The sequence below is a fragment of the Bacillus sp. PAMC28571 genome (assembly GCF_014250435.1).
Lineage (GTDB): Bacteria > Bacillota > Bacilli > Bacillales > Bacillaceae > Bacillus > Bacillus safensis.
On the sequence record NZ_CP060191.1, the window covers coordinates 3,161,803 to 3,219,473 of the forward strand.

At 42.8% G+C, this 57,671-nt stretch carries 57 protein-coding genes (2 of these 57 only partly in view); 17 read left to right on the forward strand and 40 right to left on the reverse strand.

Features of this window, described 5'->3' with window-relative positions; all coding sequences use genetic code 11:
* The 3 genes from H7F25_RS16045 to pta form a co-directional block, all read right to left on the reverse strand.
* Positions 1-281, reverse strand: the start of a protein-coding gene (locus tag H7F25_RS16045; protein WP_185853922.1) for an RraA family protein. Its footprint begins 391 nt before the window's first position; only the first 281 of its 672 coding nucleotides appear in the window; it begins with the start codon at positions 279-281; its stop codon lies beyond the left edge, outside the window.
* 153 nt (positions 282-434) lie between these two features.
* Entirely contained in the window at positions 435-1,286 is an 852-nt protein-coding gene (locus tag H7F25_RS16050; protein ID WP_122631617.1) for a MurR/RpiR family transcriptional regulator, read from the reverse strand.
* 131 nt (positions 1,287-1,417) lie between these two features.
* Positions 1,418-2,389, reverse strand: a complete 972-nt coding sequence (gene pta / locus H7F25_RS16055) for a phosphate acetyltransferase (RefSeq protein ID WP_024423792.1) — start codon at positions 2,387-2,389, stop codon at positions 1,418-1,420.
* A gap of 240 nt (positions 2,390-2,629) precedes the next feature.
* On the opposite strand from pta, the gene hemQ reads away from it, so the two are divergent.
* Positions 2,630-3,400, forward strand: coding sequence for a hydrogen peroxide-dependent heme synthase (gene hemQ / locus H7F25_RS16060; RefSeq protein ID WP_024423793.1), 771 nt, complete (start codon positions 2,630-2,632; stop codon positions 3,398-3,400).
* A gap of 67 nt (positions 3,401-3,467) precedes the next feature.
* Positions 3,468-4,628 (forward strand): MFS transporter, encoded by a 1,161-nt coding sequence (locus H7F25_RS16065; protein ID WP_149126170.1) that lies wholly within the window; start codon positions 3,468-3,470, stop codon positions 4,626-4,628.
* A gap of 13 nt (positions 4,629-4,641) precedes the next feature.
* Here the strand turns inward: H7F25_RS16065 and H7F25_RS16070 are convergent, their stop codons facing one another.
* Positions 4,642-5,121, reverse strand: coding sequence for an Lrp/AsnC family transcriptional regulator (locus H7F25_RS16070; protein WP_149126169.1), 480 nt, complete (start codon positions 5,119-5,121; stop codon positions 4,642-4,644).
* 145 nt (positions 5,122-5,266) lie between these two features.
* Here H7F25_RS16070 and H7F25_RS16075 point away from each other — a divergent pair, with 145 nt between their 5' ends.
* The 6 genes from H7F25_RS16075 (at position 5,267) to H7F25_RS16100 (ending at position 11,366) form a co-directional block, all read left to right on the forward strand.
* Positions 5,267-6,499 carry an MFS transporter gene (locus H7F25_RS16075; RefSeq protein WP_149126168.1) on the forward strand — a complete coding sequence of 411 codons (1,233 nt, stop codon included), beginning with the start codon at positions 5,267-5,269 and terminating at the stop codon, positions 6,497-6,499.
* Between the two features lie 149 nt (positions 6,500-6,648).
* Positions 6,649-7,251 carry a type 2 periplasmic-binding domain-containing protein gene (locus H7F25_RS16080; protein ID WP_024423797.1) on the forward strand — a complete coding sequence of 201 codons (603 nt, stop codon included), beginning with the start codon at positions 6,649-6,651 and terminating at the stop codon, positions 7,249-7,251.
* Between the two features lies 1 nt (position 7,252).
* Positions 7,253-7,960 carry a 3-((4R)-4-hydroxycyclohexa-1,5-dien-1-yl)-2-oxopropanoate isomerase gene (locus H7F25_RS16085; protein ID WP_034621858.1) on the forward strand — a complete coding sequence of 236 codons (708 nt, stop codon included), beginning with the start codon at positions 7,253-7,255 and terminating at the stop codon, positions 7,958-7,960.
* Positions 7,957-8,718: a glucose 1-dehydrogenase gene (locus H7F25_RS16090; protein WP_034621859.1), complete on the forward strand. Its 762-nt coding sequence runs from the start codon at positions 7,957-7,959 to the stop codon at positions 8,716-8,718. Before H7F25_RS16085 ends, H7F25_RS16090 begins: the two co-directional genes overlap by 4 nt.
* A 15-nt stretch (positions 8,719-8,733) precedes the next feature.
* Positions 8,734-10,155: an alanine--anticapsin ligase gene (locus tag H7F25_RS16095; protein ID WP_034621860.1), complete on the forward strand. Its 1,422-nt coding sequence runs from the start codon at positions 8,734-8,736 to the stop codon at positions 10,153-10,155.
* A 17-nt stretch (positions 10,156-10,172) separates the two neighbouring features.
* Complete coding sequence (locus tag H7F25_RS16100) at positions 10,173-11,366, forward strand: pyridoxal phosphate-dependent aminotransferase (protein WP_034621923.1); 1,194 nt, start codon at positions 10,173-10,175, stop codon at positions 11,364-11,366.
* 14 nt (positions 11,367-11,380) lie between these two features.
* On the opposite strand, the gene H7F25_RS16105 is transcribed toward H7F25_RS16100, so the two are convergent.
* From H7F25_RS16105 to H7F25_RS16160, 12 genes are all read right to left on the reverse strand, one after another.
* Positions 11,381-12,172, reverse strand: coding sequence for an SDR family oxidoreductase (locus H7F25_RS16105; RefSeq protein WP_269780168.1), 792 nt, complete (start codon positions 12,170-12,172; stop codon positions 11,381-11,383).
* A 103-nt stretch (positions 12,173-12,275) separates the two neighbouring features.
* Complete coding sequence (locus tag H7F25_RS16110; RefSeq protein ID WP_024423802.1) at positions 12,276-12,731, reverse strand: dTDP-4-dehydrorhamnose 3,5-epimerase family protein; 456 nt, start codon at positions 12,729-12,731, stop codon at positions 12,276-12,278.
* The gene (gene rfbD / locus H7F25_RS16115; protein ID WP_149126167.1) at positions 12,724-13,578 is read right to left on the reverse strand and encodes a dTDP-4-dehydrorhamnose reductase; all 855 of its coding nucleotides are present in this window, start codon (positions 13,576-13,578) and stop codon (positions 12,724-12,726) included. The genes H7F25_RS16110 and rfbD overlap by 8 nt, the downstream gene beginning before the upstream one ends.
* A 3-nt stretch (positions 13,579-13,581) precedes the next feature.
* Positions 13,582-14,547, reverse strand: coding sequence for a dTDP-glucose 4,6-dehydratase (rfbB, locus tag H7F25_RS16120; protein ID WP_024426396.1), 966 nt, complete (start codon positions 14,545-14,547; stop codon positions 13,582-13,584).
* Positions 14,544-15,284 (reverse strand): sugar phosphate nucleotidyltransferase, encoded by a 741-nt coding sequence (locus tag H7F25_RS16125; RefSeq protein ID WP_125585818.1) that lies wholly within the window; start codon positions 15,282-15,284, stop codon positions 14,544-14,546. Before H7F25_RS16125 ends, rfbB begins: the two co-directional genes overlap by 4 nt.
* A gap of 2 nt (positions 15,285-15,286) precedes the next feature.
* Positions 15,287-16,315 (reverse strand): PseG/SpsG family protein, encoded by a 1,029-nt coding sequence (locus H7F25_RS16130; RefSeq protein WP_025093840.1) that lies wholly within the window; start codon positions 16,313-16,315, stop codon positions 15,287-15,289.
* A complete protein-coding gene (locus H7F25_RS16135) occupies positions 16,312-17,052 on the reverse strand; it encodes a cytidylyltransferase domain-containing protein (RefSeq protein ID WP_171464768.1) in 741 nt (246 codons plus the stop codon). The genes H7F25_RS16130 and H7F25_RS16135 overlap by 4 nt, the downstream gene beginning before the upstream one ends.
* Positions 17,042-18,166, reverse strand: a complete 1,125-nt coding sequence (locus tag H7F25_RS16140) for an N-acetylneuraminate synthase family protein (RefSeq protein WP_185853923.1) — start codon at positions 18,164-18,166, stop codon at positions 17,042-17,044. Before H7F25_RS16140 ends, H7F25_RS16135 begins: the two co-directional genes overlap by 11 nt.
* Position 18,167: 1 nt before the next feature.
* Positions 18,168-19,043: a GNAT family N-acetyltransferase gene (locus tag H7F25_RS16145; protein ID WP_025093837.1), complete on the reverse strand. Its 876-nt coding sequence runs from the start codon at positions 19,041-19,043 to the stop codon at positions 18,168-18,170.
* On the reverse strand, positions 19,040-20,218 hold the full coding sequence (locus H7F25_RS16150; protein ID WP_185853924.1) for a DegT/DnrJ/EryC1/StrS family aminotransferase: 1,179 nt from the start codon (positions 20,216-20,218) through the stop codon (positions 19,040-19,042). Before H7F25_RS16150 ends, H7F25_RS16145 begins: the two co-directional genes overlap by 4 nt.
* A 21-nt stretch (positions 20,219-20,239) precedes the next feature.
* Positions 20,240-21,652: a capsular polysaccharide export protein, LipB/KpsS family gene (locus tag H7F25_RS16155; protein ID WP_185853925.1), complete on the reverse strand. Its 1,413-nt coding sequence runs from the start codon at positions 21,650-21,652 to the stop codon at positions 20,240-20,242.
* Positions 21,653-21,658: 6 nt separating this feature from the next.
* Positions 21,659-22,429, reverse strand: a complete 771-nt coding sequence (locus tag H7F25_RS16160) for a glycosyltransferase family 2 protein (protein ID WP_024423812.1) — start codon at positions 22,427-22,429, stop codon at positions 21,659-21,661.
* Between the two features lie 175 nt (positions 22,430-22,604).
* Here H7F25_RS16160 and H7F25_RS16165 point away from each other — a divergent pair, with 175 nt between their 5' ends.
* The 3 genes from H7F25_RS16165 to H7F25_RS16175 all read left to right on the forward strand — a co-directional run bounded on the left by H7F25_RS16165 (position 22,605) and on the right by H7F25_RS16175 (position 24,751).
* Positions 22,605-23,279, forward strand: coding sequence for a YIP1 family protein (locus tag H7F25_RS16165; protein ID WP_024423813.1), 675 nt, complete (start codon positions 22,605-22,607; stop codon positions 23,277-23,279).
* Positions 23,280-23,472: 193 nt separating this feature from the next.
* On the forward strand, positions 23,473-24,003 hold the full coding sequence (gene gerQ, locus H7F25_RS16170; RefSeq protein ID WP_024426405.1) for a spore coat protein GerQ: 531 nt from the start codon (positions 23,473-23,475) through the stop codon (positions 24,001-24,003).
* Between the two features lie 130 nt (positions 24,004-24,133).
* Complete coding sequence (locus tag H7F25_RS16175; RefSeq protein ID WP_024423814.1) at positions 24,134-24,751, forward strand: cupin domain-containing protein; 618 nt, start codon at positions 24,134-24,136, stop codon at positions 24,749-24,751.
* 42 nt (positions 24,752-24,793) lie between these two features.
* Here the strand turns inward: H7F25_RS16175 and H7F25_RS16180 are convergent, their stop codons facing one another.
* From H7F25_RS16180 to H7F25_RS16190, 3 genes are all read right to left on the reverse strand, one after another.
* A complete protein-coding gene (locus H7F25_RS16180; RefSeq protein ID WP_003215282.1) occupies positions 24,794-25,165 on the reverse strand; it encodes a DUF423 domain-containing protein in 372 nt (123 codons plus the stop codon).
* 70 nt (positions 25,166-25,235) lie between these two features.
* On the reverse strand, positions 25,236-26,543 hold the full coding sequence (locus H7F25_RS16185; protein ID WP_185853926.1) for a purine/pyrimidine permease: 1,308 nt from the start codon (positions 26,541-26,543) through the stop codon (positions 25,236-25,238).
* 32 nt (positions 26,544-26,575) lie between these two features.
* Positions 26,576-26,908: a YwdI family protein gene (locus H7F25_RS16190; protein ID WP_024423816.1), complete on the reverse strand. Its 333-nt coding sequence runs from the start codon at positions 26,906-26,908 to the stop codon at positions 26,576-26,578.
* Positions 26,909-27,078: 170 nt separating this feature from the next.
* Between H7F25_RS16190 and H7F25_RS16195 the strand changes: the two genes are divergently transcribed.
* Positions 27,079-28,437 carry an aldehyde dehydrogenase gene (locus H7F25_RS16195; protein WP_149126166.1) on the forward strand — a complete coding sequence of 453 codons (1,359 nt, stop codon included), beginning with the start codon at positions 27,079-27,081 and terminating at the stop codon, positions 28,435-28,437.
* 33 nt (positions 28,438-28,470) lie between these two features.
* On the opposite strand, the gene H7F25_RS16200 is transcribed toward H7F25_RS16195, so the two are convergent.
* Together H7F25_RS16200 and H7F25_RS16205 are read right to left on the reverse strand one after the other, a co-directional pair.
* Positions 28,471-29,151, reverse strand: coding sequence for a uracil-DNA glycosylase (locus H7F25_RS16200; RefSeq protein WP_185853927.1), 681 nt, complete (start codon positions 29,149-29,151; stop codon positions 28,471-28,473).
* Positions 29,148-29,975, reverse strand: a complete 828-nt coding sequence (locus H7F25_RS16205; RefSeq protein ID WP_149126165.1) for a glycosyltransferase family 2 protein — start codon at positions 29,973-29,975, stop codon at positions 29,148-29,150. Before H7F25_RS16205 ends, H7F25_RS16200 begins: the two co-directional genes overlap by 4 nt.
* 128 nt (positions 29,976-30,103) lie before the next feature.
* Here H7F25_RS16205 and H7F25_RS16210 point away from each other — a divergent pair, with 128 nt between their 5' ends.
* Both H7F25_RS16210 and H7F25_RS16215 read left to right on the forward strand, forming a co-directional pair.
* A complete protein-coding gene (locus H7F25_RS16210; protein WP_149126164.1) occupies positions 30,104-30,418 on the forward strand; it encodes a YflT domain-containing protein in 315 nt (104 codons plus the stop codon).
* A gap of 125 nt (positions 30,419-30,543) precedes the next feature.
* Positions 30,544-31,353 carry a bifunctional hydroxymethylpyrimidine kinase/phosphomethylpyrimidine kinase gene (locus H7F25_RS16215; RefSeq protein ID WP_024426411.1) on the forward strand — a complete coding sequence of 270 codons (810 nt, stop codon included), beginning with the start codon at positions 30,544-30,546 and terminating at the stop codon, positions 31,351-31,353.
* A 47-nt stretch (positions 31,354-31,400) separates the two neighbouring features.
* Here H7F25_RS16215 and H7F25_RS16220 read toward each other — a convergent pair whose 3' ends face one another.
* The 8 genes from H7F25_RS16220 to H7F25_RS16255 form a co-directional block, all read right to left on the reverse strand.
* The gene (locus H7F25_RS16220; protein WP_171464773.1) at positions 31,401-32,474 is read right to left on the reverse strand and encodes a chitobiase/beta-hexosaminidase C-terminal domain-containing protein; all 1,074 of its coding nucleotides are present in this window, start codon (positions 32,472-32,474) and stop codon (positions 31,401-31,403) included.
* Positions 32,475-32,630: 156 nt separating this feature from the next.
* Positions 32,631-32,885 (reverse strand): hypothetical protein, encoded by a 255-nt coding sequence (locus H7F25_RS16225; RefSeq protein ID WP_024423823.1) that lies wholly within the window; start codon positions 32,883-32,885, stop codon positions 32,631-32,633.
* Positions 32,886-33,103: 218 nt separating this feature from the next.
* Positions 33,104-34,444: an MFS transporter gene (locus tag H7F25_RS16230; protein WP_149126162.1), complete on the reverse strand. Its 1,341-nt coding sequence runs from the start codon at positions 34,442-34,444 to the stop codon at positions 33,104-33,106.
* Positions 34,445-34,629: 185 nt separating this feature from the next.
* Positions 34,630-35,784 carry an amidohydrolase family protein gene (locus H7F25_RS16235; protein ID WP_185853928.1) on the reverse strand — a complete coding sequence of 385 codons (1,155 nt, stop codon included), beginning with the start codon at positions 35,782-35,784 and terminating at the stop codon, positions 34,630-34,632.
* Between the two features lie 840 nt (positions 35,785-36,624).
* On the reverse strand, positions 36,625-38,082 hold the full coding sequence (locus H7F25_RS16240; protein WP_185853929.1) for a glycoside hydrolase family 32 protein: 1,458 nt from the start codon (positions 38,080-38,082) through the stop codon (positions 36,625-36,627).
* Positions 38,083-38,101: 19 nt separating this feature from the next.
* Positions 38,102-39,490, reverse strand: a complete 1,389-nt coding sequence (locus H7F25_RS16245; protein WP_122631601.1) for a sucrose-specific PTS transporter subunit IIBC — start codon at positions 39,488-39,490, stop codon at positions 38,102-38,104.
* A gap of 256 nt (positions 39,491-39,746) precedes the next feature.
* Positions 39,747-40,580: a PRD domain-containing protein gene (locus H7F25_RS16250; protein ID WP_024423828.1), complete on the reverse strand. Its 834-nt coding sequence runs from the start codon at positions 40,578-40,580 to the stop codon at positions 39,747-39,749.
* Between the two features lie 52 nt (positions 40,581-40,632).
* The gene (locus H7F25_RS16255) at positions 40,633-40,911 is read right to left on the reverse strand and encodes a hypothetical protein (RefSeq protein ID WP_024423829.1); all 279 of its coding nucleotides are present in this window, start codon (positions 40,909-40,911) and stop codon (positions 40,633-40,635) included.
* Positions 40,912-41,411: 500 nt separating this feature from the next.
* Between H7F25_RS16255 and H7F25_RS16260 the strand changes: the two genes are divergently transcribed.
* Positions 41,412-43,838, forward strand: coding sequence for a S8 family peptidase (locus H7F25_RS16260; RefSeq protein WP_185853930.1), 2,427 nt, complete (start codon positions 41,412-41,414; stop codon positions 43,836-43,838).
* A 292-nt stretch (positions 43,839-44,130) separates the two neighbouring features.
* Here H7F25_RS16260 and H7F25_RS16265 read toward each other — a convergent pair whose 3' ends face one another.
* From H7F25_RS16265 to H7F25_RS16275, 3 genes are all read right to left on the reverse strand, one after another.
* The gene (locus tag H7F25_RS16265) at positions 44,131-45,132 is read right to left on the reverse strand and encodes an LLM class flavin-dependent oxidoreductase (RefSeq protein WP_185853931.1); all 1,002 of its coding nucleotides are present in this window, start codon (positions 45,130-45,132) and stop codon (positions 44,131-44,133) included.
* A gap of 56 nt (positions 45,133-45,188) precedes the next feature.
* The gene (nfsA, locus tag H7F25_RS16270; protein WP_039182366.1) at positions 45,189-45,938 is read right to left on the reverse strand and encodes an oxygen-insensitive NADPH nitroreductase; all 750 of its coding nucleotides are present in this window, start codon (positions 45,936-45,938) and stop codon (positions 45,189-45,191) included.
* Positions 45,939-46,048: 110 nt separating this feature from the next.
* Positions 46,049-47,260, reverse strand: a complete 1,212-nt coding sequence (locus H7F25_RS16275) for an FtsW/RodA/SpoVE family cell cycle protein (RefSeq protein WP_044331062.1) — start codon at positions 47,258-47,260, stop codon at positions 46,049-46,051.
* A gap of 477 nt (positions 47,261-47,737) precedes the next feature.
* Here H7F25_RS16275 and H7F25_RS16280 point away from each other — a divergent pair, with 477 nt between their 5' ends.
* Positions 47,738-48,001 carry a spore morphogenesis/germination protein YwcE gene (locus tag H7F25_RS16280; protein WP_008345491.1) on the forward strand — a complete coding sequence of 88 codons (264 nt, stop codon included), beginning with the start codon at positions 47,738-47,740 and terminating at the stop codon, positions 47,999-48,001.
* Between the two features lie 77 nt (positions 48,002-48,078).
* Here H7F25_RS16280 and qoxD read toward each other — a convergent pair whose 3' ends face one another.
* The 8 genes from qoxD to H7F25_RS16320 all read right to left on the reverse strand — a co-directional run bounded on the left by qoxD (position 48,079) and on the right by H7F25_RS16320 (position 57,353).
* Positions 48,079-48,459: a cytochrome aa3 quinol oxidase subunit IV gene (qoxD, locus tag H7F25_RS16285; RefSeq protein WP_012011667.1), complete on the reverse strand. Its 381-nt coding sequence runs from the start codon at positions 48,457-48,459 to the stop codon at positions 48,079-48,081.
* 1 nt (position 48,460) lies between these two features.
* Entirely contained in the window at positions 48,461-49,078 is a 618-nt protein-coding gene (gene qoxC / locus H7F25_RS16290) for a cytochrome aa3 quinol oxidase subunit III (protein WP_024423834.1), read from the reverse strand.
* Positions 49,078-51,036, reverse strand: a complete 1,959-nt coding sequence (qoxB, locus tag H7F25_RS16295) for a cytochrome aa3 quinol oxidase subunit I (protein ID WP_024423835.1) — start codon at positions 51,034-51,036, stop codon at positions 49,078-49,080. The genes qoxC and qoxB overlap by 1 nt, the downstream gene beginning before the upstream one ends.
* 27 nt (positions 51,037-51,063) lie before the next feature.
* Positions 51,064-52,020, reverse strand: coding sequence for a cytochrome aa3 quinol oxidase subunit II (gene qoxA / locus H7F25_RS16300; RefSeq protein ID WP_185854553.1), 957 nt, complete (start codon positions 52,018-52,020; stop codon positions 51,064-51,066).
* A gap of 517 nt (positions 52,021-52,537) precedes the next feature.
* Positions 52,538-53,620: a M24 family metallopeptidase gene (locus tag H7F25_RS16305; protein ID WP_185853932.1), complete on the reverse strand. Its 1,083-nt coding sequence runs from the start codon at positions 53,618-53,620 to the stop codon at positions 52,538-52,540.
* 12 nt (positions 53,621-53,632) lie between these two features.
* Positions 53,633-55,144, reverse strand: coding sequence for a UDP-glucose--hexose-1-phosphate uridylyltransferase (galT, locus tag H7F25_RS16310; protein WP_185853933.1), 1,512 nt, complete (start codon positions 55,142-55,144; stop codon positions 53,633-53,635).
* Positions 55,145-55,179: 35 nt separating this feature from the next.
* Positions 55,180-56,172, reverse strand: a complete 993-nt coding sequence (gene galE / locus H7F25_RS16315) for a UDP-glucose 4-epimerase GalE (RefSeq protein ID WP_151862787.1) — start codon at positions 56,170-56,172, stop codon at positions 55,180-55,182.
* Positions 56,172-57,353 (reverse strand): galactokinase, encoded by a 1,182-nt coding sequence (locus H7F25_RS16320; RefSeq protein WP_370880819.1) that lies wholly within the window; start codon positions 57,351-57,353, stop codon positions 56,172-56,174. The genes galE and H7F25_RS16320 overlap by 1 nt, the downstream gene beginning before the upstream one ends.
* 181 nt (positions 57,354-57,534) lie before the next feature.
* Here H7F25_RS16320 and H7F25_RS16325 point away from each other — a divergent pair, with 181 nt between their 5' ends.
* On the forward strand, positions 57,535-57,671 hold the 5' portion of the coding sequence (locus H7F25_RS16325) for an AraC family transcriptional regulator (protein ID WP_024423841.1). The gene runs 709 nt beyond the window's last position; 137 of the gene's 846 nt are visible here — the first part of the coding sequence; it begins with the start codon at positions 57,535-57,537; its stop codon lies beyond the right edge, outside the window.

Here is a 57,671-nt window from a genome sequence, read left to right on the forward strand (position 1 = left end):
GCCATCAATTCCCCTAAATATGCATGACCCTTATGGTCTTTTCCATCAACAATCAGTACATCTCCTTCTTTCGCAGAGTAGATCGCTTGATGTAGAAATAAATTATCCCCTGGCCGTAAGCTGACGGTAAAAGCTGTACCTACTATATTCATGCCTCTTGCAACTGGTTTGATTTGATGATCCATCGCGCCGGTGCTTCCCATCACATCTGCCAGCAAGGTCGAGCTCAGTTTTTTTGCCCGATCTATTAGATCATTTGACACGAATTGAACAGTACCCATTGTTTCCATCATCCCCTTTGAGTTATATTCATTACATTTAATTTTATATAAAGTAATATATATTACTTTTGTGATAAGATCATACCATCTCATTTTTATTTAGTAAAGCGCTTTCAGAAAATTTTAAAATAAAAAAAATGAGTCACCACACGACTAATGTGTTGTGTGATAACTCATTTTCGTTAACATATGATTGATTTGATCTAAACGAGGTTTTGTCCTTTCAGGGTCATTAATGGCTAAGGCACTTAAAATGTAATCTACGATAAAGATAGCAGATACGACAGAGTTATGAGAGCCCGCACTTGCTGAGGAACATGGTAATACATATTGTGCATACTTGGTTAGTGGAGAGCTGTAGCTGTCTGTAATTAAAAGCACTTCCACCCCATATGACTTCGCTGCCTCCAGCAAATCCTTTATACGCTTTGCATAGCGAGGATAGCTGACCGCTATAATGAAATCATCAGATTGAAAATGAACGAGTTCGTCGACCCAGTCACTTTTGTCTGCATCAATATATTGACAGTTCCCCAACAGCCGATTGATTCCAAATGACAGATACTCTCCAACAGGTCTTCCACTTCGGACACTTGTACACAGAACCTGGCGAGAGCTGGCTATTTTTTCAACAATATGCTGAAAGGTTTCTTCTGTGATATTGTCTAAAGCGTACTGGATATTTTGAAATTGCAGCTCGACATGATTATGCAAAAGCTTACTTTTATTTGAATGCTTGAGGTTCGCTTCAAGTCTCGTTTGAGGGGCAGCTTTATGCTTCATATTTGATTGAAGCTCTTTTTGAAGCTCTGAGAAACCGGAATACCCTACAGCAGCAGAGAATCTCATGATGGTCGCTGTACTCGTCCCTACTTTTGACGCCAATTTATCTACAGTTAAAAACGCAACCTCCATTGGATTTTGCACGATATAATCTGCAATTCTCCTTTGTGCCTCGGTTAATCCTGCGACCTTATGCTGAAGCTTATGTATTAAATCGTCCATTATAGCACCTGCCCATTCTATCGGCTTTATCTACGATCAAAATTTTTTCTTTTCCCCCTATATTGTACACATTTGTCATCAAAAAAACAGCCAGCACGAATCTATCGTACTGGCTGCCTTTGTCGAGATCATTATAGTGCTTGAGCTGCTGTGATAAGCGCAAGGTTGTAAACGTCTTCGGCATTACAGCCTCTTGATAGATCGTTTACTGGCTGGTTTAAACCTTGAAGGATAGGACCTACAGCTTCAAAGTTACCTAAGCGCTGTGCAATTTTGTAGCCAATGTTTCCAGCTTCGAGGCTAGGGAAAACAAATACGCTGGCGTCGCCTTTGATGACGGAATCTGGCGCTTTTTTCGCTGCTACTGAAGGAACGAAAGCTGCATCGAATTGGAATTCTCCATCAAGTACAAGCTCAGGTGCCTTTTCTTTTGCAATGCGAACTGCTTCAGATACTTTTTCTGTTTCGTCTGATTTTGCTGAGCCTTTTGTAGAGAAGCTAAGCATTGCCACACGTGGCTCGATATCAAACATTTTGGCTGTGTTTGCACTTTCAATCGCAATTTCAGCTAGATCTTGGCTGTCTGGTGCAATGTTGATTGCGCAATCAGCAAACACATATTGCTCTTCGCCGCGAGCCATGATGAAGACGCCAGATGTTTTCTTTACGCCTTCTTTTGTTTTAATGATTTGAAGTGCTGGACGCACTGTGTCAGCAGTTGAGTGTGCCGCACCGCTCACAAGTCCGTCTGCAAGACCTTTATACACAAGCATTGTACCGAAGTAGTTTTCATCCAGTAATGCTTTTCTTGCTTGCTCTTCTGTTGCTTTGCCTTTACGTCTTTCAACGAAAGCTTGTACAAGCTCTTCAAAACCTTCATATGTATGGGGATCATACACGTCAACACCATCAAGTGTAAGACCTAATTCTTTTGCTTTAGCTTCAACTTCTTGTTTTTTACCTACCACAATTGGCTGCAATACTTTGCCATCTGCTAGTTTTTGAACGGCTGTTAGAATGCGTTCGTCCATTCCCTCAGGAAAAACGATCTTTACTCCTTTACCTGCAACCTTTTCCTGAACTGTTGAAAAAATATCTGCCACTTCAATACCCTCCTTGATTTTACAAAAAAAGCGTTCTCTTTTAAGCATACTCTTCTTCTACCTAAATTCAAACTACCAACTTATATTATAGCGCTTACAAATTAAATTCTTATTTTTCAAACTAATTTAATCAATTTTGAGAAAAGCTGTTTTCCTCGTTCAAGTTTTGATCACATCTCCATTTGGACAAACTATGTTATAGTTGGAACAGATGGAAAACTGTTAATAGGAGTGAAAGAAATGAGCGAACAACATACAACAAATGAAGCAGCTCAAACACTAGATGGCTGGTATGCGCTGCATGATTTTAGAACAATCGACTGGACAGCTTGGAAGCTGCTGACAAGTGATGAGCGCCAAGCCATCATTCATGAATTCACAGGTCTATTGGAAAAATGGAAAACAGCTGAGCAAGATAAAGCTGGAAGCCAAACAATCTATAGTATTGTCGGCCAAAAAGCAGATATTATGCTCATGATTTTACGTCCGACAATGGAAGAACTAGGTGAAATTGAACTCGAATTCAACAAGACACGACTAGCAGAGTTTACGATTCCAGCTTATTCTTATGTTTCAGTTGTTGAGCTCAGCAACTACTTAGCAGGAGGCGGCGATGGCGGAGATCCTTACGAGAACCCGCATGTACGTGCTCGCTTATATCCAGAGCTTCCTTCTTCTCAATACGTGTGCTTCTATCCAATGGATAAAAGACGTTCTGGCAATGACAACTGGTACATGCTTTCTATGGATGAGCGTAAATCTCTTATGAGAAGCCACGGTTTAATTGGCCGAAGCTATGCTGGAAAAGTAAAACAGATCATTACAGGTTCTGTTGGTTTTGATGATTATGAGTGGGGCGTTACCCTTTTCTCTGATGATGTGCTTCAATTTAAAAAATTGGTTTATGAAATGCGCTTTGATGAAGTCAGTGCACGCTACGGCGAATTTGGTTCCTTCTTTGTTGGAAACCGATTAGCAAACGAGCAGCTGGCGTCTTATTTCCATGTATGATAAAATCTTAAAGCTTCGGATCTCTCCGAAGCTTTTTTATGTATTTGTTTAGAAAGGTGATCACATCATGAAAAACTTCCCCATCGCTATTTTTGCGTTAACGCTCGGTGCGTTTTCGATTGGCATGACTGAATTTGTCATCATGGGACTTTTACCAAATGTCGCGAACGACCTTCATGTATCAATTTCTGCTTCAGGACAGCTGATTACTGGATATGCACTTGGTGTCGCAGTTGGCGGACCTATTTTAACGTTATCGACTGGAAAAATGTCGAGGAAACGTCTCCTCATTCTGTTAATGATTCTTTTCGTTGCGGGAAATGCTGCTGCCGCTGTCTCGACCTCTTATGGTCTATTAATGGCCGCCCGTATTTTAACGTCATTTGCTCATGGAACCTTCTTTGGCGTCGGAGCCATTATGGCTGCACGGCTTGTGCCTAAAGAGAAAAGCGCAAGCGCGATCAGCTTCATGTTTACAGGACTGACAGTTGCCAATGTACTCGGTGTGCCGTTCGGTACCTTTATCGGAAATCAATTCGGCTGGCGTATGTCTTTTCTAGTCATTGCCGTCATTGGGCTCATTTCCTTAATTGGTATCATCAGCTTAGTCCCAAATCAGTCGAAAGAAGAAGTACTCGATATTCGAAATGAAGTATCCGTTTTGAAAAAACCACAAGTACTCGTTTCCTTTGCAATGACCATCTTTGGTTTTGCTGGTGTATTTACAGCCTTTACGTATATCAGCCCAATCTTGCTGCAAGTCACTGGCTTTCAGGAAAATGGGGTGACGCTCATCCTTGTCCTATTTGGACTTGGGGTCACTATCGGAAATTTAGTTGGCGGAAAGCTTGCTGACTGGAGGCTGATGCCAAGTATTATGGTGACACTGATCCTGCTCATTGCTGTCCTGTTATTGTTTACAGTCACTTCCGAATTCAAAGTGCCTGCCGTGCTGACCATTTTTGTTTGGGGAATCATTTCATTTATTCTTGTTCCTACCTTGCAATACCGCACGATGAACATGGCACATGAAGCACCGACACTCGCATCAACGCTCAGCCATTCTGCCTTTAATATTGGGAATGCCGGCGGTGCAGCCCTTGGCGGTCTTGCTATCGAAATCACACATTTACAGCTTGTTCCGTTATTTGCTGCAGCTGTGACATTTATTGGTCTTATCATTACAATTATGAGCTATCAGTCAGATAGACAAACAAAAAGGACCTGAGTCAGGTCCTTTTTTATTTCACCGCGGTCATTTCTGGCTCTTCTATTTGTTTCAAGCGTTCCTGAATTGGATGGGAAAAAGAGTGCTCTGACAAGACAATATGGGAGACGGTTTTTGTAAATCCAGACACTTCTTGAATAAAGGCTTCAATTTCTTCAAGAGAAGAAACTGACAGCTTAATGAAAAAGCAAGACTGCCCTGCCACTCGATAAGCAAAAAAGGCGCGTGGATGCTCATTCATAAAAGTCACAAAACGCTGATACTCTCCATTTAACACCGTAACTTCCAGCAGGCAGTCAATCAGAAGTCCTAATTTTTTATAATTGACCTGAACAGAATACCCTTCGATAATCCCTGCATCCTCTAATTTACGCACTCTTTCTGCTACCGCAGGTGCTGATAAATTCACTCGTTTGGACAATTCCCTCATGGATAAGCGGGCATCTTCTCTCAATTCATTTAAAATATGCACATCTACATCGGTGATTTTCATTCGTACCTCTCCTATCCAAAAATCGTTCCATTTGAAAAGTATTTTATGATAATACTTATGATGCGAAATGTAAAATAAAACTAAATAATGGTAGAATTTATTTTAACGGAATTGAATGAAAAAGCAAGTATGGAGGGATCACTTGATGAAAGAATCTTTAGACAGCCAGGCTTCTAAAACATTTCCCATCACACTTGCCATTGCACTCACACTTGGCGTTTTTGCGGCGGGATCGGAAGAGCTGGTGATTTCACCACTGCTGCCTGATTTATCAAACTCCTTTCAGCACTCTCTTGATATTCTCGCTCTTTCCATCAGCATTTATGGGTTAGCTGTGCTGGTTGGGGCTCCGCTGCTCGTTCCTTTAGGGGACCGGTATTCAAGAGAGCTGTGTTTGATTATTGGGCTGTCTTTCTTTTTGATTGGAACTGTGATGTGTGCTGCTGCCCCAAATTTGGCCGTGTTTTTTGCAGGCCGTGCTATTTCTGGGCTGGCGACTGGTGTATTTGTGCCAACAGCCTATGCTCTCGTGGGCGACCGGGTTCCATATGAATATCGCGGCAAAGTGATGGGACTCATTGTATCGAGCTGGTCTCTTTCTCTTGTTCTTGGTGTGCCCATTGGCGCCTTTATTGGTCAAAGTTTGAACTGGCGCTGGACATTTTGGATTTTCGCCATGATGAGTCTCGTTGTCCTGCTGCTCGTCATTCTTGAATCTCGAAAACAAGACGCAGCAGCTGATCCGAAGGCATCTCAAGCGAGGGAGAAATCAGGCTCTATCTGGGGGGCTTTAAAAATCGACCGAGTCCCTGCCTATTTGACCGTGACATTTTGTAACATGCTTGGATTTTATGGCATGTACTCATTTTTAGGGGCTTACCTGCAAAGTCTGTTTTCCGGGGGTCAATCAACAGCTGGACTTCTGATCATGGCTTATGGCGTTGGCTTTTCCATGAGTATGTTTACCGGGAAATTAGCTGATTGGTTTGGCAAAACACGCTCACTTTTCTTTGTGCTGGGCGGCATTACGCTCGTTCTTGCCTTACTTCCTTATGCACCGTTCTCATGGACATTGCTCATTTTCGCTTTATTTATTTGGGGTGCCATGCAAAGTTTATCCGTCACGCTTTTGAGCACCGTCCTGAGCGACTGCTCTCAAACCCACCGAGGCAAAGTGATGGCTTTTTACAGCCTTGCTTCCAATCTTGCCGTTATGCTTGGGTCCGCTCTGATGGGACCTGTTTATGTCCATTTCGGCTATCATACGGTAGGGCTTGTATGTGCACTCATTACGCTTGTTGGTTTTCTCATCAGCTTCGTCAGCTATAAACGCGAAAAAACTTTACAGCAGAAACATAAAAATACATTTGAAACGTGAGCTCATTTCACTGCACATCTTGATATGTGCAGTTTTTTAGATCAATTTTTAATATCATCATAAAATACATTTTTTATAAATTTTGTTGACAATTGCCAATTTTATTTTTTATAATCTAGTAAAAATTTGAAAAAGATTGGATGGTAAACATGATCTTAAAGAATGATGTTTTTCATTTCAAAGAAGAGCCCATCGTTTCACCTAAGATGTTTACAGTCAATACATTAGGCCCTAAGGGGACAAGCAGTGAATATGCAGCAAAACATTTCATCTCTCATTCCACCACTACACTCGGCACCCATACGAAACTATCCCTTTACGACACATTCGAAACTTGCATTGAACATACTCTCTCTAACGCACTCCAATACACTCTCGTTCCACACGCATACGAAGGAATCAAACACTTCTACATGAGACCTGACCTACAGCTTTTACAAATATTCAGATGTGACACGCCCATGTATGGGTTGGCTGTCAGACCAGATTTCCCCTTTCAAGAACAAATGCTTCACCATTTAAAAATTGTTTCTCATCCTGCACCTGTGAATTTGATTCAATATTTTATTCATCAAAATGCTGAATTTGAGCTTGTCAATTCTACAAGTACAGCCGCACAAAAAGTAAGAGACGGAGAATTTGATTTCGCTTTAACCAATGAGGTGGCAAGAGCTACATACGGGCTCACCTTCATTCGAACATTTAAAAGCATTCCTATGAGCTGGTCTATATTCGGAAAAGGAGAGATGTAACATGACAACTGAACAAAAGGTGCAAGAATTATATTTTCCTCAAACGAAAAAACGAGAATGGGATAATGGTGTCATCCAATATTCTACTGTCAGAGGCGATACGGAAGTGTTAATTTCACACGTCCCTCCTCACACGATCATCGAACCTCATGACCATCCAGAAGCACAAATCGGCATCGTATTAAAAGGCGAGCTTCAAATGACGGTCGGCCAATCGACCCAATTGCTGACCCCATTAGAATCAGCCTATATTGCACCACCATTCGTTCCTCACGGCGCATCGAATCTGACAGATGAAGAAGTGATCGCCATTGATATTAAGAGATTAAAAGATGGCGAAGAATATACGGCTCCTCCTACTTATTTCTTAGACATTTTCAAAACGCGTGATTTACTTCCTGGCATGGAAGTGACTTTTTTTGTAGAGGACTGGATGGAGCTTATGATTGCCAACATTCCGGGAAATGGCGGGGAAATGCCTTTCCATAAGCACCGTAATGAACAAATCGGGATTTGCATTAGCGGTGGGTACGATATGACGATTGAAGGCTTTACAGAAAAGATGGAATTTGGCACGACCTACTTCTGTGATCCAAAAGAAGATCACGGCGCCATTAATCCAAAGCCAGAAGCATCAAAGTCTATTAATCTCTTCTTCCCTCCACGCTATAACCGCTTAAAGCCAAAAGCGTCTAAGGTGAAGAAATGAACATTGCCGGAAAAGTCGTCCTGATTACAGGAGGTGCGTCTGGGATTGGGCTTGCCGCCGTCAAGCTTTTCCTTGAGCACGGAGCAAAAGTAGCAGTGGCTGATATCAATGAAGATAGCGGTAAACAACTCGTTGAATCATTGCCTCATGAACATGCTGCGTTTTTCAAAACAGATATTACGAATGAGTCTGACTGTCAAAAAACCGTTCAATCCGTGCTGAGCCAATTCGGGACAATTGATGTTTTGATTAACAATGCAGGCATCGAAATTGTCTCACCTATTCACGAGATGACTCTGGAGGATTGGAACCACATTCTACAGGTCAACCTGACTGGTGTATTTCTTATGAGTAAGCATACATTGCCCCATATGCTTGAAAAGAAAAGCGGAAGTATTATTAATACTGGATCTGTCGGAGGTCTCGTTGGCTGGCCTGACATTCCTGCATACAACGCAACAAAGGGCGGTGTCATCCAGCTCACCAAATCGATGGCGATCGACTATGCCGCTCATCAAATCAGGGTGAATTGTATCGCCCCAGGCATCATTGATACGCCATTAAATGAAAAATCCTTTTTAGACAATCATTCAGAAAGTCTTGAGGTTGTCAAAAAGGAAAAAGCAAAGGTGAATCCCTTGCTTCGTCTCGGAAAACCCGAAGAAATTGCGGGCGTGATGCTGTTTCTCGCCTCTGATCTATCCAGCTATATGACTGGAAGTGTTGTCACAGCAGATGGCGGATACACCGCTAGATAAAAAGGAGTGCTTTCATTGAGTAAAAAAACCGTACTTGTCATTGCTGACTTAGGAGGATGCCCGCCCCATATGTTTTATGAAAGCGTGGCAGCATCTTATCATATCGTTTCTTATATCCCGAGACCCTTTGCCATTACAAAGGGTCACGCTGAACTAATCGAAAAATACTCCATTGCCGTCATCAAAGATCGTGATTATTTTGAGACACACCCTTCTTTTGAACACCCTGATTCTATTTACTGGGCACATGATGATTATCTGAAATCAGAGGAAGAGGTGGTGGAAGACCTAGTCCGTGTGGCTTCCTTTTTCAAAGCTGATGCCATCACCACCAATAATGAATTATTCATTGCACCAATGGCAAAAGCAGCTGAGCGGCTGGGACTGCGCGGCGCTGGGGTAAAAGCAGCTGAAATGGCACGTGATAAAAGCCAAATGAGGGCTGCATTTAACGCTGCTGGTGTCAAAGCGGTGAAAACTCAGCCTGTCACGACTTTAGCTGATTTCCAGCAAGCCATTGAACATATCGGGACACCGCTTATTTTAAAGCCTACATATTTAGCAAGCTCCATTGGCGTGACCCTTTTTCATGACAAAGCCGGCAGTGATGATCTCTTTTTAAACGTACAATCCTACTTGCAAACGATTCCCGTCCCAAACGCTGTGACATATGAAGCACCATTTGTCGCTGAAACGTATTTAGAGGGTGCTTACGAGGATTGGTATCAAGAGGATGGCTATTCTGATTATGTCAGTGTAGAAGGGTTCGTCGTGGAGGGAGAATATATCCCTTTTGTCATACATGACAAGACCCCTCAAATCGGTTTTACAGAAACGGCTCATATTACTCCCTCGATCCTAGACAATGAAGCCCAGCAAATCATCATTGAGGCAGCAAAGAAGGCAAATGAAGGGCTGGGCCTTGAAAACTGTGCGACCCATACAGAGATCAAGCTCATGAAAAATCGAGAAACAGGACTGATCGAATCCGCAGCTAGATTTGCTGGCTGGAATATGATTCCGAATATCAAAAAAGTGTTTGGGGTGGATATGGCTAAGCTGCTGATCGATGTATTAGTCGATGGAAAAAAAGCGGCGCTGCCAAAAGAGCTGCTTTCTGGACATACGCATTATATAGCAGACTGCCATTTATACCCTCAGCATTTCAAAGAAAGCGGACACATACCGGCAGAGGCCACACATATCACCATTGATCATATCCATATTCCGCAGGATGCTTTAGTTGGAGATACTGTGATCGTCAATAAATCCGTCCCGTCCAAAGGCACCTTTGTCGATCTATCTTTATTTGAAGCCTTTAACGGCATCGTGTCGCTTGAGTTAAAAGGGTCATCCTCACAGGATGTTGCCGCATCCATCCGCAACTTACAGAAGCAAGCTGCCATTCATTTAATGGATGAATTAGTCAAGGGATAGAAAGAGAGGGTAACGTGGTGGAGATCTTACCATCTAACATGATTAAACGGCTGCCAGAACAGAAATTTGGAACCGTATTTGAGAAAATTGCGCAAAAAGCACAAAACGGAGCGAACATCATAAACCTTGGTCAGGGAAATCCCGATCTTCCTACTCCTGCACATATCGTAAGCGCCCTTCAAGAGGCAGCAGCCACTTTGCAATTTCAGCAATATGCACCTTTTAGAGGCTTCGACTTTTTCAAGCAAGCCATTGCAGATTTCTACAAAAAGGAGTTCGGCACTGAGATAGACCCACAGAAAGAAGTGGCTCTTTTCAATGGAGGGAAAACAGGCCTTTATGTCATGAGTCAGTGTCTGCTTGACCCTGGGGACGTTGCCCTCATCCCCGATCCAGGATACCCGGAATATCATTCTGGGATCTTGATGGCAGACGCTAAGCCCTACTGCATCAAACTTGAATCGAAAAATGGCTATTTGCCAAATCTCTCTTCAATTGATCCGGAAGTGCTTAAAAAGGCAAAGGTTCTTTTCTTAAATTATCCGAATAACCCAACAGGTGCTGTGGCAAATGATGCATTTTTTGAAGAGGCTGCTGATTTTGCATCGGCTCACGGACTGCATGTCATTCATGATTTTGCCTATGGTTCATTTCATTATGAGCAAAAACCAGTAAGCTTTCTGAACGCTCCTCTTGGGAAAAGCGTAGGAGTGGAATTATATTCTCTATCCAAAACATTTAATATGGCAGGGTGGAGAGTCGCTTTTGCTGTAGGTAATGAGGACATCATCCAATCCATTAACGCCTTCCAAGATCATGTGTTTGTCAGTATGTATGGCGGATTTCAACAAGCCGCAACCGTCGCCTTGCAAAGCGATGACTGTCACATACAATCATTAAAAGAGGTCTACCTTGAACGAATTCACTTTTTCATCCGTCAGGCCGAAAAGCAGCTAGGATGGTCCATCGAACGTCCAGCTGGCGCCTTTTATTTATGGGCTCCCATCCCTGATGATTTTGAACATTCTCATGCATTTGCAGACTATTTACTCGAACATTCTGATGTTGTTGTCACGCCTGGGGGTGTGTTTGGAGCACATGGAAGCCGTCATGTCCGCATCTCAATGGTTGCTCCAATTGAACAGCTTGCCCTGTTTATCGACCGGCTTCGCATCCTTCCGATTCGCTTTAATCAAAAAACCCGCATATAGCGGGTTTTTTGATGTCATATACTTTTCATCGAACCACCATCGACGGATATTTGTTGTCCTGTAAGATAGGAGGCTTCCTCTGATGCGATAAAAGCGGCCAATGAAGCCATTTCACTAGCTGACCCCACTCTTTTCATTGGAATTCCTGACGCTACAGCCTGTACAGCTTCTTCCCTCGATAATGCCTGTTTACGCATCATGTTTCCGATAAATTGTTCATACCGATCTGTAGCTATAAATCCCGGATTTAAACAATTCACTGTGATCCCTGAAGGTGCAAGCTGTGTGGCAGCATTTTTACTAGCATTAATAATCGCTGCATTCATCATACTGTTCGTAAACATTTGGTCACCGGGCTCCTTCCATAGGTTCCCGACAATTTGAATGATCCGGCCATATTCATGTCGTTTCATCATCGCTGCCGCACGCTTCATCATATCAATGTACGCAATGGCTTTTTGAGAAAATGCTGCCATCATCTGCTCGCTGTCACATGAATCAAAAGTATCTGGCTTCCCCCCTGGAATGTTATTAATCAACACATCCAGTCTGCCAAACTCTTTTTCTATTTTCGTAAAAGCCTCAGCCCTCACTCCTTCATCTGACATGTCCCCACAGAAAAGAGCCACCGGCTCCTTTGTTTCTGCCATACGCCCAATGTGCTGCTGCGCTTCTTCTAGTGAGGATTGATTTCTAGAATTGATGATGATCTTTACATTGTCTTGAGCGGCAAGCTTTATGGCGATGGCCTTTCCAATCCCTGTACTTGCTCCTGTTACAAACGCAATTCTTTTAGACAAACTCATCCACATCCCTTTTCTTATCAGCTTAGTACATATACATAAAATGACACATATAGAATGTATTTCAACAAAAAAAGACCTTTCTCCTGCGAAAGGCCCCCGTTCTCTATTTAAATGTCGTTTCCCAATTAAACCCGATCGTTTCGTCATTCCAGGCGATTCTCTTTTCATCTGGGTTTTTCGGGTCATACGATTCTGTTGTGAAATACACAATTTGCAGCGGCGTCTCACCTAGTACACGGTAGCCATGCGCGACACCCTTTGGGATGAGAAGCAGCATCGGATTGTCTTCCCCCATGTAATACACATCGGTTTGCCCCTTTGTGGGAGAGTCCTCACGCAAATCGTATAACACGACCTGTGCATGACCTGCCGGGAAGAACCAAACGTCGTCTTGTTTTTCATGATAATGAAAAGCTTTGATCACGCCTGGAAAGCTTTTCGACCATGACGCCTGACCAAAGCGTTTCAGCATCGGCTCATCATCTCGAATGAGCTCTGCAAAAAAGCCGCGGTCATCACAATGTTTCATGAGTTTTTTTGTTTGAACACCATCAATCATACTGTTGCCATCTCCCTTCTTTCTGCAAATATTCGTGAAGTGCATCCTTCCAATGCCTCGGCTGCCAGCCTGTGGCTTCAATCGCTTGAAGATCTAAGACAGAATAGGCTGGGCGTGGCGTTTGGAAGCCGTACTCTTCCGTGGAAATCGGCTCAATTGTAGCGGACAGGCCGCTTTTCATCACAATTTCTGACGCAAAATCAAACCAGGAACAGCTTTCTCGATTACTGACATGGTACACGCCTGCCTTCTGATCAAACAAATGAATCAAGGCCTCGGCTGCATCCTTTGTATAAGTAGGAGACCCTATTTGATCGTTCACAATGCGCAAATGATCCTTCGTTTCAGCGAGCCGAAGAATGGTATTCACAAAGTTATGCCCCTCATGTCCGTAGAGCCACGAGGTACGAATGATTTTCACTTCGTCTGACACAAGCTGAATCAATTCCTCACCAAGCTTTTTACTCTTTCCATAAATGGTTTGAGGATCTGCTTGTGCATCGACTTGGTAAGGGGTGTCCGCCTGCCCGTCAAACACATAATCTGTACTGACATGTAACACATCAGCGCCTGCGCGCTTTGCTTCCAGGGCTGTATAGTAGGCGCCAATGCCATTCACAAGATACGCCTTTTCGGTTTCTGTTTCACATTGATCAACAGATGTATAGGCTGCTGCACTGACAACAATATCAGGCTGATAGTGTCTCATCGCATGTCTAACTGCCTGCTGGTCTGTGATATTGAGCATGTTCCTCGTTAAGGCAATGACGGTCATGTCTTTTTCTTTGAGCTGTCTGCTCAATTCTTTCCCTAATTGGCCGCCTGCACCGGTGATTAAAACTTTCATCCGTCACCCTTCTTCGCTCTGATCGTATTTGGTTCGATACCAATTGATCGTTTTTTCGATACCTTCTTCAAATGACGTCTCCTGCGTCCAGCCGAGCTCGCCTTTTAGCTTACTGGCATCAATGGCATACCGTCTGTCATGTCCTTTTCGGTCTTGAATAAACGCAATTTGATCATGACTGATTCCGAGCTGCGATAGAATCGTTTTGGTTAAATCGAGATTTGTTTTCTCATTGCCGCCGCCAATATTGTATACCTGCCCGGCTGTGCCGTTTTCGAGCACCTTCTTCACAGCTCTCGCATGGTCCTCTACATACAGCCAATCGCGAATTTGCCGGCCGTCTCCATAAATCGGGATTTTCTCTCCATTGACTGCTTTTCTAATAATGGTCGGTATTAATTTTTCCTCATGCTGATACGGTCCGTAATTGTTGCTGCATCGTGTAATCATCGCGGGTAATTGGTGAGTGTGGATATAGGATTTCACAAGCAGGTCTGAACTCGCCTTGCTTGCTGAATAAGGATTATTCGGTGAAAGTGGTGTTTGTTCTGTGAAAGCAGGATCATCTGGCTCCAAATCTCCATATACTTCATCTGTTGAAATATGAATGAGCTTTTTCGCCTTTCCTTTTAAGACTGCTTCAAGCATACGATACGTTCCGAGGACATTTGTTTGAATAAAAGGCTCTGCCGATTCAATGCTGCGATCAACATGCGATTCTGCCGCAAAATGAATGATTGCATCATAGACTTCGTCAAATGCTTGATCCAGCTCATGCTGAAGGGTAATATCCCCCTGAATAAACCGAAAATGAGACAACTTTAATAATTCATCCATCTCGTCTGGATGACTGGCATATGTTAATTTATCAAAAACGGTGAGCCTGATATTTGTATCCTGAAGCAGCAGCTTCACAAAATTCAGTCCGATAAAACCCGCTCCACCTGTAATTAAATAAGACTTCGTCATTCGGATCCCTCTTTTTTCTTCATCGTTTCAAACATTTTCGCAGATGCTTCGTGGAGAGATTCATGTGTTCCTGCATCAATCCACCACCCTTTTAACATATCATAGGTCAGCTGGCTATTTGAGATATAGAGATTGTTCACGTCTGTAATCTCTAATTCGCCTCGATCTGACGGCAAGATTCTCTCAATATATTGAAAGACTTCTTGATCATAAAAATAGATGCCCGTGACGCAGTAAGATGAGCGCGGATACTCCGGCTTTTCTTCTATTGATAAAATCCGTTGGCGCGTGGCATCAATTTCTGCAATGCCAAACCGGTTTGGATCTGCCACTTCTTTCAACAAAACCTTGGCTCCTCTATCTTGCCGCTGAAAGGCTTCAACAAAAGGGTTTAGCGAATCCTCAAATACATTATCACCAAGCATCAGCACAAACTTCTCCCCTTTAACAAAGGGCTTTGCATAGGATAAGCCGTCTGATATCCCAGACGCTTCAGGCTGTACCTGATATACGATGTTCATCCCCAGTTCCTGATCGCTTTCAAGCAGCTTTTGAAACAGCGGGATTTGTTCTTCTTGTGATATGACCATCACATCTAAAATCCCTGCTTCCTTCAATTTGAACAATGACCAATAAATCATTGGATATGGACCAACCGGCAATAAATGTTTATTGAAAATCTTCGTTAAAGGCGCCAGTCGTGATCCCTTTCCTCCTGCTAAAATAACTCCCTTCACATCTACACATCCTTATGTTCTTTTTGGTGATGATTCATGAGGTGTATAAGAATGTTTTTCACTCGTTCAGTTCCTTTTCCATCGATGAGTGTCCGTCCATTGAGATGGATGCTCCTGCGGAGAAAATAGCTGCCGGACAGCCTTTCCACAGCACATCGTATATCTTTTTCATCCACAAGTTCACCTAATCCAAGATGACGGCAGGCTCCCTTTTGTGCAAAACGAGCGGCTGTCACTGCTTGGTGATCGACTTGTGAAAGGACAATACTGGGCACTCCGATACAAACTGCCTCGTATAACGTCATCCCGCCAGCCACTATTGCCAGATCAGCTTCCGAAAGGCGTGCAAGTAATTGATCTGTATGACGAATGAATTGAATATGCTCAGCCTCTATTTGTTCTTCAATGCGGGAGGCTTTTCCTGTAACCGCTAAGATGTGTAAGTGGTCAGCTTCGAGGAGTGCTGATACAGCCTTTGATAACAATCCGCATGGGTCACTGCCCCCAAGGCTGATGACCACCTTTTTGCATTCTTTTCGAACCTCATATGTGTCTTTTAATCGGCTTATCTCTTGATCTAACAATAAATAAGGTGTTCCATAAAAATATTCTGTCCCATCTACTTGCATGTGCTTTTCGTCCAGACCGCCATAAATGCCGTTCACGACAGCATCGGCAAGCTGACAAGCTTCTGCTCTTATTTCTTCAAATAAAACCAGCCTTGCAGAGCCGGAGGACGCTTTGATCAATCGAAGAAATTGGAGGTCACAATCAAGTACATCAATCAGCAGAAGATCTGGATTCAGCTCTTTTATGTCCTGCTCCATCTGAAGGAATGCCTTCGACTCCTGCACCAAATGAACGTGCCAATCTGGACCTGAGAGCATTTCTACACAGATCTGTTCATTTGTATAGAAAGATATGTCGTTTCCTTCTTGAAGCAGTTGATTTGCCAGCCGTTTCATTCTGACGACATGCCCCATCCCTCTTAAAAACCCACCATACACAACAATCATGATTTTCTTGTTCATTCAGCATCCTTCTGTTTCACAAATTGATTCAACCGAACAATATCAGGGTCTTGTTCGCAAATGGTGATGAGTTCAGCCGTAGGCACAGCAATGGAGCCGCCAGCTTTCTCTAGTAAACGGGTCGCAAACACATAATCTTCTTCTGTATCAATCGTGAATCGATAAGCAGGATATGCAAGTTCTTTGGGCGGTGTGAATAATTGCAGGTGAAATTGCTCAGGATGCTTTCTGATATAGAGCGTGACATGCTCACGCTCTGGCTGCGTAAGGGGAAAATTGTCGATTTCACTTAAAATCTGTGCGTCGATCATTTCCCCGGAAATACCCAGTGGCGTTCCAGCCGTATACGTGTAATCAGCCTTCTCTTGTCTATGTTTTTCAAGCATTTTCGACAAAAGGACTGGATCTATAAATGGGTTATCTCCCGTTAAACGCACAATGGTTTGCGGTTCAAAATGACGGACAATCTGCGCAAATCGCTGCAGTACATCCGTCTCACTGCCACGAAATACTTTATAGCCCTTTGATAAACAATAATGAGCCAGCAGATCATCTTCTGCCTCAACTGTTGTGGCGATCATAAGGTTCTGCGTTTTGTGATTGTAATGAGCTGATTGCTTTACCCGTTCAACAATCAGGTCGATCAGCGCCATACCGCCGATCGGTTTCATTACCTTTTTTGGCAGCCTTGTTGAGCCCATTCTCGCCTGTATGACAAAAAGGACATCATTGTTCATTTGGCGTCTCCTTCATGAGTACATCTTTCCACGAAACCCCTGTATGGGCTGGGATATCTCTGACAGCCTTTGCGCCAAGTAAAACCGCCATATACCTTGGATGCAGACCTTGGCTTTTTTGTCCTGGACGTAACACAGCTAGATTTTCTGCGGTCAATGTCTCGCCCTTCGCAATGCCTTTTGTCGTAAAAATGCCTCGATACGCAAATTCACGAATCTTGCCTTCAATAGCTGTTGTCGTTTTATAAGAACTGCCAAGGAGCTCTTCTGGCACTGAATGAATGTCAGCTTCTTTTAAATTCCGCTGCTTTTCTGCCGCTCGAATATGCTGAACCATTTCCTTCAATTCTTCAGGATCAAGCGCAAAGGAATGATCAGCCCCAGGTAACGTTTTATCGACTGTAAAATGCTTTTCAATGATTGCCGCCCCAAGCTTCACAGCAGCTACAGGCGCTTCAGTTGGATGCTCACTATGATCAGAAAAGCCAATGACTGCGTCGGGAAATGCCGCAGCTAAAGTTTGAAGCACGCGCAGATTCGTGTAAGCTCTAGGTGCTGGATACTTTGCTACGCAATGCATGATAGCGACCTGCTGATTTTGCTCGCTTGTAATCGCCTCGTATGCTTCATGGACATCCGAAATGGTTGCCCCGGCTGTTGAGAATATGATGGGCTTTTGAAAAGATGCCGTGTGACGCATAAGAGGCAGATGATTGATTTCATAGGATGCCAGCTTGAAAGCCGGCGGATCGGTTTGATTCAATAGATCCGCAGATTCTTCGTCACACACTGTGCTTAAAAATATCAGCCCTTTTTCCGCGCAGCGTGACAATAACACCGGGAGCCATTCTGGCGGCAGCTCCATTTGTTCCACTAAAGAAAAAATAGACACCTCTTCCCCCTTGGCTGTTTCGTACAAACCCGGTTCCTTTTGATACATCCGATCAGCTTGAAACATTTGAAACTTCACCGCATCGGCACCTGCTTCTTTTGCCACATCAATTAAAGCAAGCGCCTGATCCAGCTTTCCATCATGGTTAATGCCTGCCTCTGCAATGATAAAGACAGGCGCACCATCCCCTACTTTGCGATCTCCGATATAGAAATGCGCCATCTTACCTCTCTCCTTTTTTCGGCCACACATGGTAATACAAGAAGGCATTTTTTGTTCTAAAGCCCAGCTTTTCGTACAGCTGAATCGCGGTTGTGTTATGCATCTGAGTTCCGGCAGACATAAACCGATGCCCTCTCTCATAAGAGGCTTTTATTATCGCCATCACGAGCTTTTTTCCGATCCCTTTTCCTTGTGCATCCGGTCTAATGGACAATAAATCAAGCACTAGTTCATCGCCCTTTGTCACCCCTTGAATCAAACCAATGACTTCATCGTTTACCTTTGCCGCGAGATTGATATCTGCACGTCCGAGTAAATTGTTTCTCATCCATTCCTGAAAGAAATGCTGGACGACATTCTGATCTAAAAAAGGATCAAGTGCGTACCGGCTTTTCCCAAACGCCTGATGAGCAAGTGAGACCGCCTCATCGTAATCCTTTTCATTCGGCAGACTAATAACCACATCTTCACCTGTTGATGGAAGCTCCATATGAACAGGCGGCGCCTCAAGACGAGTGAGACCTCCCACATAGTACACATGTGACAGTCTTTGAACGATACGGTTTTTTACAAGATCAGACGCTTCAAGACGTAAAAAGAAAAAATCGCATTTTTCAGTTCTCATCCAATTGATGAAACGCTCCATCAATTCTTGAAAAGAAGACGCTGACTCCGCTTCCACAAACTTCACATGAAAAATATGCTGATCAAAAATGCCGCTTTCCCATTTTGACCATTCATATAACAGGACTGCTTTGAGCTGGGCGCCATTAACAAGAGCAAACTGCTTGAATCCGTTCATTTGTTCCGCTTGTTGACCGTATTTCTCCAGCCAAGCAGCCAGCACCTGATCATCTACAGCATGAACGACCTTCATGATGATGCCCTCTGTTCTTTTAAAATAGACAACACCGCTGTGATAACATCCTGCACATCTTCATCTGTCATACTTGGATAGAGCGGCAGTGAGAGCGTCTGCTTGTAGTATGCGAGTGACTCAGGGAAATCCTCTGGTGAATAGTGATATGTTTCCTGATAGTATGGATGCAAGTGAACAGGGATAAAGTGAACACTCGTGCCGATTTTATATTCCTTTTGCAGCTGATCAATCAGTTCATCCCGCGTGATGAATGCTTCTTTTGGATTCACTTGCAGTACATACAAATGCCATGCATGTCTTCCATCTTGATGCACAGGCGGCAGGATAAGACCCGCTTCTTTTTGAAAAGCCTGATTGTATGCTTTTGCAATCTGTTCTCTCCGTGCCTGCATCTCATCCAGACGGTTTAGCTGAACAAGCCCTAACGATGCCTGCACGTCAAACATGTTCATTTTATAGCCTGGTTCCTCGACCTCGTAATACCACGTTCCTTTTTCTCCATAACGATTCCACGCTCCCTTGCTCATCCCATGCAGCGCTAGTCTTCTAATCCGAGCAGCAAGCGCATCATCATTTGTTGTCAGCATGCCGCCTTCACCAGTCGCTAGGTTTTTCGTTGCATAAAAGCTAAAAGCGGTCGCATCACCAATGGATCCAACGGGCTGACCGTGGTACGTTGTGTAAAGAGCGTGGGCAGCATCTTCAAGTACAAATAGATCATACTTTTTGGCAATCGCTAAAATTCGGTCCATATCGCACGATTGACCGGCAAAGTGAACAGGAACAATCGCTTTTGTATGTGGTGTAATGGCCGCTTCTATTTTCTCTGCATCTATGTTGAGGGTCGCTGGATCAATATCGACAAATACAGGCGCTGCCCCCGTATGGATAATCGTATTAGCTGTTGCGCAGAATGTCAGAGGGGTTGTAATCACCTCATCCCCAGCCCCAATCCCTCTTGCCTTTAAGGCTAAAAATAAAGCAGCCGTACATGAATTGACAGCGATCGCATGTTTTGCACCTGTCAGCTGCTGAAATTCTTCTTCAAACTGTCTTACTTTTGGTCCAGTTGACAGCCAGCCGGACTTTAATGTTCCAATGACTTCATCAATTTCCTCCTGCTCAATGAAAGGCAGAGCATAAGGAAGAAATTGTGCTCTCTTTTTTCCCATATCGCTTGCACACCCCTATCTTCATCTCTGAAAATCCACACCAGTTTTTGTTTTGAGCAGAGAAAGCAGAACATCGATAGATCGCGCATGCGGATAATGTTGTTTAATGAACTGAGCTCCTTGCTGCTTTGCCAGTTTCATCTCTTGTTCATCCGACAAAATACGAATGGCTTTCTCAGCTAGTTCAACAGGGTTTTCCATATGATAACTGCCAAGCGACTCGTAATATGGGTATCTTCTGCCTTCTGTCATTTTCCCGATCAGCACACTCTTTTCAAAAAGCATCGCTTCAAGACCCACTGTAGATGTGAGCGTAATCACGATATCCACATATGGCAGCAGGTCATACAGGTCAATTTCTTTTTTAATCAATTTCACATGATTTCCCGCTCGTTCAATAGACACATAGTCATTTAATCGATTTCGAGCAATTTCCCAAGGATGCGGCTTCATGATCAGCTGAATGTCTTTCCGTTTGGCGATCGTTTTAAGAACATCGCCATAAAAGGCTTCAGAAAACGGCTGCGTTGCCACAAGCACGGTCTTTTTAGCCGGACTGAAATTCAATTTACGAAAAATGAGATCCTGTTGAAGCGGCGTTCGCTCCTTCACCAAATCAAACCTCGGATGACCTGTGATTTCCACCTGTTCCGGCTGACAGCCTTTGTCTACATACCAATCCTTTTCATACTTTCCAAACACCCCATGGCAAGTCGTAAAAATCGGTAAAAAGGCTTCGTCTCCCATAAGCGCGCCGTGTTGAAGACAGATACTCGTAAGCTGGCGTTTCACTGTTTGCAAAGCGAGTACGCGGCTGTAGACATCCTCTGTCGTTCCAACAATAACAGCTGCAATCGGCTGCATTTGAAATAGCATTTCTATCTGGTCAATGACATCAATAAATTGCACAATGTCCTTCCGCAGTTTTTCTCTAAAAAAGACATTGCCAAAGACAGGGTGGTGAGCGTAAGGTTTAAGGAGAGCATTTGCTTTTTCAATATATTCAGCGTGGGCTTCTTTATTAACCTCTCCGGCTAATTCCGGCTTACTGATCACGGGTAAACCGAAATAATCCGCCTTCTTCCAACGAGCGAGCACCACCGTTTGGTTTGGATGGAACCGCGTGTAATTTTGTTCCGTAAAACGCAGGTGTTCAAAGTGAAGCAATACCTTTCCATTCGCCGGACGATAAGCAATACGCTTGATCTGCTGTTTATGCTGATCAAAAAATGGCTGAATCTCTTCCGGTAATGGACAAGCGGTTGTCAGTTCTTGACCGAATGCTTCATCTTCCATGCGTTCCCTCACTTCAGGACTGATATATTGATAAAAATTACTGATCAACCCAAGAGGAATTTGCTTGTAGGACAAATCCTTCATCAGATTCACATACTCAAAGTACACCTGCCAATAATGATGAATATAGTGCGACACTTCAGGTCACCTCCCATGTCTTTGTTTTAATATACTGCGAAGCTCCCAGCAGGTGGACTGCTCGGGAAGTGCTTGAATAAAGGCACTTTTCTCTTCTTCTGCCAGCTGATAATGAATGGACTGTTCTGTAATGTAATTTGTATCTAATATTTCATCAAAGGGATAGAACGGATAAAAATGATTTAAGCGGAAAAAGAAACGGGCATCCCCTATTCGATAAAAATGCGGACTCTCGTCCCAGTAAGACCCAAATTCCTCATGAATTTTTGATAAAATGGATGTACGATGCACGACCGAGCAATGATCTATGGCGCAGGGGGCATTCCATTGCACTGTTTGCGCCGGCCGAATCGTTTCCTTCACTGGCTCTTTTTTGCTATTTAAATAGATCACTTTAGAACTAGAATAGACAATATCTTTACCTGGATGGGCATCTAGATAATGAGTGAGCTTCTCTAAACGGTCCGGGGCGTAGACATTGTCATCTGTGGCATAGGAAATATACTCCCCTTTTGCCAGTTCTAATGCTTGATTAATCAGCACGGCGTAGCGAGTTTTCGCTGTTCTCTCTTCCAGCGTTTTGACACCGCTTTGAATAAAATGAACGCGGGGATCTTTGCGAAACGGTTCAATAGCAGCAAGGGTTTTTTCGTTTGATCCATCATCCATGATAAAAAGTTCAAAGTCTGACAGCGTCTGCTGCAGGACCGCTTCAATCGATCTGCCGACGTAAGCCGCCTTGTTGTAGCTCGTCATAATGACAGTTACTTTTGTCAAAGTTTTCACCTCGGTCTCTTTCAAACTATGTTTATCATATGTGTCTCCTCTTAAAGAGACTGTAGAGTGACCTATTTTTGATAAAATTGTATTTTTTTATTGATCTATCTTTGAAAAATGCGAACTTTTTGGTAATATAAGTAATCATTTGTGTGTATTAAAGGAGTAAAGAACATTGGAAGCTATGAAGAATGATCACTCCCAAGAAGAGGAAGTAAAAGGATTTTTTCGATTTTTTAAAATTTTCGTCGCAACAAAAACGATTATTCGCTCATATCAACATTCCAATATTCCCATTTGGCTGATGATGCTCCTTGCAAGTATCGCCGGTACAGGCTGGATCTACGAAGGGTATTTTAGCGAGTATATGGGCAATCATATTCCATTCCCTTTTATTCTGTTACAAGGAGCGGGATATGGTATTTTGGCAGGCAATATGATTCTATTTTTCGGTGTCCTCATCATCAAGTGGTTAGGACGTCTCTTTTTCGGCTGTCAAACGGCGTATCGAGATATACTCAAAGCGTGCACACTGACGGTCTTTTTCCCTTCTGCTTTATTTTCACTTACTTGGATTTTCACTGTTGGGATGCTTGGTCCGTACACGTTTGTTAAAATCTCACCATATTTAGATCAGCATTATGAAGTATGGTATTATCTCGATCTTTTACCTCTTACGGAAGCATATGCAAAGACGTGGATATTGGGAATGGCTGTTTTAGGCATTGTCGCTGTGATGAAGCTCAGATTATGGCAAGCCTTCATCATTGTGATCACACCGCTCGCCGCTTTTTTTCTCATCATGACACTTTTATTTGATATTCAGCACGCTATAAACTGGATCATGTAAAAAGGACGAGTACCGATAGAATACGAGGGATTGTCTTCACGCTGAGGAATTGCATAGCAGTTCCTTTTTTTCGTTCAATGTACATATTCTCCCCTCCTGTCTCATAGTGTGAAAGAGAGAAAGAATGCTATGGAAACAACAGGTGCTTTAGCGCCTTCTGTTTAGAACACCATGAGGAAAGAGGAGGAACGTTATGAAATTGAAAAATCAATTTGGGCAAGGTTCGGGTTTCGAAGGTCAAGATTTCCGCCAGCAACAATATGGAGCAAATCCGTATCCTGCGCAGCAGATGGGTTATTCAGTCCCTCCCCAAACGCAGGGTCAAATGCAGCAGGGGTTTTCACCAATGCCGTCAACCGGTACTTCACAAGGAGGCCAAGGAACGCAGGGCGGCGGTCAGCCCTATCAAATTCCTTCTGGACCGGTTTATCAGCAGAATGTCACAGGACAGCTACCTATTGAGCAGTCCTATATTGAAAATATTCTACGATTGAACCGCGGCAAGGTAGCCACGATTTATATGACGTTTGAGGCGAGTAAGGAATGGAATTCGAAGATTTTTAGAGGCGTCATAGAAGCTGCAGGGCGTGACCACATTATCATTAGTGATAATAAGACAGGAACACGATACTTACTATTAACAATCTATCTTGATTACATTACGTTTGATGGAGAAATTCAATATGATTATCCTTATTCGATGTCAACATATTCTCCGAGATAACGTCAAGCATGGCAAAAGCAAGGACTCAGGTGCCCTTGCTTTTTTCTTTTGTCTAGGTTTTTGTCACACCTCTAGAGCGCTGCTCATAAGATGCCTAGTAGTTTTTATCAAAAGCCTAGAGGTGACATCAATGACTGTTGAGCTGGATTATACATCACCAAATGTCAAATTTTCATACGATCTGAATCAAAGCCCCCTTGTGAAATTCGATCAGCATAACCTGATTAATGTGTTAGGAAAAAAACAATTAAACTCGTTGGATCAAGTGTCCCTGCTGGATATATATTTGAGTAAAAGCAAAGTCGTAGAGCCTCATTATCATCAAAATGCGGCAGAGCTTGTTTATTGTATAGCCGGTTCTGCTGCCGTATCGATGCTGAATCCATTTACAAAAAAACTGCACACCTACACCATCACACCTGGACAGGTGGCAAACGTGCCTCAAGGCTGGTGGCACTATGAAGTCGCTCTCCAAGACAGAACTCATTTGTTAGCCATTTTTAACGCATCTACACCTGAAGTGATCCTAGGCTCAGACCTTCTCACCCTCACCCCTTCTCACATCATGGCCCATACTTATTGCATGAACGAAACACAGTGGAAGCAGGCGATAAAGCCTGTGAAACCAAGTGTGTTTATCGGACCATTTTGCCACCGGGAGGAAGAGTCTCAAACGCATCCTGTCCCTCCATCTCACTACGTCCCATATTATCAAGCACCGCCCAACTATACCCCTTACTGGAGTTAAGAAAAAAAACCGATGCCCCTATGAGAGCATCGGTTTATTGGCTTATAAATTTTTTGCTGCTGCAATGACAAGCATGATCCAAGAGGCGATAAATGCTACTCCGCCAATAGGAGTAATGGCACCTAGAATCTTCACCTGCGTTAATGCCAGCACATAAAGGCTTCCTGAGAAGAAAAGGATGCCTGCAAGCATCACCCAGCCAGCGGTTGGAACTAGGGAAACACCTGATAGCTTATCTGCAAGAAAGGCGACAATAAATAGTCCTATCGCATGGAACATCTGATATTGAACACCTTTATTCCATATTTCTATATATTTTTCAGGGATTTTCCCTTCTAGACCGTGCGCACCGAAGGCTCCAAGTCCAACAGCAAGCATGGCGTTAATGGCACCTAAAATGAAAAATAGTTTCATTCGTCATTCTCCTTATCTCGTCAATTATATTTATCATAGCGCGGGTGAAGGGCGACATTCAACTTTCCCTTTACGTTGACACGAGATTGTCGGATTTCTTTTTCTTTCGTAACAAGACTTGGTCGACCACGATCGCAATGAGTGTGCCTAGAACAAGACCGTTGCTTAATAATGAAATGAGCACAGGATGCATCCCTTTCAAGGCCCCCTGAGGCACAAACATCGCCCCTACGCCCGCTAAAACAGCAATCCCAAGAACAAAGCGAATCCGCGGAATTTCTTCTTTCTCATACTGATCAAACTCCGACATCGCAATCCCAATCATAGAAGAGAAGACCACAAAGTTTACAGCAAGCCCCACAGGGGGTGGCAATGCAGAGAAAAAGCTCATGAGCAGGGGAAACAAACTAATGAGAACAACAAGCAGACTTCCTATGAAAAAAGGCTTTCTCGAAGGAATTTTGGTTGTCTGGATAAATCCGGCTGCCCCCGAAATAGGTACAGGCGCAATCGCCCCGATCAGCCCGCTTAATAAATGACCAAATGCTGCGACAAAACCAGCAGGACGTGCTCTTTTCCGCTCACGCAGTTCACCAAATGCCTTCACTGAGCTTTCCACAATTCGAATACTTGCCAGCATGTTCACAATGAGTAAAATCGTTATAAAAAAGGACGTGACAAGCAATCCACTGTCAAAGACCGGCATACCGAATGGAAACAGCTTCGGAAACTCGATGATTTGTTCTGGAATTCGGACCGGCTTCGCCAATCCGAGTAGAGCGAATAACAGCCATCCGCCTGCAAGTGCGAATAACACAGAAAACTGTCTTAAATAATGCCATTTTGAGCGGCTGATCATGAAGGTAAGGATAATAATCAAGATCGATAAGCAAAAGACAAGCCCGTCTACTTGATTTCCCCGATAGCCGATGCCCATCAGCCCTTTCATAATTGGCTGACTTAGCTGCACAACAAGCAGCAGCAGGTAAATGCCTGTGACGACTGGCGTAAATAAAGACGCGAGCCAATTGATGATTTTAAATAGACTAAAAATAAAAAAGAAAACAGCACTAAAAATTAAAGCCCCTTGTAATGCTTGCAGGGTTTCAGGATACGTCGCAAAGATTGTACCTGTCATGCCGGCATAAAGGGTATACACACCCCACCAAAGCCCTGCTGGACTTTCATTAATCGGCAGCATATGGCCGCATAAACACTGCACCATTGCAACAAGACCAAGTGAAAAGAAAGTACTTTGAATCAGCTCCGCCGATTGCACTTGGTTCAATTCAAATGCTTGTGCAATCGCAATTGGTACGGCAATAGAAGCTGCGATAAAAAATGCCATCCACTGAATGGCGCCCAAAAATAGTTTCAAACCGATCACCTTCCCTTTGTCGTGACAAGACATTAAAAATCAAAAATAGAGTCGCCATTCCCGTCCTTCTCTTTTTGACCCTCATCATTTTGCTGAAATTTCTTCGCGCCACTTGTGCCCATGAGTTTCTCCAGCATGGCTTGATCTGCAGACACAGATGGTGCTGATGGTGTATGTATCGATGAAGGTGGTGAAATGACCGGCGACTGCGGCATTTGCACCTGTGATGGTGCGTCGAGAATGACATCACATAGTGAAGAAATGGCCGCCACTTGACGTTTCACCTCTTCATCATTTCCACTTTGTTTTGCTTTTTGAACCGCTTCCTCCATTTTTTGAAGCAGGCTTGATATATGAATATTCAAGGGTAGACCCTCCAATCTAAAAAAATCTCTTTTCAACATTATTTTACCAAATGAACAAACCAAATGGGTTCATTTTTTCAAAGCAGTGCGCTCACGACTCTCTTATTTGACCCGTCATCTTCATTCACACATAATAAAAGAAACAACATCGTCTATGAAAGGATTGAATAATGGACAAGCTCACTGCTCTATTTCAGAAACAAAAAGTCTTTCAGAAGCCGGCGGTTCAAGAACGCATCCGCATTCTTCAAGACTTAAAAGCAGCCATCAAACAGCATGAAAAGGATATTTTACAGGCCTTAGCCCATGATTTACATAAATCCGAACAGGAAGCCTATACAACAGAGATCGGGATAGTGTATGAAGAAATCAATCATACCCTCAAGCACCTTCACAAATGGGCGAAGCCAACTCGCGTGAAAACACCGCTGACTCATATCGGATCAAAAAGCATGATCATCAAGGAACCCTATGGAAGTGTGCTCATCATTGCTCCTTGGAACTATCCTTTCCAATTGGCCCTTTCTCCATTAGTCGGCGCGATTTCTGCGGGAAATGCTGTGATTTTAAAGCCGTCTGAGCTGACGCCGGCAGTCTCACAAGTGATCAGCACTATCATCAAACATGTATTTCAAGAAGACCATGCGGCTGTCGTAGAGGGCGGTGTTGATGTCAGTACAGAGCTGCTGAAACTGCCCTTTGATTATATCTTCTTTACTGGAAGTGTGGCAGTTGGCAAAGTCGTCATGGAAGCCGCCGCAAAACATTTGACTCCTGTCACACTTGAGCTTGGCGGAAAAAGTCCCAGCATCGTCATGCCTGATGCCGACATCAAATTAGCAGCGAAGCGGATCACCTTTGGAAAATTCACCAATGCAGGGCAAACCTGCATTGCACCAGACTATTTGCTCGTTCATGAATCCATCAAAGAGGAACTTTTGCGAGAAATGACAGCCTGTATCCGTGACTTTTATGGTGAACATCCCGAAACGCATCCGCACTTTGGAAAAAATGTCAGCCAGCGTCATTTTGACAGGCTTACACAATTTCTCTCAAATGGAACGATCGTCACAGGTGGACAGCGCAATGAACAGGAGCTCAAAATCGCTCCGACCATTTTAGACCACATCACATGGGATGATCCCGTCATGCAGGAGGAAATTTTCGGACCAATTCTGCCTGTCATGACCTTTGATTCTCTGCATGAGGCAGTTCATATGATCAAAGCAAGGCCAAAGCCGCTTGCGCTTTACTTATTTACAACAAATAAAGAAACAGAAACCTATATTCTAGACAACCTCTCATTTGGCGGAGGATGTATCAATGACACACTTATGCATGTCGCTACACCTTACCTGCCATTCGGAGGCGTCGGCGAAAGCGGCATGGGGCGATATCATGGGAAGGACAGCTTCTTTACTTTTACGCATGAAAAAAGCGTCCTGCGGCAAACCAATCGCTTCGATTTTTCCTTCCGTTATCCAAATGCGAAAAACGGACTCGACTTGGTTCGTAAATTTTTAAAATAAACAGGACGAAGGGTCTCTCCCCTCGTCCTATTTTCATTCAATATCCTTGATACACCAATTGATTTCTTCAATCCCCATTTGCTTTAAATACGCGTTTACCTTTGAAAACGGCCGGCTGCCAAAAAAGCCGTTTCTTGCAGAAAAAGGACTTGGATGAGGTGACTCAATGATGATATGCTTGTTTTGATCAATGCGTTCTTTCTTGTTTTGAGCATGTCTTCCCCATAACACAAAAACGACGGGCTGTTCACGCTGATTCAGCACATCAATCACGCGGTCTGTCACACGTTCCCAGCCCTTGCCTTTATGAGAATTCGCCTCGCCTTTTCTCACAGTCAGCACAGTGTTTAACAGCAGCACACCCTGCTCTGCCCAGCTGACAAGTGAGCCGTGGTTTGGAACAGGACAGCCAAGATCATCCTTTAGCTCCTGAAAAATATTTCTCAAAGATGGCGGGTGTTTGACGCCCGGCTGAACAGAAAAGCTTAATCCATGTGCCTGCCCTGGGCCATGATAAGGGTCTTGTCCTAAAATCACCACTTTGACCTTTTCATATGATGTCAAATGAAGAGCACGATACACGTCATCTGGTTTTGGAAAAACAGTCTGCGTGCGATATTCTTCCTTCATCCATTCACGTAATTCCTGATAATACGGCTGTTCAAATTCACTTTTCATCACAGCCCACCAGCTATCATTTAAAAATGGCTTCATTGTGATTTTCCTCCTTCTACTTGCTGCGCTAGTCTGGAGATCATCGGTTTTCCATCCCACACAATCTCACTCTCTGATTCTCTTTTTTTCATCGCTGGTTCTTCTAATAATATAGCAAAGTTCGCTGTCGGCAGATCGCCTAGTTCATGCTTTTCACTTAAATCATCTAAGTAGTTTTTCCTTGTTTCACCAAGATCACTAGACTGATTTCCACCGCCGTCAAAAAACGCATAGATCACGCTCGCAGCTGGCACTCGTTTCACTCGGGCATGCTGTGATACACGCAAAAAGAAGTCCCAGTCCCAATAATGATGCATCGCTGGATCAAAATAGCCAATCTCATCGTGTATACAGCGTTTGTACATACTGCCCGAAGGAACATATGTAGAAAAGACACGCATATCCTCAATATCTGCTGTATAAGCAAACAAACGTCTCGACAGCGGAAAACGGGTCGCGCCTTTTTCTTCAAATGATACAATTTCTGCATCAGAAAAGACAAAATCGGCATCCTCCAGCGCCTTGCTCATGCGTTCGATATGACAAGGTGTGAAGTAATCATCGTCGTCACTCAGCATGATGACGTCGCCTGTCAGCTCCCGCACCCCCACATTTCTGGCATTGACATGCTGGACATTCTCATCTAAATGAATCAAGCGGATCGGAAGCTCAGGGTAAAGTTCCCGAATGATGTCGACTCGCTCTCCTGCATCATTGACGACAACAATTTCAAAAGGCTGTACGGTTTGTCTTGTAATGGATTCAAGCAGCTCACACAGTGCGCTGAGCCGGTTATGTGTCACAATTAATAAGGAAATCTTCATATGCAGCTTACTCCTTTAATAGATTCGTCTTTTTCCATTAAAACATAAATTGACTTTCTTCTCATGATATAAAAGGCGGTTTGATTTGATGGGAAAATGGGAATTTTTGATGAAAAGGAGTGATGATGATGGAATATATCACGGTGAAGAATAGTAAAGAAGCAAAACAGACCATTGACCACATTCATTCATCGGGATCATCAAAGGACGCTGTTTTTGTTTTTGCCTACGACCCAGAACGCTCTGATACCGTAACAGAGCATACAGACGCCAAAAGCATGACAGCGGTCGATCAAGGAATTTTGGATCAAGTCGCCAATGTCATTCGCACCCGGGATGATGAACTGATGGCCAAAATGATGTCAACTGGGGCCGATCAAGAGTTAGCCTTAACCCTTTTAGACGAGCTGAAAAAAGGGAAATTGGTGATTTGTAAAAGGTAAGAAAGAGAGGCGTTCCGAAGAGAGGAACGCTTTTTTATGCCGTTTCATTGTGATAAACGGAAAAGCTGATTATAATAAGGGATAGAACAATAACTGTTACACATCACATTGGAGGTTCAGCAACTATGTCTATGAATAAAGCACTCACCATCGCAGGTTCGGATTCAAGCGGCGGTGCAGGTATCCAAGCAGATTTAAAAACGTTTCAAGAAAAAAACGTCTACGGGATGACAGCTTTAACCGTTGTCGTTGCAATGGACCCACATAATCATTGGGATCATCAGGTGTTTCCAATTGATACGGCGACAATTCGCGCGCAGCTCTCTACCATTGTAGAAGGCATTGGTGTAGATGCACTGAAAACGGGTATGCTTCCTACCGTCGACGTGATCGAGCTTGCAGCTGACACCATCAAAACATATGACCTAAAAAATGTCGTCATTGATCCTGTCATGGTTTGTAAGGGTGCGAACGAAGTCCTTTATCCAGAGCACGCGGAAGCACTGCGTGAAAAGCTCACGCCACTGGCAACCGTTATCACACCTAACCTTTTCGAAGCAGGTCAATTAAGCGGAATCGGCGAGATTAAAACGATCGAACAAATGGAAGAAGCAGCAAAACGCATTCACGAACTTGGTGCAAAGTATGTAGTTATCACTGGAGGCGGTAAGCTCAGCGAAGACAAAGCCATCGATTTACTTTATGATGGACAAACCTTCGAACGCCTTGAAACAGATAAAATTGACACAGAATACACACACGGCGCAGGCTGCACATTCTCAGCAGCAGTCACAGCTGAACTAGCGAATGGATCAGACGTGAAAGAAGCCATTTATGCAGCAAAAGAATTCATCACGGCTGCCATTAAAGGCTCTTTCCAGCTAAACGAATACATCGGACCAACAAAGCATTCTGCTCATCGTTTTGACAAGTAAAACAGAAAAAACCGATTCGCCTTGTTAGGAGGTGAATCGGTTTTTGTTTATCGAAAGCTTCGTCTCTGTGCAAACAGCCAATCTGTTAAGCCTGGCGTCTCATAAGCAGGCGTCCATGATGCATGGTCATATCCATACTTACTTGCATACTCCGTATAAAGCGGCTGGCCGCCAGCTTTTTGAATAGCTTGAATTGTATTTCTTGCATAGCTGATAGGGATAATGGAATCATCTTCTGCATGAAATGCCCATATTGGCTTGTTTGCTAAAATTCCTGCCTTGCTTGGATCTGCACCCCCCGCAATAGGAATCATTGCTGCAAACAAACGAGGATATGTGATATTCAACTGGTACGTGCCAAATCCACCTTGTGATAAACCCGTCGCATAAATTCTTTTCTGATCAATCTGATAAGAAGTTAACACATGCTGAAGGACATCATAAGCTTTGTGTAAATCTGGTGAAAATTGAAACACGTTCGTCAGATCAATTTCATTTTGCAAATTTCTTGTTAATGCAAAGCCTCCATCGACAGCATTTCGTGCCTGAGGTGCAAGTACGTACGAAGGATGTTTCTTTTGGACTTCAGGAGAAGCCCATAAAACTGCACCATCATTCGCAAGTAACTGCTTTTGATTGTCTGTCCCCCTCTCCCCGCCTCCATGTAAGAATAGGACGAGAGGATAGGCTTTACCCCTTTTATGGTTTTTTGGAATATACAGCCGATAAGGCATTCCTTGGTATTCGAAAGATAAAAAAGATGATGCAATGTCCTCTCGTGTGACAAAGCGATAATTGTACGTAGACGTGGAAAGGCGGCGGTTTTTCTTGTAAACGCTTACTTTTAAAGTCGTATCAGTTTCGATATGAATGGGCTTTTTGTATAACTGACTTTGAGTTGTCGGCTGGCTGCCATCTGTTGTGTAATAAAGAGAAGCTTTTTGAACGTGAGAATGCAGAGCTACCTCTTGTGAACGATAATATTGACCAGATGGGACTGAAGCAGTTGATGCAGCATACGACGTATGATTTCGGGCAGAAGAAACGGAAGGAAAAAGAAAACTCATAGAAAATAGGACAATCATAAAGGTGATCAGGCATTTCTTGGTTGTATGGTTCATATCGTTCCTCCTGTACATGCTCAGATGAATTTTTTATTTATTATTGATCATGACAATATAAATGTCAACGCTTTCATTTAAATTTCCGAATAATCAGTCAGAATACAAAAAAGCGTACCCGCACGCAGGTACACTCTTTTATCCATACATGAATGCCTATTTTTGCTGATCGGACTCTTTCGCCATTTTTCGAATAAAGGCTTCAATGGATTCAACAAATAAAGCATATTCTTTCATTTGTTTATACGTATCTGACAGCTTCTCTTTCACTTCTTCCTGCTCTAAAGAAGGTTCACCGAGAATAGATTGAACTTGAATGAGCAATTCTTTATATTCTTCACGTTTATCTTCAACATGATCTGCCATTGTCTCCAAGCGTTTTCTAGTCGTCGGCTGCTGTTTTGAATTCAAGTAAACAACCCCTTTTTTTGTCCTACCGCATTTGGATAAACGTCAGCCTCAGCTGTATATATTTTAAAATGATACCATAATTCCACCTGTTATCATATATGTAAAACGTCATCAAACCGCTTTAGGCCAACCTTGTATATACACGCTATAGGCTCTAAGATACAGGCTGATCTCACTAGAAAAAAGCAGATCATTGATCTGCTTAAATTGTAGAGAAATTATTTTTCAAGCCGGATTTCCCCTATTTCCTTCTGACTCTTTAAGGGAGTTCTTCTTTGCTCAAATTTCATAGCTAATACTAATAGGAAAGCTATTATTAAAATCATACTTAAGAAAATCAAACCGGCTTGCATTTTTCCTGTAGCATCTTTTAGCCACCCAACTGCATAAGGGCCAACAAAACCTCCTAGATTTCCAATTGAATTAATGACTGCAATTCCAACAGCTACTGTGGCTGGACTCAATATCATAGTAGGTAATGACCAAAAAGGACCTTTAAAACAATACATGGCTGCCAATGAAATAGTGATAAAAATCATTGCAATAAATGGATTGGACACCATTCCTACACTGAGTAACGTTAAACCAGCTACGAGTAACGGTAAAGCTGTGTGCATACGTCTTTCACCAGTGCGATCTGAGCGTCTTGACCAGTAATTCATGACGATTGAAGCAATAATGTAAGGGATTGTAGCAATGAAGCCGATCTGGGTGTTTGATAAATAGCTAGATAACCCTTTAATAATTTGGGGCATCCAATAACCAACGCCCAGTGTACCTGCAGTATATACAAAGTAAATTAAGGCGAGGTACCACAGTTTAGGATCAATCAAGGCCGTCTTATGACTAGAGGCTTGTCGGCCTTGCTTTTCTCTTAGCTCCTCGTCCTTTCTTAATTCTGACATCAACCAATTTTTTTCTTCAGCTGTTAACCACTTTGCTTGTTCTGGCCGGTCTGTTAAGTAGAAATATGTAACAAACCCTAAAATAACAGCAGGGGCGCCTTCGATAATAAACATCCAACGCCATCCAGGTACATTCATCCAATGAATATGATCAATAATTAAGGTAGAAACGGGAGCTCCAATAATATAAGAAACTGCGATTGCTGTCATAAACATCGCAATTGTACTTGCTCTTTCTTTAGCTCGGAACCAATAAGTAAGGTATAAAATAATGCCAGGAAATAGACCTGCTTCTGCTATTCCAAGAAGGAATCGAATAACATAAAGCTGGGTAGCATTCTGAGCAAACCCAGTTGCCATAGAAATAATCCCCCAAGTAAAGAGAATCCTAGTAATCCAAACTCTTGCCCCAAATTTTTGCATTAAAATATTACTTGGTACTTCAAAGAGAAAATAACCAATAAAAAAAATACCTGTCACAAGACCAAACATTTTACTTGTTAGTCCTAAAGCTTCGTTCATTTCCAATGCAGCATATCCCACATTTGCCCTGTCTAGATAAGAAATTATATAGAGTAAAAATAGTAACGGGATTATTCTTCTTGTCACCTTTCGAATCGTCTTCTTTTCGAAATTCAATTGAGAATTTTCCATTCAAATTCCTCCTTTTAAAATAATTAAAAAGAAATTTTGATAACGCTTACATTCATTTGGAAATAAAGAGATACTCTTACGGTTCGGTAAGATGTGTAAGAGTATCTCCATTTACTCTTCTGTTGTTTCCTCAAGACAGCGAACAAAATGAAAACTTTCTTTCATCGTGTCAAAAACGTTTATTTTCAACTAAAATTGCTCTCAAGGTCTGGTTTACCGTTAAAAATTACATGTTTCGGTTGATAGTTAATGTTACCTAACACCGTTTCTCCATCTACATCGGGAAAGGCAGTCTCAGTAGAAGTAGAATCTAGAACCACAAGGTGATTTGGAGTAAAAGTAAAATCGTCAATTCCTAACAATTTAGGAGCTGTTACCAGAACTGCTCTAAAAGCTTCATCAAGAGACAGTCCACCTACAATCATTTTAGAAATGATGTAGCTCATGTTATAAACAGGGTATTTTCTCCATGACGCGCTTGTTAAATCTGTACTGATCGTATCTGGTTTAATTCCCTCAGCTAAGCATTTATAAAAAACATTCCAATTAAAGTGTTTTCTACCGTGACCGATATCTAATACTATTCCTCTTTCTACTGCATCTAGAAATTCTTTTTTTACCTTCCCGGCAGTATTTAACACGTTTCCATCCCTTCCTTGAAATGGATGAGTGAGAATGTCCCCTTTATTAAAATATTGTGTTACCTCTTCAATATCTAGTTGAGTTTCAGTTAAATGAACCATCATTCGTAAATCAGTTCGATCGGCTGCTTCTCTTGCTAAGCGTAATAAAGACCGGTCAGTCGTTTTGTCCACCTGACCTAAGCGAATCTTAATTCCTAATAAACAATCATCAGCTAAAGATGCAACTTCAACAATTCGATCCAACGAAATACTTTCTGGCTTGGTTGGGTTAGGATTGGGGTGATTGGTTAGCCCTTCTGGTAAAGCTGATAACCAAGAACGAACTGTTAACGGGCTGTTTTCCCAATAACGATTTGCTTCCTCCCATCCGTCATAGCCAAAAGTACCTGCGTCCCCAACTGTAGTTACTCCTGAGGAAAGATATTGTTTATCTGTTACACCAATCTCTGCTCCAGGTGCCCATACATGACAATGAAAATCTACTAGTCCCGGTACAATTACGCTAGATTCAGATAAATGAATATCCCTATCATTCTCATGAGTAACTGTTATGCTTGTAGACTTATTTGGAATGAACCCCTTTTCTGACCAAATAGAACCGCCTTTAAAATTCCATACTCCCATGCAAATACACCCCTTAACTTCATATTGATTTAATAGACATCCAACCACTGGTGCTAAATCACTGACCAACATACACTCCTCTTCATTTTGGATAGTGGAAACAATCAACTAAGTAGAATTTTTAATCTGTTTACTGCCAGCCATACACCAATAAGACAGCGCTTTCAAAAATGAAATGAATGACGTAACCCCTAGCTTCGACAACTTTCATTTTAGAGAAAGAGCACCCCTCATCATAAAAAAGTTATATGATTTATCATATGTAATAAAAATTACTTTATTTTATATTAAAGTAATATTCATTACCAATAATTTAAATGTATGTTATCACTCATAATTAATAAAGTAAACCTTTTTTATAAAGAACAGCATGATAAAGTAAAACGAACAGTGAAGCAAATGGGAAAAATCGTTTTATCTAATAGTTATCAAGAAAATATAATGGAATTAATGCCGAGGGGATGCAGATGTCGTGGTTGCCATTGGTCCAAAAGCCAAAAAACCAATGAAAATAAAAATTCCACTTATGATCAGTGGAATAAGATGCAAGACTTTCTTTGGCTGAAGCACTAATAATGTCAAAACATCGATTAATCCTGAGGAAGGCGGGGTTAGTTTTCAAAACTGATTGATCAGAAGCAGAACATTTAAACGGGCTGATATGATTGAAGTTAAAAATTTGGACAAGGTACTTTAGCCGGAACGGGCGGGGAATTTAACAAAGAAAACGAGGATGCGGTATTGGGGTCCCCAATATCCCGCACCTCAATTATCTGATAGAGAAATGTAATTCTACATCGGCACCTTCTCTATCAATCGTGCAGACGGTGCTGAAGCGCCCTTTTTTTATGCCTTGCTGTTTCTGTTACTTTCAATTTCACGTCATACTGATCATCACTTGTAGGTTAAGGATCATCGATTTGCTTCTCTTTGTAAATGCCATGTCTTCAGTTTCAGCTTTGTTTCATTTCTGCCACTGATGGAGATCGATTTATTTCCCGGGGAAGGAAAGTAACGTGCAGTAAAAACTTCTCGGCCTCCGTTTACAAAAATCTCAATTGACGATGAGTCGATAAAGATATGAAGGTCGTGTAATTCCTCTATAAGTGCTTCACGAACTTCCTTTGATCGATCTTCAAATCGATCCCGCTCTAATGTCAGCTTCCCTTCCTCTAAATCATAGATGATGCGTGCAGCTGCACGGATACAGCATTCAAACCCTTTTTGTGTGTCAATTTGATCAATGAATACCTCTGCGCTCGTAATATCCTCTACAGGGATGGAATGAACAGAACGTTTAATATGAAAAACATGCTCTTGTTCATTGGTCCGCATGGATTGAAGTTCACTTACTGGTTTTTGAATCAGATGTCCGTCCTCATCTAAACGGAGTTCTCTAGGGATCGTGAGGCAGTGTATCCATTGATAAGAAATTGTCGGATGATGCTCTTCTCCTTGATCAGGCACCCCCATCCACCCGATTAAAAGTCGTCTGCCTGATTCGTCTAGAAAGGTTTGCTGCGCATAGAAGTCAAAGCCACGGTCCAGTTCCTCAAACGCTCCGTGTGTATATTGATACGAGTGATCATCCAATGTGCCAACAAAATAGCCTGATTGATGTGTATTGTGATATTTTAAGCCATCTGGCTCTAGTCCTTGTGGTGACACGATCAATACATCCCGGCCGTCTAATTCAAACAGATCTGGACATTCCCACATATAGCCGAAATTGTCTAAACCATTCTTTCCGCTGCCTGCAATCGTGCCTTGAAACGTCCAATTATCTAACGTATCAGAGGTAAATAAGACAAGGTGTCCTTTCAGGTCTAAGCTTTGTGCACCAAGGACCATGTACCACCGGCCATTTCGCTTCCATACCTTCGGATCTCGAAAATGGGCAGTGAACCCTTCAGGGAGCGTTGCCACGACACCTTTTTTCTCAAAGTGAATACCATCTTCCGAAACAGCTAAACATTGATACGTCTCACGATTCCCTTGTTCATCCCGAACGTTTCCAGTGTACATCACATGCATCTGCCCATCGTCTATAAATGCACTGCCAGAATAACAGCCGTTTTGATCAAACCAATCACTTGGGGCAAGAGCGGCTTCTTCGTGCTGCCAATTGACTAGATCTGTCGATGTATAATGCCCCCAGAATTTTGCACCATGCCCCGTTTTGAATGGCTGCCACTGATAAAAAACGTGGTAAATTCCTTTCCACTGAATCAGCCCATTCGGATCATTTAAAAGACCGACTGGCGGCATCAAATGAAAATTCTGCCGGTACACATCCTTTTTGACCAAATGCTCATAGTTTCGAATACGGTCTGCTATCTTTTGACGAAGTGCTGCGTCAGTTGTTGTCATGACTGTGACCACTCCTTGATTATTTTTCGACTTCTTTTACTTTAAAAATGATAGTGAGAATAAATGAAACAGCAACAGCGATTAACATACCAATCACATAATTGACCACATTCTGAAGACCGAATGGTGCTGCAATCGCAATCATCGGTATGCCTGTTAAACCATAAGCATTGGCTGCTACCTTCGTGAAAACGACGAATGCCCCGCCCAATGCGCCTCCAATCATCGCCGCAATAAATGGTTGACGATAGCGAAGGTTTACACCGAATATGACAGGCTCGGTAATTCCTAAAAAAGCAGAGAAGGCAGCAGGAAGGGCAATTTCTTTTGTTTTTGCACGCTTGGCTAAGAAAAAGACAGCCAATCCTGCTCCGCCTTGCGCGACATTGGACATTGCCCAGATCGGCAGCAAATAGTTACGCCCAATATCATTCAGCAATCCTGCCTCAATCGCATGGAAGCTATGATGAACCCCTGTGAGCACAATTAAAGAGTAAGCACCGCCGAAAATGAGTCCTGCTAAGAACCCTGCATGGTCATAAATAAATGTCAGTGCACTCGAAATTCCTGTACCAAGCATTCTTCCAAGCGGTCCAACTGCAATAAACGTCACAAATCCAGTGACAATCACGGTCACAAATGGGGTCACAAGTAAATCAATACTGTTCGGAACCATTTTTCTTAAATTCTTCTCAACAAGGCACATGATATATACGGTCAATAATACTGGAATGACCGTCCCTTGGTAACCAAGAAGAGCAATATCAACATTGAATAAATGCATATACTCTGGTTTTGCTTCCGTCAATCCCCACGGATTAAGCAGATTCGGGTGAATCATAATTCCCCCAATGACAGCCCCTAAATACGGATTTCCGCCAAACTCTTTCGCTGCACTGACCCCAATTAAAATCGGTAAAATGATAAAGGCTGCACTTGAGAACATATCAAGCATTTGGAAGATCGCAGAGCTTGGATCAGCCCATTTGAAGGCTTTCATCATGCCTAAGAGACCCATTAACAAACCGCTTGCCACAATTGCTGGAATGATCGGTACAAAAATATTCGATAACGTCTTTGCAAAACGCGCAAGTGGATTCATTTTTTGTTTCACTGCTTCATCATGGCTGACAGGCTTTTGATTCTCGTCGCCTGTCTCAAGACCAGTCTCACGAGCAAATGGTTCATACACTTTGTTGACAGATCCCGTTCCAAAAATGACTTGAAATTGCCCTGAACTTGAGAAGGCCCCTTTCACACCTTCAAGTTCTTCAATGGCCTCTTTGTCAATCAAATCCTCATTTTTCACTACCAATCTAAGTCTTGTTGCACAATGCGTAGCACTAATGATATTTTCTTTGCCGCCTAACAGTTTCGTTAATTCTTTGGCTGTTTTTTGATAATCCATGATGTCTCCTCCTTTTTTAAAGCAAAAAAGACCTAAAATTCACCAACGAGTAAAGGACATACACGTCTCCTCGTTACGCAAATTTTAGGTCTTGCCTGCCTGACAGTCACAATCCCGCGATATCAATTTTTGATGACGCTTTCATCATAGTATAAGACTGTGACATGCGTCAACCTCTTTTTTCAAATCCAATGACCCATATACACTAATAAGAGTAGTGTGCATAAAAAAAAGCCTGCATGCAGGCACGATCATTTTAAACCAATTCGGCTTCCTGCAGACGCTGGACATGCAGCGTGATGTAGCCGATCTCCGATTCAGGGAGATGAAGTCCATATTCATCTTTTAACAAATCAGCGAGTCCAAGTGCACACCGGTACGCCGTATCATACTTTGTTTGGATAAAAATCAGCATGTCTTCGTCCATGATTTGAAATGCCTCATTCGATTCCAACCTGCCTAATGCATACCTCAAATGTGTCACAAGCCGCTGATAGGAAATACTATCCTCATCAATTGAATGCTGAAAATAGCTTTCAATATGCTCGATCATTTCTTTAATCATCGTTGTATATTTCACGGTCTTTTTCATGGACTCCGTATTCATTTTGGCCGTATGAATATGAAGTGCCACATATCCTGCCTCATCGTCCGGCAGTTCAACCCCAAGCCGCTCCTTTACATAACGAATGGCATACTTTCCAATCTCATATTCCTGCTTATATAAGACTTTGATCTCACCAAGCAATTTATTATATAGCACAATGCCTTTTTGAAGGCGTTCAATGGCGAAGGACAAATGATCAGTCAGTGATATGTGAATGTGATCACTGAGCGGCATCATGAGTTTCCCCTCTGCATAACTGATGATATGCTCTGCCACCTCAATATGCGCTTCTGGCAATGTGGCAAGAATTTGTTTGAATTTCTCATTTTCTTCACGCACAACAAAGATTTTCTCTATTTTTTGAAGAGGAACGACGTCATTTTTCCCCTTCTGAAAAGCAATTCCGGGTCCCATCACAATTTTCTCCTGATCGCCCTCCTTCACAACCACTGCGTTGTTATTCAATATTTTATATATCTTCAAGGGGTATCCTCTCCCAGCAGATAACATTTCTTAAGTGGGATTTTACCCTGTTTCACTTTTTCTGTAAAGGTAAGAGCGGACCAGCACGCGCCTCTCGCATCGTCTTCTCTTCAAGCATCATCAGACTTTGAGTAAACCGCTTCTCTGCTCTGCGTTTCTTCTTATGTTCTTCTGCCAGCTTCTCCAGCTCTCTCTCTTTCACTACTTGAAAGAATCCGGCATCCGCCGCGGCCGCCTGAAACCCTTGATTCTTCATCATCACACCAGGGTTCACAAGCACATTCATCATGAAACCAAACCATACGCTCAACCAGCTTTTTAATTTCTTCACTGAACATCCCTCCGCTTTTCTTAGAATCTAGCAGCTCTAGCAAAACAACTGCTCCTATCATATCCCGAGAAAAAAGAGAGGTTTGTCACAATCTGGGTGAAAAAACCAACTAGTTTTCAGAAGTTTTGTTGAAAAGTGCAGAAGATCATCATGTGCCTGGATGTTTCATTGAATATTTTATACACACACTATCCCAAAGATAAGCACATCTTATCAACAGGGTTTATCCACATATCAACACCCTCTTACTAGATTTTGTGTATGTAAATTTTTTATTTTCCATATATGTATCCGAATAATCGAGTTATCAACAGGAATTTGTGAATAAGTGCGACTTTATAAACAAAATAGTTCTTTATAACTATGTAAAATAAGACCATTTTAGTAAAGGAATTGTTTTCAACGTATTGAATACTTAATAACGGGCAGTGAATCTTTCCTATTTATCCACAAAAAGAAAGGCTATCTCCCTAAAAACACAGCTAGAAAGGGGAAAATTAATGAAAAAGGTCATATCTCGTTCTTCTGTTCTATTGTTCTCCACTATTTTTATTTTATCCACATTCTTTACCGGTCAACAGGCTGCTGCTGCTCCATCTAACAAAAAGATGGAACTAGAAAAAGCAGAAATCTTCGGTGAAATCAATGTCAACTCGAGAAAACAAACCACTGTCATTGTTGAATTAAAGGAAAAATCCTTAGTTGAAGCCAAGCAAGAAGGCGAATCACAAACAAAAGCCTATCTTAAAAAATCTCGAACAAAAGTAAAGAACGCAGCACTCAAAGAGGTAGATAAAGCGAGTGTTCGTCAAGAATATGAAAAAGTCTTCTCTGGTTTCTCTATGAAACTTCCTGCAAACGAAATCCCGAAGCTGCTCGCAGTTGATGGAGTAAAAGCCGTTTATCCGGATGTTACATATAAAACCGATGAAGTGAAAAAGGAAAGCATCCAGCTTCCAAACGAAGATGTCTCCCCGCTTATGGATAAGAGCGCTCCATTTATCGGTGCACCAAAAGCATGGGATGCCGGCTATTCTGGAAAAGGGGTCAAAGTCGCAGTCATTGATACTGGAGTAGACTATACCCACCCTGATTTAAAAGGAAACTTCGGTTTATACAAAGGCTATGATTTTGTTGATAATGATTATTCTCCGCAAGAGACACCTAAAGGAGATCCTAGAGGCGAATCCACAGATCACGGCACACACGTTGCAGGAACGATTGCGGCAAATGGACAAATTAAAGGGGTCGCAAAGGATGCCACGCTTCTTGCATACCGTGTACTTGGACCAGGTGGATCTGGAACAACTGAGAACGTTCTTGCAGGCATCGACCGGGCTGTTACTGACGGAGCAGATGTCATGAACCTCTCTCTTGGGAACAGTGTCAATAACCCTGATTATGCAACGAGCATTGCACTCGATTGGGCCATGTCTGAAGGCGTTGTAGCTGTTACTTCGAATGGAAACAGCGGTCCTAACAACTGGACTGTCGGTTCTCCCGGCACGTCAAGAGAGGCCATTTCTGTCGGAGCAACTCAGCTTCCGTACAGCCTTTACAATGTGAAATTCCCGAATTATTCTACTGCAAAAGTCATGGGCTACTACCAAGAGAGTGATTTAAAAGCGCTTGACCAAAAACAAGTCACACTCGTCCAAGCAGGAATCGGTGACGAAAAGGCATTTGAAGACATCGATGTTAAAGGAAAGGTGGCCGTGATTGAACGTGGTGCCATTGCTTTTGTGGATAAAGTCGACAATGCAAAAGCCGCTGGTGCAATCGGCGTTGTGATGTATAACAATACCGATGGAGAGATTCCAGTCGACGTACCAGGTCTCGCACTTCCTACAATTAAGCTGTCAAAAGCTGAAGGAACAGCACTTATCAAAGCCATTGAGGCTGGAAACGATACAACGGCTTTCTCCATTCAATTTGTCAAAGAACTTAGTGAGCAAGTCGCTGACTTCTCATCCCGCGGACCGGTTGTGGATACGTGGATGATAAAGCCTGATTTATCAGCACCCGGTGTCAGCATTGTGAGTACGATCCCAACGCATGATCCTTCTCAGCCTTACGGATATGGTTCTAAGCAAGGAACAAGTATGGCCTCTCCGCATGTGGCAGGAGTTGCAGCGATCATCAAACAAGCAAAACCATCGTACACAACTGAACAAATCAAAGCATTGCTGATGAATACAGCAGAAAAACTATTTGACGCAAATGGCAGCCCATTCCCTCATAACACACAAGGAACAGGCAGCGTTCGAATCATGGAATCACTTCAAGCGTCTTCTATCGTTTCTGATGCGAGCTATTCTTACGGCACTTTCTTAAAGGAAAAAGGCGTTCAAATCAAAACGAAGAAATTTAAGGTAGAAAACCTTTCAAAAGCACCGAAAACGTATACCATTGATTACAAATTCAATGGCAGCGGCATTAGTACAAACGGAACGAAAAAAATCACCGTCAAAGGGAATTCCACTGGATCCTTTACTTCCGCAGTACAGGTGAATTACGGAAAAACCAAAAAAGGGACGTACCAAGGCAGCATCACCATTCGCGAAAATGGCAGAAAGATCACGGAAATCCCTACTTTATTGATTGTGAAAGAGCCTGATTATCCGCGCGTCACTTCTGTTTCAGTAGAGCCGTACAACCGTGCTGGAAGCTATGTCATTAGCAGCTACCTGCCTGGCGGTGCTGAGAACCTTGCATTCCTTGTCTACTCAACCAATGGAGAGTATTTAGGTGAAGCTGGTGTTTATCAACATGTTGATAAAGGAGAGCACCGCGTAAAATGGAATGGCACAATCAATCAAGGCCAGAAGCTTGAAGCTGGTGAGTATACAATGCTTGCGTATGCAAGTTTGAAAGGAAAATCAGATACCGTACAAACGAAGGAACCTTTCGAAATTTACCCTGAATAAATGTGAATCACAAGAAAAGCCTTGTATGAGTGGATAAGCTCATCAAGGCTTTTCGATCATATATGGAGGAAAGAGAAATTCATGTTGATATGGCTATGGATCGTTTCTTTTTTTACTGCTTTTTTTCTGACGAACATACGAAGCAGCCTCGTCCTTTTCATCAAGCATGCGAGCTGACTGTTTATGCTTCCTGTATCTATCCGCTCAGCCTGCTGGTGTCAGCCGCTTTCTTCCTCACTATGATGCTCCTTTTCCCCTTTTACTGGCTCCGCAGGCGATAAATATACATACGTTATGCATCAAAGGCTTCTTTTAATAAACGATACGATGTGAGCCGGTCTTGCATGTGATGTGTGATGGTCACAGCGATCAATTCATCTGTCCGATAAGCCTTCGCGAGTGTGGTCAGCTGCTTTTTCACAGATGCTGGTGTTCCAACGACCATCCTTTGACGATTGGCAGCCACTCGTTTTTGTTCATAAGGACTGTAGGAATACGACTGTGCCTCTTCATATGAAGGAAAGCCTTCAAGATTCAGCCCCTGTTCATTGGCAAGTAAAGATAAATCTAAGCTGACAGCCAGTTTTTCTGCCTGCTCCTCTGTTTCGGCACATAAAACAAAGACTGCCAGACTGACACGCGGCTGATCACCGAATACTGAAGGTTCAAATCGATTGATATATTGCTCCACAGAGTCTTCTCCGCCTTCACCATTAATAAAAAGCGCAAACGTGTAGCCTGCACCTGCTTTCGCCGCAAGCCTTGCACTCCCTCCAGAAGAACCAAGCATCCATACTTCTGGCGCGGTCTCTACCTTCGGAGAAGCAGTCAAATGAGGCAGCGGGTAAAATTCATCCGCTAGATCATGTAAATAGACCTTCAATTCCTCTACCTGCTCAGGATACTGGTCGCCTAGACGCTTTCGCTCCCCATGATGAAGGGCAATGGAGGAAATAGGCATACCACCAGGGGCACGTCCAATCCCAAGATCGATTCTGCCAGGAGCCAGCGCTTCGAGAACCCTGAAGTTCTCTGCTACTTTATAGGCACTGTAGTGCGGGAGCATAACGCCGCCAGAACCAATGCGTATGTGCGATGTAACGGCTGATAAATGGCCGAGAAGCACCTCTGGACTCGATCCTGCAAGCCGGTTTGAAAAATGATGCTCTGATACCCAAAAACGGTGATAACCCCACTTCTCCGCCTGCTTCGCCAGTTCAACCGTCTGCTTCAGTGCTTCAGCAGGCGTAGCGCCTCCTATCAAAGGAGATTGATCCAGTATACTTAATTTCATTATGCTGCACCTCTTACAGAAATCCCCCTCTCTTAATGGAAAGGGGGATGTCTTATTTATTTTCGATTAAAGCCCTTCTCTTTCACAAATTCTCCAAGGAAGGCACGCTTTGGCTGGCTAAAGCCCCGCAGCATCTGCTCAGACCAAGTATCTTTTCTCTCACCGTTTGTTCGTGCTTCATAATATGCGGAAATACGATCGTCGTATTCTTTTAAATAACGATCCACATGCGCTTCATCTTGCTGATATGAATTTTCATGATAGATTAGTTCAACTGGCAGCCGTTCCTTTTGTGACGACTGATTAGCTGGATGGCCAACAGCCAGACCGAATAACGGCAGCACATAAGATGGCGTTTCAAGCACTTCAGAGACTTCTCTCAGCTGATTACGCAGTCCGCCAATATAGCAGATCCCAAGTCCCATTGATTCTGCAGCAACACTGACATTTTGTGCAGCCAATGCCGCATCGATGACGCTAATGAGAAAGGCTTCCGTATTCTCAAGCGCCTCCTGATGATTCTTCCCTGCTTTTTTTGCAATATGATCATGGCGTTTCAAGTCTGCACAGAAGACAAAGAAATGCCCGTTCTTCTCAACGTACGGCTGATTCCCAGCCAGTTCAGCAAGCTTGGCCTTCTTCTCCTGATCTGTCACCCCAATAATACTATACGCCTGTACATAGCTTGATGTCGAAGCAGCCTGTGCACTTTTGATCAGTGTCAGCACCTCTTCTTCTGTCAAACGCTCGTCTGTAAACGAACGGATGGATCGATGATTTAATATGGTTTCTATCGTTTTGTTCAATTCGAAGACCTCCTTCACTTCTTCTATCATAAGGCAAAGACATAGGGCTTTTCAAAAATTAAAACTCGCATAAAAAAAGACAGCCTATACTTAGACTGCCCTTACTCGTTTTATTTAAATAAATAACTTTGATATTTCGTTAATTGAACGCTTGCGTTATAGGCGATCCCGAATCCAATGAGAACGGACAAGACAGAGCTTCCTCCAAAGCTGATAAATAAGAGTGGAATCCCTGTTACCGGCATCACGCCTATGTTCATGCCAATGTTCTGGAACGTATGGATTACAATCAATGCTGTATATCCTACGCAGAAGAATGACGCAAAACGGCTATAAGGATGGATACGGTCAATCAGTACAACAAGCCGGTAAATCAAGAAGAAGAACATGATCACAACAAACGCACAGCCGATAAAGCCAAAGGCTTCACCTATAATGGAGAAAATCATATCCGTTTGTGCTTCAGGAACGTAGACCTTTAAGTTTTTAATGCCATTCCCAAAAATCTGCCCTGCACCAATGGCCATAATCGCCTGCTCTACTTGATATTTATCAGATCCAGATGCATCCTGCGTCTGTGCTTGGTTGGCTGCCGAAGAACTATCAGGCAGCCAAGCGGTAATCCGGTTAATCTGGTACTGCTGAATACCTATTGTTTTCGCAAAATCAGGGAATAAGATGATCACAGCTAAAACAGAAGCAACTAAAAGCACAACCACTGAACCGATGAGAGAGATCAGTTTCCAATTGATCCCTGATAAAAACACCATCACGACAACAATAAACATACAAACAGCCGCAGTCCCTGCATCCTGCAAGAAGATCAGTCCAACTGGTACAGCTGCCACTCCGGCAATTTTTAATAATAGAATAATATCATCTTCTAATGTCCTTTTTCCCCTAGGTGTAGACTTTCCAATGACCGACGCGAGCATCATAATCAGACCAATTTTCATGAACTCTGAAGGCTGAAGTGTTCCAATCCCCGGAAGTATAAACCAACTTTTGGCTCCGTTTTTTATAGGGGCAAAGTCTTTACCCCCAATCTGAGCAGGGCTCAATTTTAAAATAATTAGAAGAAGTATCCCACCTAGAAAGATGTATATACTTAATTTTTCAAGCTGTTCAAGGTCAAAATAATTAATGGCTACAATGCAAATTGCTCCAATGAGATAATAAATAATTTGCCTTGTCCATGCACCACTACCATATTGTTCAAACTGTCCAGCAGCATATATAGAAATGACACTGATGGCAAAGAAGGCTAAAAATATAAAAATCAAATCTCCTTGATAGTAAGGAGATGTATTCTGCTTGTTCATGAACTAACCACCCTTATTACAAAACATAAAAGCCCTTATTTATATTAGATTGAAATTTTCACAAAATCAACTCACCTTAAATATGACGGAAGATACATCCGAAAGGTTCCATTCAATTTTCAAAAAATGAAATACTTTTCATCCTAACAATAGGAAAAAATCCCTCTATACACTTTTCATTCAATCGATCTCAAGTCCTTTAAAAAGTTTATTTTACAGATTTTAAGGAGAAAATTCAATGACCTATGTGGCAATATAACAAGTAAACATCAAACGAGCATAAGCTGCACTGAGGAAAGAGGAATAAAACCATTTTGTATGGAATAAGGCCCATTTTCCAATTATTACGTTTACTTCAAAGTCAATTGTGGTATAATACTTGTAACAAAATGTTCACAATATCTCCTAAAAACAGACACAATTGCATCCTGACCTCTCATTTGATTTGAATATCAACTTACAAAGGAGTTGGATACGATGGATATGTTCTTTGCGTACCTATGTATTGCAACGGCTACACCCCTGTTTTTATGGCTGGAAAACAGAAAAATTGCATTAGCATCTATTCCACCCATTATGATTATGTGGATTTTCTTCGGTCTTTACATGACAAGCAGTTTATCTCCAGCAGGACATACCTTCATGATCGCATTCTTTGCCATTAACGTGATTTTGGCTCACATTGCAGCGTTCCTCATCTACGGACTTCCATTCATTCGCAAAAGATTCAGCAGCAGATAGATATCGCCCAACTATTGGAAGCGTTATCACCATCATGATAAAAACCACTCACCTTCAAGAGATGAGTGGTTTTTTTATTATTTCTCTGAATGCTCAGACTGCTTTGGCGCAGACGGTGAATACCCGTCTTTACTGTTCTCTCCGTGGCTGTAGTGAGCCGCAAAGATCCAAACAGATCCGATGACGAAGATAATCGCACAGAACAGACCAAACAAAGTATTTCCGACTTGAACAGTTCCGTTTTCGCTCTCTGTCATGTGCATAAACATGAACAGCTGCAAGAATGCTTGAATGAACGCAAAACCAAAGATAATCCATAGTTTTGCGGAACTGCCAATTTCAGCTCCAATCGCAATCCAGAATGCTAAGACTGTCAGCACAATGGATAGGATAAAGCCAACTACGTGTTTCCAAGGGAAGTGTTCGTGCTCTGCTGAGGAATGTGTTTTTCCAGCCATATCACAAAAGCCCCCCTAATCCGATCAAGTAAACAGCTGTGAAGATGAAAATCCATACAACATCAAGGAAATGCCAGTATAGACTTGAGATGAAAATCTTCGCTGCTGTTTGTGGAGTTAATCCACGCTTTTTAATTTGGAACAAGATCCCGGTAATCCAGAAGATACCGATCGATACGTGTAGTCCGTGAGTTCCTAAAAGTACAAAGAATGCAGACCAATACGCACTTGTATGGATGCTCGCACCTTCATGTACATAATGGAAGAACTCGAAAAGCTCAAATCCAACGAAGCCTGCACCTAGAAGCAGTGTGAGAATCGTCCAAATGACAACCCCTTTTGTACTTCCACGGCGCATTTCATGAACAGCAATCCCGCATGTAAATGAACTAACCAATAGCAGGAATGTCATGATCAATACAAGCTTCATATCAAACAGCTCAGCTGGTAAAACGCCGCCAGCTGTTCTGCCATGTAGAACAAAGTAGGTCGCAAAAAGTGTTGAGAACAACACGATTTCCGCGCCAAGGAATATCCAGAAACCAAGGATGTTTAAACGTCCGGTTTCAGACTGATATTCAAGCGGTGCATTTGCATAGCTGCTATCATTATGTCCCATTACTTCTGCGCCTCCTTATTCTTTTTCTCTGTTTCAATGACTTCTTCAACAGGAATATAGTAGCCATCGTCATATTCGAATGAACGTAAAATCATCGTTGCGAATACACCGATTAAGCCAATAACGCCAATCCAGTACCATTCAAATACAAGACCGAATGCACCAAGTCCAAAGAATGCAGACATGATCAGCGGTCTGCCTGAATTATGCGGCATGTGAATTTTCTTGAATTCTTTTTCAGGATGAACGTCCACATTGTTTTGCTTCCAATGATGGAATGCATCTGGTGTTGTCACTTCTGGAAGTGCTGCAAAGTTATAATGCGGCGGAATTGCAGAAGATGTCGCCCAGTCAAGTGTACGTCCTTCTCCCCAGCTGTCTCCAGACACTTCACGTTTTGAGTGTCTCCAGCTGTAGTAAATGTTGTAGCAAAGGATGATGAATCCGATACCCATCATAAATGCACCAATTGTTGAAATAAAGTTGAGTGCAGTCCAGCCATCTTCTGGTCCATACGTATAAATACGTCTTGGCATTCCTTGCAGTCCTAGGAAGTACTGCGGGAAGAAACAGATGTTAAATCCGATCATGAATACCCAGAAGAACCATTTGCCGATTCTTTCGTTTAACTTGTAACCAAACATTTTTGGATACCAGAAAACAAGACCAGCAAAACAAGCAAATACAGTACCTGCGATTAATACATAGTGGAAGTGGGATACAAGGAAGTACGTGTTATGGTACTGGTAATCCGCAGCTGCCATCGCAAGCATAACCCCAGTTACACCACCGATTACGAAGTTCGGGATGAAACCAAGTGCCCAAAGCATTGGTGATGTAAAGCTGATACGGCCTCGATACATCGTAAAGAGCCAGTTAAAGATTTTCACACCTGTTGGTACAGAAATCGCCATTGTTGTAATCGAGAAGAATGAGTTAACCGCTGCACTGTTCCCCATTGTAAAGAAGTGGTGAACCCACACAAGGAAACTAAGAACAGAGATTGCCACAATTGATACAACCATCGCTTTGTAACCAAACAACTGCTTTCTTGAGAACGTCGCAAAGATTTCTGAGAAAATACCGAAAGCCGGCAGGATAACAATATATACCTCAGGATGTCCCCAAATCCAGAAAAGGTTCGCCCAAAGCATCGGCATACCGCCTGCTTCGAGTGTAAAGAATGCAGAACCGAATAAACGATCAAATGTCATAAGTGCTAAAGCAACTGTTAGTACAGGGAATGCAAACACGATGATGACAGACGTAATCAATGTTGTCCAAGTAAACATTGGCATACGCATAAGTGTCATACCTTTTGTACGCATTTTTAAGATGGTCACCATGAAGTTAATACCTGTCATAAGTGTACCAATACCTGCAATTTGGAGCCCGAGCAAGTAGTAGTTCTGTCCAGGTCCTGGTGAGAAATCATTTCCGGCGAGCGGCATGTAACTCGTCCAGCCTGCACTTGGTGATCCTCCAATAACGAAGGAAATGTTGAACAGCATTGCTCCGACCATAAATGTCCAGAAGCTAAGGTTGTTCAAATAAGGGAATGCAACGTCACGTGCACCAATTTGAAGAGGAACAACGACGTTGATTAAACCAATTAAAAATGGCATCGCCATGAATAGAATCATGATCGTACCATGCGTTGTAAAGATTTCATTATAGTGGTTTGAATCTAAAAACGTATTATTAGGAAGCGCCAGCTGCGCGCGCATCATCAGTCCGTCTACCCCACCGCGGAAGAACATAATCACAGCAGCAAGGATATACATGATTCCAAGCTTTTTATGATCAACTGATGTCAGCCATTCTTTCCAAAGCCATTTCCACTTTTTAAAGTAGGTTAAAACAAACACAATGGCAATGGAAGTAAGAGCGATAGAAATTTGCGCACCAAGAATTAATGGGTCTCCAGTTACAAAAAACTCATCCCATTTTAAATGCATAACGGCCTCCTCCTTTCCTTAGTCAGTTTATTCTGTTTCTAATTTTCTTTTATAGTTCTTCACATTCTCGAAAGGATCTGTCTTGGAATGCGGAGAAACTGATTGATAACCTAAACGTTTGCGTGCTTGGAGTGCATATTCAGAATCCTCTCCATGCTTCGCAAAGGATAAATGTGTTGATGAGAATGTCTGCACATCTGCAGCATCAGGAAGCATCAAGTAGTCATACGTTTTCTTCGTTAACTTTGGTGCTTCTTTCTTCGTTTTGTTTACCCATTTATCATAGTCAGACTGCGTCATCGCATTGACTTTGAATTTTTGCTGAGCAAAGCCCGGGCCTGTGAAGTTGGCGTTTCTTCCTTGGTATGTGCCTACTTCATCAGCTTGAAGATATTGTTCCATTTCCATTCCAGCCATCGCATACTTCTCCCCGCCTAGCTGAGGAATCCATAGTGATGCCATTGTATCAGCGGAAGTGATTTTGAATAAAACCGGCTGATCTTTTGGAATGTTTAAGTAGTTCACTGTCTCAATATTTTCCTCTGGATAACTGAAGATCCATTTCCAATCGACAGCTGTCGCATAAACGACAAGTGGATCTTTATGGCTTGTTGCTTGAGGTGCCTCTTCCAAAGAGTAAATTGTTTTTACAGTTGGAATCGAAAGAGCAGCAACGATTAATATTGGGATCACTGTCCAGACAACTTCTAGAAGCGTATTCCCGTGTATTTCTGGGTTATAAGAGGCGTTTCCAACGTCCTTACGCTCACGGTATTTAACCAAAATGATGGTAAACAGTACAAATACCGCACCAACGATAAAGAGCATGAATCCAATAGATAAAAGGATTAAGTCTTTTTGTTGTGCTGCGACTGGTCCTTTAGGATCTAAAACAGCGATATTGCTGCAACCTCCTAATACAAAAACACTCACGAGCATCGCTAATAAAAGCATAGGTTTAATGGCTCTGAACAAGAAGATCACCATCCTTCCTTAAATAATGTATAAATTGCTGAATAATTGTGAAAAGCCATCTGCCTTCGAAAACTTTTCTTCCCTTTGTAATGCTATCAAAATCTGTTAGAGTTAGCTTCCCTTTTTTCAAAAGTTCATTTATTTTTCAACAGATTTCTCTCAAAATGTCATAAATTCGACATAAATTTATATTATTGCACACACAATAAATTTCTAGGATTTTGAAAAGTTGAGAGTTGAAGGCAAAGGACAAACAATCAAGAACTTTGTCAAATTTAGGTTTACCACAATAAAAAAGTTTGGTCAAATTTCAATTTAACTTAATGAAATTTTATCTAGGTAAACAATTTCAAAATAGGTATCCCCACATTTAACAAAAACCTTACTTATTTTAACGCAAGTTGACAAGAAAAGAAAGTATCGATCCTCTGACTATGCGGTGTAAGAATTGGCAATCATGATGAATATGTGGAATCCCGCTAAATCAATTCCAGCAAAAAACCGGCTCAGCGCCGGCATTCTGCAGTTATTCATCTCTTACTAAAATATCAGGGCGTCTATAGATGTCCCCTTCATGCTCAACGTCAATGTATGTCCACTTGCCTGTATAGGTTAAAAAGCGGTTACCCTCTTTCTCTACGACCATCGTATCCTCTGACTTCAATCCAGGCAATGAAGGATTCCAAGTAAACACTTGTTGCAGCTGAATTTCTTCCTTCGATGAGGGAACTGCAATGATTTCTCTAGATACAAAGCCCGTTTTTCCCCCTTGATGAAGCTTTTTCCAGCTATCAGAGAAGCCTTCTTTTTCATACTGAGCAATACCTACTTTCAATACATCTCCCAATGTCTTACCAGGACGCGTGGCGGCATTCATGACCGTGTCAATTCGTGCAAGCCGCTCTTTGTTCTCTTCAAGCCCCTTTGGAAGCTGACCGAAGTAAACAGACCTTGTGACATTCGCCACGAGTCCATGCCGTTCAGCGCAAAGAACAACAAGCGCATGCTTTTGAAGTTTTTTGTCTGTCGGAATTGGATGACGGTATTGATGAATTCGGTCATCTGTTGCCACAAGCAGTACTTCTATCGTCATTCCCTGCGCGATCGCTTTTTGAGCCGCAAGCGAAGCGATTTCGTGCTCCGTCTGTCCTGGAACGATTTCTTTACAGACACTCTCTACAATGACTGCTGTTTCATGACAAAGAGTTTCATATTGGCGGAGCTGTGATGCAGAAAGAATGGATCGGACTTGCGACAAATCCGGCTCGATCCATTCGAATCCATCCATTTGAATGTCTGACCCGATCCGTTTGTCTTTTGTGAGTGTTTGAATGTGTGCCGTATCATCCTCAAACCAGTCCATCGTTACCACTTGAAATGGGTGATCGATATACGCCATCTCTTCTTCAATGATCCGCTTTTCTTCCATTTGATTCACAATGAGGACGATGTCGTCTTTTAACACAAGCAGCTTGCACACGCCCTCTGGTGTATTTAACACGATGTGATTTCTTCTTCCTCCTGTCAGCCAGGAGAAGTTATTACGCTTTTGAATCAAGACACCGTCGAGCTGTTTTTCTTCCATTAATGTTCTTACTTGTTCAATCATCTAATCACCTGCCTATATGAGTGTATGAATGAAACGTTTAAAAGCTGTTTTCCCTTGCTCGGTTCTTTTAAACACACCCGCCTGTGAGAGAATACGAGAAAAAATCATGCCGACTTCTTTTTGTAAAATGGCTTCTGTATTGTCCTCTGTAAAGTTGTTCTCTTCAAGCAGACGCTTTGCCCATGTTTCGTGTTTTGTGATAGCAGGGCGGGCTTTGATTTCTTCAAGGGGGTTTTTGGATAAGAGCGCTTCTTTTAATTGGCTTAATTCCTCTGCTAATCTACCAGGAAGAACGGCAAGACCCATCACCTCAATTAATCCGATATTCTCTTTTTTAATATGATGGACTTCTTCGTGCGGGTGGAAAATTCCATCCGGGTGCCGCTTGTTTGTACGATTATTACGCAGCACTAGATCTAATTCATAGTCATCGCCATGGCGGCGTGCAATGGGTGTAATGGTATTATGCGGCGTCTCTCCAGTATGAGCCAGCAGCTCCACTTCTTGATCTGAATACATTTTCCACTTGGTTAAGATAAAGTCTGCGGCGTCTGCAAGCGTCTGCCGGTCGCTGCTTCGAAGCCGGATGACAGACATCGGCCATTTCACAATGCCAGCCCTCACATTCGGAAAGGCATTCAGAGAAAAGACCTCTTCCACCTCCGCTTTCGCCATCGGAAATTCATGCGCACCGCCCTGAAAATGGTCATGACTTAATATACTGCCCCCGACAATCGGAAGGTCGGCGTTCGATCCGATGAAATAGTGCGGATATATATATATGAAAGAAAGCAGTCGTTCAAACGTCTTTTTGGTGATGCTCATCGGCTCATGTTCGCCTTTGAACACAATGCAGTGCTCGTTGTAATACACATAAGGTGAAAATTGTAGAAACCAAGATTCATCAGTGAGTGTCACAGGAATAATCCGGTGATTCTGTCTCGCTGGATGGTTGATCCGCCCCCCAAACCCAACGTTTTCTTTACAAAGGAGACAAAGAGGATATTGCTTTTGACTAAGCTTTTTGGCTTCAGCGATTGCTTTTGGGTCCTTTTCCGGCTTTGATAGATTAATTGTGATCTCCAGCACGCCATCATCTGTTGGTGTAAACCACTGCACATTTTTGGCGATTCTGCCTGTATGAATATAGTGTGCGTGCTGCTGCATTTCATAGAACCAGCTTGTAGCCGCCTCTGGCCCTTCATGCTGGCGTTTCTCTTCAAACTTTGCGTAGATGACACTTGGAGGCGCCACCAAGCATCCCATGATTTTCGCATCCAGTAAATCGCGATACGTATCCGTCCCCTCAGGGATAAGGCCAGTCTCAGCTGCCCAATCAAGCATCGGCATTAAGATGTCTTCAAGCTCCGCCTCCCCTGAGACTGTTCTTGGCTCAGCTTCATCCAGCCCAAGCACCTCAAGCAGCCGATTTCTCGTATAATCGATATCTAGTCGTGTGATCAGCTCATGATTGATCCCGTATTGAATCAGCTGTTCCAGTTTTTCAAAAATATCAACCGCCATTCTCTCTGTCCCCTCTCTTGCCTGCCTGTTATGCGTTATTTACTCTGGTAGCCGTCTGGATGCTTCTGAAACCAATCCCACGCACTTTGAATGATGGTGTGAAGGTCAGCATATTGAGGTGTCCACCCTAATTCTTGCAGCGCTTTTTCAGAAGAAGCAATCAGCTTTGCTGGATCCCCCGCACGTCTTTCAGCCACCTGTGCTGGGATCGCATGCCCCGTGACGTTTCTAACAGCATCTACTACCTGCTTCACGGAGAAACCAGTGCCATTCCCTAAGTTATATGTTGCACTTTCTTTTCCAGCGCGCAGACGATCAACAGCTAAGATGTGCGCGTCTACTAAATCCATGACATGAATGTAATCCCTAATACACGTGCCATCCTCTGTCTCATAATCATCACCGTAAATCATGATCTGATCTCGTTTTCCTAAAGCCACTTGCAGAATAATCGGAATGAGATGTGTCTCAGGCTGATGATCCTCTCCGACAAGGCCTTCTGTATGAGCGCCAGCTACATTAAAGTAGCGAAGCACAACGTATTTCATTCCATATGCCTGCTCAGACCACTTCAGCATTTTTTCAATGGCTAGTTTCGTTTCTCCATAAGGATTGGTTGGATTCGTCTCATCCGTTTCAACGATCGGCACTCGCTTTGGTTCACCATATGTGGCAGCGGTTGATGAGAAAACGATGTGTTTCACATCAAATTCATTCATCACCTGAAGTAAGGCTGTCGCTCCTCCAACGTTGTTGTCATAGTACTTTAGCGGGTCTGTTACACTCTCGCCGACAAGTGAATCTGCGGCAAAGTGCATCACCGCTTCTATTTGATGTGTTTTGAAAACCTGTCTTAAAAAATCTTGATCTCGTAAATCTCCCTCTTCTAAAACAGCTCCCTCCAAAACAGCTTCTTTGTGGCCTGTCTGCAAATTATCCACTACCACCACTTGTTCGCCTTTCGCTAAAAGAGCCGCTACCGCATGGCTGCCAATGTACCCTGCTCCCCCGCACACTAAAATTGTCATTACACTTCCTCCTTCGTGAGTTCTCTTGCGCCGCCTCCAATTCCAGCTGTGTAAAAAGAGGCTTGAATGCCTGTCTTCTCTTGATAAATCGCACCCGTTTCTTTTATAAATGATGCCAGCTGCTTTTCTTTCACAATACTGATCGTGCAGCCGCCAAAACCTGCACCCGTCATACGAGAGCCAATCGTTCCAGGATGGAGCCAAGCGGCTTCTGCAAGTGTATCTAGTTCAAATCCAGTCACTTCATAATCATTCTTTAAAGAGAGATGAGAAGACTTCATAAGCGCACCTATTTCATCCATTTTATCATCTTTCAGAAATTTGACCGCTTTTATGGTCCGCTCGTTTTCTGTCACTACGTGTCTTGCACGTTTGCGGCATGTTTCATCCTGAATCAAATGGGCATGTTCGGCAAATTCATCTGCCGTGAGCTCACATAAGTGGGCAAGATCGATTTCTTTTCGTAAATCGTTTAAAGCTGATTGACACTCTGACCGGCGTTCATTGTATTTGGAGTCTGCCAGTGTCCGCTTTTTGTTTGTATTGGCAATGACAAGCGCCAGCCCCTCTTGCCGAAACGGACTGTATTCAAAATCAAGGGTATCGCAATTAAGCAAAATGGCGTGATCTTCTTTTCCAAGAGCAATTGAAAACTGATCCATGATGCCGCAATTGACGCCAATAAAGTCATTTTCTGCACGCTGCGAAAGGAGGGCAAGACGGGCACTTGAAACGCCGAATGAATGCCATTCATTGATAAAGACAGCGGTGACAAGTTCGATGGAGGCAGAGGAAGACAGCCCTGCGCCATTGGGAATATTGCCGCCGTATACAATGTCAAAGCCTTCTTCTATCTTCATCCCTGCTTCGATAAACTGATGGAACACACCCTTCGGATAATTTGCCCAGCCGTCCGACTCCAAGTAAGCGATTTCAAAAAGGTCGAATTCTTTCACACCATCGCCATCAAAGTTCAAGGAATACATTCTCACGCGGCCATCTGACCGCTTTGCACATGCTGCATATGTACCGAGAGTGAGCGCACAAGGGAATACATGACCTCCATTGTAATCTGTATGTTCACCAATCAAGTTCACTCTTCCCGGGGCAAAAAAATAGCGAAGTTCTTCTTCTCTATCCCCAAATTGCTGGTGAAATGCCGTGCGTAACATATCGATCATATCCATTCCCCTTTTCTCTTCTGATACTCTTATTTTAGTTGCCTGAACTGCGTATGTTCAATGGTAAAAAAATCGTTAAAAAATACCCTTTTTTTGCTGTGAATGGTACGATGTGATATGAGGTGTACCATGATTCAAAATAGAAAAAGGTTGTTTTTTGCTGTGAAGGAGGTTTTCCAATTTGAAGAAGGAAGCATTTGCATTTCGTTTTCACCATTCTGATGTTACATTGCCGGCACAAATATGGTCTGTTGGCTGGGAGGTTCAATCATCTTCGTTATACAGCTGGAATGGCGTGGAGCGGAAGGATCAGGGCAA

Excerpts from the sequence above, each read along its gene's own strand:
- H7F25_RS16050 (WP_122631617.1), bottom strand. The coding sequence starts at position 1,286 with ATGGACGATTTAATACATAAGCTTCAGCATAAGGTCGCAGGATTAACC.
- hemQ (WP_024423793.1), top strand. The coding sequence starts at position 2,630 with ATGAGCGAACAACATACAACAAATGAAGCAGCTCAAACACTAGATGGC.
- H7F25_RS16065 (WP_149126170.1), top strand. The coding sequence starts at position 3,468 with ATGAAAAACTTCCCCATCGCTATTTTTGCGTTAACGCTCGGTGCGTTT.
- H7F25_RS16070 (WP_149126169.1), bottom strand. The coding sequence starts at position 5,121 with ATGAAAATCACCGATGTAGATGTGCATATTTTAAATGAATTGAGAGAA.
- H7F25_RS16075 (WP_149126168.1), top strand. The coding sequence starts at position 5,267 with ATGAAAGAATCTTTAGACAGCCAGGCTTCTAAAACATTTCCCATCACA.
- H7F25_RS16080 (WP_024423797.1), top strand. The coding sequence starts at position 6,649 with ATGATCTTAAAGAATGATGTTTTTCATTTCAAAGAAGAGCCCATCGTT.
- H7F25_RS16085 (WP_034621858.1), top strand. The coding sequence starts at position 7,253 with ATGACAACTGAACAAAAGGTGCAAGAATTATATTTTCCTCAAACGAAA.
- H7F25_RS16090 (WP_034621859.1), top strand. The coding sequence starts at position 7,957 with ATGAACATTGCCGGAAAAGTCGTCCTGATTACAGGAGGTGCGTCTGGG.
- H7F25_RS16105 (WP_269780168.1), bottom strand. The coding sequence starts at position 12,172 with ATGAGTTTGTCTAAAAGAATTGCGTTTGTAACAGGAGCAAGTACAGGG.
- H7F25_RS16110 (WP_024423802.1), bottom strand. The coding sequence starts at position 12,731 with ATGATTGATGGTGTTCAAACAAAAAAACTCATGAAACATTGTGATGAC.
- rfbD (WP_149126167.1), bottom strand. The coding sequence starts at position 13,578 with ATGAAAGTTTTAATCACCGGTGCAGGCGGCCAATTAGGGAAAGAATTG.
- rfbB (WP_024426396.1), bottom strand. The coding sequence starts at position 14,547 with ATGACGAAGTCTTATTTAATTACAGGTGGAGCGGGTTTTATCGGACTG.
- H7F25_RS16130 (WP_025093840.1), bottom strand. The coding sequence starts at position 16,315 with ATGAACAAGAAAATCATGATTGTTGTGTATGGTGGGTTTTTAAGAGGG.
- H7F25_RS16135 (WP_171464768.1), bottom strand. The coding sequence starts at position 17,052 with ATGAACAATGATGTCCTTTTTGTCATACAGGCGAGAATGGGCTCAACA.
- H7F25_RS16140 (WP_185853923.1), bottom strand. The coding sequence starts at position 18,166 with ATGGCGCATTTCTATATCGGAGATCGCAAAGTAGGGGATGGTGCGCCT.
- H7F25_RS16145 (WP_025093837.1), bottom strand. The coding sequence starts at position 19,043 with ATGAAGGTCGTTCATGCTGTAGATGATCAGGTGCTGGCTGCTTGGCTG.
- H7F25_RS16150 (WP_185853924.1), bottom strand. The coding sequence starts at position 20,218 with ATGGGAAAAAAGAGAGCACAATTTCTTCCTTATGCTCTGCCTTTCATT.
- gerQ (WP_024426405.1), top strand. The coding sequence starts at position 23,473 with ATGAAATTGAAAAATCAATTTGGGCAAGGTTCGGGTTTCGAAGGTCAA.
- H7F25_RS16175 (WP_024423814.1), top strand. The coding sequence starts at position 24,134 with ATGACTGTTGAGCTGGATTATACATCACCAAATGTCAAATTTTCATAC.
- H7F25_RS16180 (WP_003215282.1), bottom strand. The coding sequence starts at position 25,165 with ATGAAACTATTTTTCATTTTAGGTGCCATTAACGCCATGCTTGCTGTT.
- H7F25_RS16195 (WP_149126166.1), top strand. The coding sequence starts at position 27,079 with ATGGACAAGCTCACTGCTCTATTTCAGAAACAAAAAGTCTTTCAGAAG.
- H7F25_RS16200 (WP_185853927.1), bottom strand. The coding sequence starts at position 29,151 with ATGAAGCCATTTTTAAATGATAGCTGGTGGGCTGTGATGAAAAGTGAA.
- H7F25_RS16205 (WP_149126165.1), bottom strand. The coding sequence starts at position 29,975 with ATGAAGATTTCCTTATTAATTGTGACACATAACCGGCTCAGCGCACTG.
- H7F25_RS16210 (WP_149126164.1), top strand. The coding sequence starts at position 30,104 with ATGGAATATATCACGGTGAAGAATAGTAAAGAAGCAAAACAGACCATT.
- H7F25_RS16215 (WP_024426411.1), top strand. The coding sequence starts at position 30,544 with ATGTCTATGAATAAAGCACTCACCATCGCAGGTTCGGATTCAAGCGGC.
- H7F25_RS16220 (WP_171464773.1), bottom strand. The coding sequence starts at position 32,474 with ATGAACCATACAACCAAGAAATGCCTGATCACCTTTATGATTGTCCTA.
- H7F25_RS16230 (WP_149126162.1), bottom strand. The coding sequence starts at position 34,444 with ATGGAAAATTCTCAATTGAATTTCGAAAAGAAGACGATTCGAAAGGTG.
- H7F25_RS16235 (WP_185853928.1), bottom strand. The coding sequence starts at position 35,784 with ATGTTGGTCAGTGATTTAGCACCAGTGGTTGGATGTCTATTAAATCAA.
- H7F25_RS16240 (WP_185853929.1), bottom strand. The coding sequence starts at position 38,082 with ATGACAACAACTGACGCAGCACTTCGTCAAAAGATAGCAGACCGTATT.
- H7F25_RS16245 (WP_122631601.1), bottom strand. The coding sequence starts at position 39,490 with ATGGATTATCAAAAAACAGCCAAAGAATTAACGAAACTGTTAGGCGGC.
- H7F25_RS16260 (WP_185853930.1), top strand. The coding sequence starts at position 41,412 with ATGAAAAAGGTCATATCTCGTTCTTCTGTTCTATTGTTCTCCACTATT.
- H7F25_RS16265 (WP_185853931.1), bottom strand. The coding sequence starts at position 45,132 with ATGAAATTAAGTATACTGGATCAATCTCCTTTGATAGGAGGCGCTACG.
- H7F25_RS16275 (WP_044331062.1), bottom strand. The coding sequence starts at position 47,260 with ATGAACAAGCAGAATACATCTCCTTACTATCAAGGAGATTTGATTTTT.
- H7F25_RS16280 (WP_008345491.1), top strand. The coding sequence starts at position 47,738 with ATGGATATGTTCTTTGCGTACCTATGTATTGCAACGGCTACACCCCTG.
- qoxD (WP_012011667.1), bottom strand. The coding sequence starts at position 48,459 with ATGGCTGGAAAAACACATTCCTCAGCAGAGCACGAACACTTCCCTTGG.
- qoxC (WP_024423834.1), bottom strand. The coding sequence starts at position 49,078 with ATGGGACATAATGATAGCAGCTATGCAAATGCACCGCTTGAATATCAG.
- qoxB (WP_024423835.1), bottom strand. The coding sequence starts at position 51,036 with ATGCATTTAAAATGGGATGAGTTTTTTGTAACTGGAGACCCATTAATT.
- H7F25_RS16305 (WP_185853932.1), bottom strand. The coding sequence starts at position 53,620 with ATGATTGAACAAGTAAGAACATTAATGGAAGAAAAACAGCTCGACGGT.
- galT (WP_185853933.1), bottom strand. The coding sequence starts at position 55,144 with ATGGCGGTTGATATTTTTGAAAAACTGGAACAGCTGATTCAATACGGG.
- galE (WP_151862787.1), bottom strand. The coding sequence starts at position 56,172 with ATGACAATTTTAGTGTGCGGGGGAGCAGGGTACATTGGCAGCCATGCG.
- H7F25_RS16320 (WP_370880819.1), bottom strand. The coding sequence starts at position 57,353 with ATGATCGATATGTTACGCACGGCATTTCACCAGCAATTTGGGGATAGA.